This window comes from Butyrivibrio sp. INlla18 (assembly GCF_900103635.1).
Classification (GTDB): Bacteria; Bacillota; Clostridia; order Lachnospirales; family Lachnospiraceae; genus Butyrivibrio.
Map to the genome: position 1 here is coordinate 1 of NZ_FMXK01000007.1, position 57,671 is coordinate 57,671.

Below are 57,671 nucleotides of genomic sequence, written 5' to 3' on the forward strand. Positions count from 1 at the left end.
AAGAATAGAAATGAATCCAGAGGCTACTGGCCTTGAATAAAGTGCGCCAAGCGCACAAATATCCTTGATCTGCTTGACTACAGAATATCTGCCATGGAATGTCTGTCAACCCCGCAGCCGCTTCGCGGTGCGCATAGCGCAGGGTTGACTGGCATTCCATGACAGATAAAGTAGTCATTAAGCAGACCAAGGATTATAGTGACAGTTCAAACTGTCACCATTTCCAAATCTATATGATTTCAGCATCTAAAAAGGTGACCACCTCTAATGAAGTGATCACCTTTTCTCTTGACTTGTTTTGTTTATTTGGCCTATCTACTTGACAGACCCCTGTTCAAAACTTATGCTTCTTTTTATTTTGTTACATTGCTATGAGCCTTAGCTGAATAGCTTGTCATTCAAGAAATGCTTTTATCTTCATTTTCACAAGCCTGACATCTAGCGGTTTTTCTCTTGTTTCCATTGTTATGATCAGGTTGTCTCCTAGTATTAGCCCATGCTTTTCATATTCAATAATCTTGCTAAAATTCTTTGTCGCATAACTGTCATCATCAACTAGCCCTAAGTGTTCCCAATATACTGTTTTTCCATTTTTGACTTTCAAGATTGCAAAATCTGGATAGATCTTTTTGGAATACTTGAGGCCATATTCGCCAGTATATCTAGCATTATCTATATTCAATTCAAAGCATGGTTCATACTGATAAGGAATGTGATAGTCATAGAACATATCTGCAAGTATCTTTTCTGACTTAGACCTTACAAGTTCTCCTCTTTTAGTTGTTACAGTTGCATCCTTCTGAAAAGGATTCTTATCTCCCGGATGTTCTGCGTACCATTTTTCAATTATCATTTCCTTTGTTGGAATTATTGGGTCTATCAGATTTTTGCGACCCACATGAAGTTTCTCATAGATAGCCTCGATGTTATTCACATCATAGCTTGTTAGGAATTTCTGAAGTCTCTTACTTGATTGCTCTAATTCTCTTTTGATCTTTTGAACATACTCTTTTTGCACTAAAGCTTTTATCTTATCTTTTTCACTTGTCGGAATATATCGCTCTTTCTCATCTCCTGCTGCCCGGAAGTGATATTGCGGATGTCCATGGCTAGAGCAAACTCTAAGTTTTCCCTCTTCTAGGTCTTTCGATTTTTTGAGTCTGTTATCCACCTCTTTTAGTAGCTGATTGATTTCAGCCAATTGTTTCGTTAGTTCTTTTCTGTAGTCTACCAAATGTTTTCCTCGATTCTTATAATTTATTATATACCCCAAATTACGCAAGAATATGGATATCTCAATATACAGGCGTAATGTCATGGCTTGCTTTTACTTATTATGTCCAAAACTAGCTTAATAGACGTAATCTTCCGCTTGGCTTGACGTCTTTTATTCAAAAACTTGAACATAGACGTAATTTCTAGTCCTTTCTTACGTCTAATATTTCAAACTAGCATTGTAGACGTAATATCTCATTTTTATTTACGTCTACTATCCACGTTCAAAATGTAGCGACGTAAATGTGCCTACAGCCACTACGTCTACAAGTCAAGACTGCCTCAACAGACGTAATCACACCTGTATTCACTACGTCCATAACGCCAAAACGCCCTCACAGACGTAACGCCTTTCAAAGAACTACTTCAAATACTCAAAACATGGATTTCCGACGTAATTACTGGAATCAGTTTACGTCTGTTTTGAACAAACAAGAAAAAATGAGCCCGCTTATAGCGGGCCAAAATGCAATCGGAGTGACGTGATTCGAACACGCGGCCCCTACCTCCCTAAGATAGTGCTCTACCAACTGAGCCACACCCCGACGACGTTCTCCATTATATAACGCGGCGTCTACAAAATCAACAACAAATCAGTGCAGATCCCAGAACATGTACACGATCATAGAGCAGATAAGTGTCATGGCCATGGCGAAGTTTGTGATGTATTTGATCCAGCGGGTAAACATGCCATCAAAGCCTTCGTTAACTACTACAAATCCAAGTGATGTAAACACCAGTGAAGCAGTCATGTACCTAAAATCACTGCTGCAAGTATATGGGTACTTGAATACATATAGTCCAAAGCTAACAAGCATAAAGATATAAGTAAATAGTAAGAACGTTGTCTTAAGTCTCATGCTCTGATTCTGCCTGAGCTTAATGAAGTAGCTAACAATAAAGACTACAGTTGTAACTGTAGCAAGCAGAATTGATGCCACATAGGCTATCTGAGCAAATGAAAGAAGATAGTCATTTATCTCTGTTGGGAATGCCTCAGCAAAAAGTCCTGTCTGGAAAAGAATTACCCATGTATTGTGGATAGCCTTGGCACTTAATGGGTGGAATGGGAATTCCACGTGGAGATCCCAGATCGATGGAATTCCAATAATTGACCAAACTGAGTAATCACCTGTAAACATCACAGACTCGTTAGGAATAAGAGCTGGTGATGGGATTCCTGGCTTCTCGCCAAAGAGCAGGATATTTCTAACAATATAAGCAAGTCCAATAGGAATTGCTATGACCGCAAAGATCACGTACTGAATGAGGCAATCTCTAAGCTCGATAAGGTTGCCATCCTTGATGCAGTAGATAAGGTAGCACAAGAAAACAAGCGCAATTGAAAAGGCGCAGATAGCTGTATTTAGCTTACTGAGCATTCCAAAGCCAAGAGAAAGTGCAATAAGTATGATGTTTAAGTAGCTCTTTTTCCTGATCCATGCAAGAGTTCTCCAGATAGTTGTAAGGAGAAGCAAAAGAGCTAAGATATCGTTATTAACTGATCCAGCAAGCACCATCATTCTAGGATGGAAAGCAAAGAGCATAAGTCCATATAAAAGATGCTTTTCTTTGACGCCGCTCTCTTCAAGGATATGAAGCATAACTACCATGCAAAGAGCTGAATAGATAAGTGTTGGAACCTGAAGATTCTCAAAAGCAAGCGCTTCAGGAACTCCAATAAATCTCTGAATAGTAAGCCACACAGCTTCTATGATGTGATGAAGAGGTGGATGATAGTATCCAAAGTGATCGTATGGATCCATATCTGGCAAATGGAAAAACTTGTAAATGTACTCGATATAACCAATATGACCATTATTGATGTCAGGAGTTCCAAATCCGGTAAATACTCCTCCATCATTTTGAAGTGTCCAGATATTCATGAAAAGAACATAAAACATCCTTACAAGTGTGCCAAAAGCCACAGTCCATATAATCTTCTTTTCAGTAGAAAGAAGTCCTGCAAGATACTCTCTATAGCAAAGTCCAACAGAACCAAGGGAAATGGCAAAGAACAAAACTATCTGGAGCTGTCTGTCTGCTCCTGCCTCTACTGAAGTATAGGTATTTCCCTGTAATATAGTAGTTATTATAGCCATTATGAAAATGGCAATAACTGACTTGATATATACGCTTTTATTTAAACTATTTTCCATGATCATTCCTTTATTTCTTCTAAGATCTTAGCAGCATTTTCAGCTGTTACTTTTATATAACGGCAGGCTATATAGTGATCATTTTTTTCACCAGACACAAACTTCTCTGCCGCCTCAGCTGCAGATATTGCCTGCTGAGAAAAGTCATTAAAGACTGTTCCTGTAAGCTTGCCATCAATAACGCTCTGTAGTGCTTCTTCAAGGCCATCTACACCAACAACGAAGATATCCTTACCAACTTTTTTATCTGAATTTTTTAATGCATCAATTACTCCAAGAGCCATGGCATCATTATTGCAAAATACAACCTCTACATGGCTACCTTCTGCAATGGCCTTACTCATTATCTGATTGGCTGTATCTCTATGGAAATTGCCAATCTCATCACTGACACATTCTAGCTTGATCCCTGCGTCTGAAAGCATCTTAACTGAATACTCCGTGCGGATCTGTGTATCTACGTTTTCCGGGTCACCTTCTATCATCATGTACTGGATAATGCCGTCGCCATTTGTATCGACTACATCCATTCCAAGGTCAGAGATTATCTCACCCTGATACATTCCGGACTGTCTGGCATCGCATCCGATATAGGTCACATCCCATTCATTCTCTTCCCATCTAGCTTCGTCTGTAGCAGTTGGTTCACGGTTGATATAAATAAGTGGAACTCCTGCCTCAACGGCTATATCTGTAATAGCCTCTGCTGATGCACTGCTGACAGGATTGACTATAAGGACATCTGCTCCTTCATCGATCAACCTGCGAACCTGAGTAATCTGCAAGTCAGGATCATTGAAGCTATCAAAAAAGGTTATGTTATCCTTTGAAAAACCTGAATCCTCAAGAGCCTTTCCAAGTTCCTCACGATAAAGACTCATGAATGTATCCGAAAACTGATATATGCATACGCCAACTTTTTTATCAGCTATATTTACGCTCTCTTCTGTAGCTGATCTTTCAACCCCATTCTGATCGTATCCTTTATCACAACCAGCTAGTACCGTGGCCGACAAAACAAATACGGCCAGTAAACTAACCAATGATCTTTTCATAATTTTCCTCCCACAATTGAACACCGGGAATATTATATCATAAATCGTCAACAGATCATTGAATTTGAAATTCTCAGTAAAAAAGTTCAAAAAAAGTAGGGCTCATTCAAGCCCTACAGATCCATCCGAATATGTGATGACCCAATAACCTTTTCCTGTACCGCAGTCCTCATGATATGTTTTATCTACTACCACCTTTTCTTCTGCCTCAGGTTCTGGTGTTTCAGTTTCAGTCTCTGACTTAGTATCAGGTGCAACTTCCTCAACTGGTTTGGTATCAGGTACTGTCTCAACTACTTCAGTGCTTGGAGCTGGTGCATCTTCACTTGTGCTACTATGAGCAGCCTGTACTTTGGCGTCTTCAACCGCTTCCTGTTGCTCATAGCTCTTTTCCTCTACCATCCCACCAAGGGTCTTCCTATATCCAGGGCTATTGGCGTACAGCACCAGGTTGAAGATGAAGATACCAAGCACCGTACCCACAAAGATCATGGCTATTTTTACAAATTTCCTCATGAATACTTCCTCTTAATAAAACACTGTGATACTTGCCTGCTTATCAATAGGCTTGGCAGGATATGTGTCATAGGTCTGCTTGTAATAGCCGCTCCCCTTGGCATCCTGCATTTCTGTATCAAAGATATACCATTTATCGCCAAGCTTAACTTCTGTCCATGCGTGTGGAGTCTTGCCGCCAAGAGCTGACTGAACTGTTCCCGTGCACACTCTAGCCTCAAATCCCAGCCCCTTTGCCACGTAAGCGAAGGCTGCTGCATAGCCATAGCAATTAGCTTTTCCTGTTAAAAGAGCTTCTTTTGCATAGTTTTCTGTCCACAGGCCTACAGGTACATCGAGCTTTCTCTCGTAGACAATAGCATTTACTACGTAGTTAAAGCTTTTTTCAAGCTGCTGAACCTGAGTCATACTGCTGTCACAGCTTACTTCAAGTATAGAAGCCACCAGCTTCTTGATCTCTGTATCTGGCTCATAAAGGGTTCCGTCTGCTGCGCGCCACTTAACACCATATTCTGTGTGAATAAAATGATCCCCTGGAACTTCCCATTCCATAAGGTTATTGGCTGCCTGTGCTTCTACAACAGCTCTGATCTCTTCCTTTAGATCCTCAGCTACGCCGTTTAGAGCATAGTCTCCTATTGATGAAACTGTCTCAGGAATGTAAGCACTCTTAAGAGCTGCAGGAAAACAGATAAGTTCTGTCATGCTCTTGTTATAAAGGCAGTTGCTATAGGATGAGTAGAAATTATTTTTTTCACTGACTGTTATTGACTGAAGATGACCAAGTCCTCTGAAAGCGCTTGATGAGATATCTGTAACGTCGCTCCCAATGTGGATCTGTGTTATCTTGGTATTTCCTCTAAATGTAGTAGCGTCGATCTTAGTAGCTTTGCTTGCGCATGCATCTACAGGAAATGCGGCTGTAGTCAGTAAAAAGACAATTATTAAGGCTAATAGTTTTTTTCTCATATCGTTAATCTCTTGTTACTGGTCTCTGTGATGCTACTTCAAAGAGCTTTCTAACCTTTGCATAGGATACGGCGTCTTTTTCACTTCCGCCTTCGTTTGGATGCTTGCCATAACCAGCTGTAGCAGTGATAGCATCTGCATAACCTTCCTTGCCATCAACAATTACCTGACACCACTGATCATTCCATGTATTGGCATTCTTGTGAACCCATGTAATTCCAAGATAATCAAGAACAAGTCCCAGGGCTCTTGTTGCGCCTGCGCATGAATACTCACCGCCAACAAATACGCCATAAGCTGTTCTGTAGATCTTGCCTTCTGTTGTATATGTTCCAAGGTCGCAATATGCTCTGATAACGCCTGCAGCGTATGCTACCTTCTCAACATCTTTTATCTTGCTCTTACTTGATTTGGACTCTGATTTAGAATCTGACTTGGAGCTTGATTTAGAGCTTGATTTTGAGTTCTTAGAAGAGTCCTGTGCTTCTATCGCTGCATTTATTCCATCAGCGATCTGCTTGGCATAGCTTCTGGCAATAACTTCCTGCTCATAAGTCATTCCACCATTTCCGTGCTTGGCCTTAGGAATAACTACCACTGATTGATCGCCAGTAGGAACTACATACTCTGTACTATCACCAATAAGTCTGTTGGCAACTCTCTTTTCTTTTTTACCAAAAATAGCATAATGCTCTATCAGCTTGTTACCATCTGCTCCATAGGCATCACGAAGATCCTGATAGTTGAGGTAATAAAAAAGTGGATTATACTCAGCGCTATAATCTACGCCATTATATTTTCTTGTGGCTTTGGAAAGAGCTGTGTAAGGATCATCAGCAGCATGTACTGTCACAGCTTTGAAATCACAGATCGTAAGTAAACTTACGAACAATACTGTTAAAACCACGCATAATACTTTCTTTAACATAGCTTTCATAACATCTATCTCCATCCCGCATTTAAAAATGCGCATAATGTACCTACATACACCTACTAAACATATCGGCATTAATACGCAATATTTAACCTTTTTTGATATTTTTATGCAAAAAAATCCCATATCCATGGGATATGGGATGATTTCTTAGTGTTTTTTTGTTTTCGTTTCTATTCTGACTGTAAAGCACATGATTGCTAAACTTAAGAATATTACGAAGATTGCCTTCATGTTATTGATACTCTTATCAGATGTATCACCTTTTCTAGCTCCAAGAACTACTGGGATCGTAATCTTTTTGCCATCGTTACCATATGTTATCTGCTTGTTGATAACAATTGTCTGCCCATTATCATTTACAACTGAAGATGTATAATTACCAGTACTATTAACTTTGCTCTTAGCTGTTTCCTTAGTATCGGCATCTTCCTTTTCAACAATTCCAGTGCTGACTGTGACATTTGGATCAACCAAGACCAGCTTACCCTTCTTGTAGGAGATCTTGTACTTGGAAGTAACATCATTGCCATCTTCATCTAGAATAGTGCAGGATGTAATCTCATTGGATGACTCACCAGCACCTGTCTGGCTTCCGTTAAATACTATATTAGTGATCTTGTGTCCTGGCTGAAGTGATCCAGAAACAATCTCATAAGTATCATTAGTAAGTGTTGTACCATTGTCATTTTGAACTGTAGATCCAGCCTCAAGAGTAATGCTCCTCTTAGGACTTGCAGTAACAATACTGTTACCTGCGTCTACCTTAGTCACGATCTCAGTACCAAGTGCTACCTTTTGTCCGTTGTCATCTACGCTGAATACACTGATCTGGCTAGCATCGATTGGCTTCCCATCGTAAACAAATGGAATAGAAACATTGAAATCATCAAGGCTTGTGGCCTTAACAACTGCATAAGCAGCATCGATATTTACCCAGTATTTCTTGTTGCCATACTCAAATGTAGTACCTTCGCCGTTACTACCGGCGCTTACTGTCATCTTAAAATTACCAAATTTATCATAGACATTTTTGAATAATGACTTTGGGTTGTTCTTGTCTATTACGTTAATAGTGAATCCGCCACCAATGATATGCTCTTCACCATCACATTCAAATTCATAGTCTGCTGGATCTCCAGGAAGTGTCTGGAATTCAAATAGCAGATCAGGTTCTGGCTCTACAACTGGGTCTTCTGTTATCCCCTGATTGGTTGAGGGATCATATCCATCAGGACCAGTATATGTAGAATTAACTCTGTTTCTGATAACTCCATCAACATGAATTCCATAGCCCATATATTTAAAGACATACCACTGTATATACTGTGTGGTAGGATCAAACTCTGGATATACTTGCTCAATTTCAACTAATGAAGGAACCTGGTTCAGAACATCATAAACAGCATTCTTAATTGTAATATCAGATTCACCCAAAGTTGACTCATCATCATTTCCAAAAATAAAATGATCGTAGTCTGTATTTACTTTAGCTGCGTAAGGTAAATATATTCCTTTTGCAAAGCTACTATAATCTGCTGAATAAAAATCCTGTGGAATAGAAGAATCCTTCTTCAGATAGAAAGAGACTCCAAAACCTTTTGCATCATCATCGCCGGCTTTTACTTCTTTTTCATTTTGTGGAATATTAGCATTTTGATTCTGGCCTGTTTCAGTAGAACCTGGATAAGCTATATCATTATCTGTGACAGTCTCTGTAGAGCCCAAATTAGATGGGTTATCATTTCTAACAGTTTCTGTAGAACCCGAATTTGATGCATCATCATTTCTGACAGCTTCTGTAGAGCCTAAATTTGATGCATCATCAGATGTTGAAGTTGCTGTTGTCGAAGCAAGACCTGCTCCGTCATCTTCAGCAGATACAAACAAGCTCGCACCTTCGTTCCCCAAAACAAAAAGTGCCAGCATAGCCGCAACTATAAGCTTAAGCGCTGTGCCCCTAATCCTTTTCATTACTCTCTCCCAAATCTCATGTATACGTACAATAATTATAATATCAAATCCGGCACTATACTTTCAATCATAAAATAGACTTTTTTCACGAAATATTATATAAGTTGCATAGCATCTGCCACAGATGATACTCCGATTATATCAACGTCCTTTGCTGCGCTCTTTAGCTTGCCTGCAAGTGCCTTAGGCACAATACAAGTTTTGAATCCAAGCTTTTGGGCTTCCTGCACTCTAGCCTCTGCCATATTTACAGATCTGACTTCACCAGAAAGACCTACCTCTCCAAATGCGATCACATCATCACTTATTGGTTTGTTCTTGAAACTTGAGATGATAGCAAGGCAGATTCCAAGATCAAGTGATGGCTCTGCAACCTTCATACCACCAGCAAGATTTACATAGGCATCATAATCCGCCATCTGAAGTCCAAGTCTCTTTTCAAGAACAGCCATAAGAAGATTGACTCTGTTATAGTCTGTTCCATTTGCCTGTCTTCTAGGAAAGCCAAAATTAGTCCTGCATACAAGTGCCTGAATCTCAATAAGTATAGGCCTTGTGCCTTCTACAGAGCATGTAACAATTGAGCCGCTGGCATTTTCTGGTCTTCCATCCAACATGAATTCAGATGGATTAGTAACTTCCACAAGACCTTTTTCCTGCATCTCAAAGACACCGATCTCATTTGTTGATCCAAAACGGTTCTTGACTGCTCTTAAGATTCTGTAGGATGCATGTCTGTCACCTTCAAAGTAAAGAACTGTATCCACCATGTGCTCCAAAACTCTAGGGCCTGCAACCTGACCTTCTTTGGTAACATGACCTACGATAAACACAGTAATGTTCATGCTCTTAGCAATCCTAAGAAGCACAGAAGTTGATTCTCTGACCTGTGATACGCTTCCGGGAGCAGATGATACTGCCTCGTTGTACATGGTCTGTATTGAATCGATAACTATAACTTCAGGCTTGGTTCTCTGTATAGCTTCTTCGATGTTTGCAAGATTTGTCTCGCACATGAATTTGAGATTATCAGAAAAATCACCTATTCTGTTTGCTCTGAGTTTGATCTGACGAAGTGACTCCTCACCAGATATGTATAGAACTTCTTTTTGGTCAGCTGACAGATTGCCTGCCACCTGTAAAAGAATTGTAGACTTTCCTATTCCGGGATCTCCACCAACAAGGATAAGTGAACCTCTTACAAGTCCTCCACCCAAAACTCTGTTAAGCTCTCCAATATGTGTATCAGCCCTTTCTTCGTCATTCATGACGATCTCTGAAAGTGACTGAGGTTTTGTATATTCTCCATTAGCAGAAGCGCTACTGATACCAACTCTTGAAGACTTTGCTACTGGTTTTACTGTCTCTTCCACAAAGGTGTTCCATTCTTTACAGCCTGGACACTGTCCCATCCATTTTGAAGATTCATATCCACAGCTTTGGCAATAGAAAACTGTCTTTATCTTTGTTGCCATTTTCCCTTCCCCCAACGTTACTCTAACATAAAAGGCATGCCATATTCACAGAGCGAGCGCTTTCTGTTAAATAAAGCATGCCTTTGATCATTGATCTAATATTTAATTATTTCTCGACTCTAACTTCGCAAAGGCCTTTACCTGAAAGTTCAACGCTGAGATTGAGCTTGCCTCCGAGGTTTGTGCTCATCTTTCCGATGCTTGTTCCATTTACAAAAACACTATATTCAGTATTCTCTAATAGACCAAGTGTGATCTGCGCGTCGTTTTCACCTTCTACGCCGAAGCTTACACCGTTTTCTGTTTCCTTGAAGTTTGTTACTGCAGTTCCAGGAACTGACTCGTAAACGAAATTCTCGTTGCTCTCAAGCTTTGTGATGTCCTTGAATGTCTTAACCTTGAGTACATCTCCGTTATGTTCAAAGTTTTCAAGTTTCTTTTTTTCTGGAAGCAGGTAGTTACCAAAGCTGATGCTTCCATCCTTTTCAGCACGTAATAACTGCTCTACGACAGCCATATCTTTCCTCCTAAATATTAAAAGAGTTTTTTAGTTAATAACATTATAAGTCATGACACCTTAATGTAAAATTAAAATTTTGTGACTTTTTATTTCTTTTTTGGTGTCTTCTTAGCTGGCTTCTTTGCCGTATTTACAGTCTTTTTAGCCTTTGTTTTTGCTGAAGGCTTTTTGGTAGTGACACTGCTTTTTGTCTTAGCAACTTTTGCTGGCTTGGTAGTCTTTACAGTGACTTTTTTAACGGAAGTCTTCTTGCCATCTGCAGTTGTGAAGACAATCTTGTTGTCCTTGAGCCCTACAGTTACATCTGTACCAGACTTGATGTTGCCCTTTAAGAGTTCTTCTGCCATTGCATCCTCAATAGTCTGTTGGATAGCTCTCTTAAGTGGTCTTGCACCCATCTTGGCATCTGAATGCTTGGTCACAAGGTACTTCTTAACAGCTGGAGATATTGTAAGGTTAATATCCATCTGTGTTTTGCATCTCTTACTAAGATTCTGAGATAAAAGAGTCACAATATCCATCATCTCTTTTTCTGTAAGAGTATGGAATACCATGATCTCATCTATTCTGTTGATGAACTCTGGCTTAAAGAGCTTCTTGACCTCTTCCATAACACCAGACTTCATATCTTCGTAATCCTTCTTGGCATCACTTCCAGCGCCAAAGCCAAGTTTCTTAGGGTCTACGATCTTCTGAGCTCCAACATTAGAAGTCATGATAAGGATCGTATTCTTGAAGCTGACCTTTCTGCCCTTAGAGTCAGTGATATGTCCGTCATCAAGAACCTGTAAGAGCACGTTAAAGATATCTGGATGTGCCTTCTCGATCTCATCAAAAAGGATAACTGAATATGGATGTCTTCTAACCTTCTCGCTGAGCTGACCGCCATCATCAAATCCAACATATCCTGGAGGTGATCCGATCATCTTTGAAACGGAATGACCTTCCATGTACTCAGACATATCAACTCTGATAAGAGCGTTCTCATCACCAAACATTGCTTCTGCAAGGGCCTTGGAAAGCTCTGTCTTACCTACACCGGTAGGTCCAAGGAACAAGAATGAACCGATAGGTCTGTTAGGATCCTGAAGTCCAACTCTTCCTCGTCTGATAGCCTTGGATACTGCCTTAACAGCATCCTCCTGTCCGATAACTCTCTTATGAAGCACAGATTCAAGCTTAAGGAGTTTCTCAGACTCTTTTTCTGCGATCTTCTTAACAGGGATTCTGGTCCATTCAGCCACAACCTCTGCTATATCGTTCTCATTAACAATATATCCAGAAGAGAGCTCTTTTCTCTTTTCTGCACTTTTAACTCTGTTGAGCTTAGAAATGAGGCCTGTCTGCTCTTTATTGAACTTGCCAGCAGCCTCAAAATCTGAATTTCTGAGGGCATCCTCAATCTTGGAATCCAGTTCCTTGATGGCGTCCTCAACTTCTTTTACCTTAGGTGAAACACCCATAGTACGAAGTCTTACTGCTGATGCAGCTTCATCAATAAGGTCGATTGCCTTATCTGGAAGATTTCTGTCATTGATATATCTCTCAGAAAGGTCTACAGCTGCCTTAATGGCCTCTGGAGTAATAGTAACCTTGTGATGTTCCTCGTACTTGCTGACGATACCTTTGAGGATATCCATAGCTTCATCCTTGGTAGGTTCATCAACGTTAACAGGCTGGAAACGTCTCTCAAGAGCCGCATCCTTTTCTACATACTTGCGATATTCAGAGATAGTAGTTGCACCGATCATCTGAATCTCGCCTCTTGCAAGTGATGGTTTCAAGATATTAGAAGCATCAATAGCGCCTTCTGCACCACCAGCACCGATAAGTGTATGCATCTCGTCTACAAAGAGAATGATATTGCCATCTTCTGATACTTCCTTGATGACTTTTTTGATTCTCTCTTCAAATTCACCTCTGTACTTGGATCCAGCGATCATGCCTGAAAGATCCAAAGTTACAAGTCTCTTATTCTGAACTGTAAGAGGTACGTCGCCTGCGGCAATACGCTGTGCTAGTCCCTCTACAACTGCTGTCTTACCAACACCTGGCTCACCAATAAGACATGGGTTATTCTTGGTCCTTCTACTAAGGATCTGGATAACTCTCTTGATCTCTCTTTCTCTGCCTACTACAGGATCTAGCTTATTTTCAAGAGCAAGGGCTGTCATATCACGGCTGTACTGTGCAAGAATAGAAGCCTTCTTGCCAGCCTTTGGTGCCATCTTTTTGCCAAGATCCTCTTTTACAATATTAGGATCCTCTCCCATTGCTGCAAGAGTCTCTGCATATATCTTCTGAGCAGGAACATTAAGTGTGCTGATAAGTCTCACAGCAACATTCTCACCCTCTTTGATAAGAGCAAGTAAGATGTGCTCTGTTCCTGTCTTGTCAGCATGAAATCTCTCAGCCATTCTGTGAGCTTCTTCTAAAACCTTCTCAGCTCTTGGTGAAAAGCCGTCTTTGTCGAGAGTCTTAACATTACTCTCTGGAACGATGAGATCTCTGATCATGTCCATCATGCGGTTCTCATCAATTCCGTTATCAATAAGGATTCTGGATGCTACGCTGCCATCTTCCAGAATGAGTCCCATTAAAATGTGCTCAGTACCTACATAGTTGAGCTTGAGACTTCTAGCTGTCTTCCTGGCAAGTTTAAGAGCATCCGCCGCCATTACAGTAAACTTAGAATCCATGTGTTGTCCTTCCTTTCTTACGAATTTCTTTCGTAATTGTCGTATAACTTATCTACAAGTCCGTGGATATCTTGCCTATCAAGTCCTTTACAGATAGCTCTTGCCAGAACAACTGCAAGTTCAGACTGAGCTTCAGATAAGGCTTTCAGCTTATTAATATCGATAGCTATAATAGCTCCGCGCCTTCTATCGATCTTAACAAAGCCATCCTGCTGCAAAATAGAATATGCCTTATTGACAGTGTGCATATTGATTCCGATTGTCTCAGCAAGCTGTCTTACACTTGGAAGCTGCTCGCCTTCACGAAATTGAGACGTAGCAATGCCCAAGATGATCTGATTGCACAGCTGCATATAGATTGCTTCGTCACTATTAAAATCAATCTCTATGATCATAAACGCCTCCTATTTTTCTGTGATATATTTAGTATAACAAATAATACAGTTTAGTCAAATGAGTGTGATTGTTCATATTTCACTTCCTGTCAAATCAAAAAGCATGTCAAAGCCTCCATATTTTCAAATAAGCATGCCATTTCTTCGTTTTTTCAACTTTCTCGGCATGCCTTTCCAAGTAATTTGCATAAAACACATGCCGCAAATTTACAAATACACCAATATTGGCATGCTTTTTCTACACTTTTCGCCAAAAGACATGCTAGGACCAGCAGTCACACATCCTTTACACTCCACCTTTAGTCTAATTACATATATTTGCAAGACTTCGGCTAATCTTCTCCACTTCCTTCTCTTCCCCACCCACTCTTTCTTTAGCCTAATCTTCAATACTTCCAGGCCTTCGGCTAATCTTCTCCACTCCCTTCTCTTCCCCACCCACTTTTTCTTTAGCCTAATCTTCAATACTTCCAGGCCTTCGGCTAATCTTCTCCACTTCCTTCTCTTCCTCACCCACTTTTTCTTTAGCCTAATCTTCAATACTTCCAGGCCTTCGGCTAATCTTCTCCACTTTCTTCTCTTTCTCACCCACTTTTTCTTTAGCCTAATCTTCAATACTTCCGGGTCTTCGGCTAACTTCCTCTGTTTTCTTCGCCCCATCCCCCGTGGCGGCGTAGACGCTCAATCATCCTTGCTCTGCTTAACTACCCTTTATCAGAAAGAAAAGTCTTGTCAACTCCGAAGCCGCATAGCGGTGCGCATTTGCGCAGGGTTTACAAGACTTTTCGACTGATAAAGTAGTTCCAGCAGAGCAAGGACACCTCAGGCCATTCACTCAATCACTTTAAATATAAGATTGTACTCTTCTCCATATTCCTTACAATAAGCTTCCGCTGTAGAACCCAAATATCCATGCACTCTGATAGAAGCCTTATCCCTTCTATCTGTGATGGCAGGCCATTCGATAAAGGTATTAGCTCCATGGAAATAGATGTCCTTAATATTTGGACAATCCATAAAATTCCAATAGGTTAGTCTCTTGCAGGTTTCAGGAATGTGTACCTCACTGCACATGTTACCACGTATGGCATCAAGATCTATATCCTCTACAGCGCCAAGGGAAAGTTTTTCAAGCTTTGAATGTGTCAGAGCCCAGGCATTTAGGTACTTAACTGACTGTGGCAAGCTAACCTTTCTAAAGTTTCTTTGCCTATTACTGTGATAGCAGGAACTCTCTGCAATTCCCACTGTTCCCTCTCTTACTACAAGTTCAGGCCTGCAATTATCTTTAATATCTATAAGCCAGTCAGAGACATACAAACAATCATCTTCAGAATCAACAAATCTCTTTTCTATCTCTGTTCCAAGGAATGCCCTTAGGCCTACCTTTATTACAGATGCTGGTATAGTAGCCTCCGCCAGCTTTTTACAGTCCTTGAAAAGACATCTTGGAACCATCTTTAATCCCTCAGGTAGCTCCACCTTTTCAAGCTGAGGACAATTTTCAAATGCACTTTCGCCAATTTCATCAACTGTTCCTGCAAAAATAACCTCTTTTAGCAGTAAGCAACCACAAAAAGCTTTGAATCCTATATGCTTGCAATCTTCAGGAATCCTAACTGATTCAATAGTCTTATTATTCTCAAAAGCACGATCACTTATGGAAGTCACATTACTTGGAATAACAAGGTTCTTATTAAGGCTATCTGTAGCCTTAAACAGAGTATTACCGATATAACAGATTCCGCTTTCAAAAGATATAAATGGACAATTACAGAAAGCGTTACTAGCTATATCAAGATGGCTTCCAAACTGAACATCCTTTAGATAATAGCACTCACTAAATGCACCAGATGCTACTGCTGTAACTGACTCTGGAATAACGAGTTTTTCTATAGACAGGCTCTGAAATGAATCCCTATAGATATGATTCATCTTGTATCCGCCAACACTTTCAGGAATTACCAGTTCATCTCTGATCACTGCATCCTGCGCCGCTGGAGCCAGTCCATCAACCCAATATGAACCTCTGACCTCCAGAGCATTTTTGGCATCATTCCAGATAAGACCACGGGCTTCATAAGCAATTTGGGGAGGCATTCCTCCGCGATCTATATCCATGCTGGCATTATATGATCTATATGCAAGCTCAACTTTTTTTGCATCTTCTCTTGTAAGAGGTGAATTCTTCCCATCTTTTTCAATATATGCAAACCAGCCATCAGCATAGATCATATCACCATAAAAACTTATTTTATTCAATGCGTCACCCTCCAACTACTTTAGGACACTCTTTTCCTTTTATTATGCTATAAAGCCCACCAGATCTCTCTGGTGGGCCCTAAATACTATCAAACTATCTAATTATCAAATTACTTGTCATCGTCAAGATCAAGGAACTCGAACTCAAAATCATCATCATCACCAATAAAGTTCTTGGCACGACGACGTGGAGCTTCTTCAACTGGCTCTTCTGATCTTGAAGGTCTTCTTGATGGACGCTCATCTGCGTAAGCATCTTCTGCTGGTCTTCTAGAAGGTCTTGAAGGTCTATCTTCTGGACTTCTCCTTGATGGACGAGCCTCAGCCTCTTCATCCTCCGCAGGTCTTCTGGAAGGTCTTGAAGGTCTTACTGTTCTCTCATCATCAGCAACTGCTCTTCTTGATGGTCTGTCATCCTCTGAAGGTCTTCTTGATGGACGCTCAGGTCTATCTTCAGAAGGTCTTCTTGATGGTCTGCGCTCAGAAGCTTCATCACCCTCTTCAGGACGAACTCTTCTTCTAGGACGCTCTTCCTCTTCTTCGTCGTCTCTTGCTCTTCTTCTATTATTTGAATAGCGATCGAACTCTTCTTCCTCTTCGCCATCATCTTCATAGTAAAGTGAATCTCTAAGCTTAAGTGCAAGGATCACAAGTCCTACAAGTAAAAGAACTATTACAATTGCAAGGACAATGAGAACTGTCTTGTAGTTGTTTGCCTTCTTGTTAAGTGAAGGAACCTGCTCTGCAACCTGTACAAGCTGCTGAACCTGAACTCTCTGCTCTTTTTCGTAATCATAGAGATACCAAGTATCGTTCTCATATGTAAGAGCATACTTGCCATCGCCCTGCTGCTGAACTGTTTGTTGCTGCTGTTCTTCTGCTGGCTCTGTAGCTTCTGGAGCTTCTTCTCCTTCGCCTTCACCTTCTGCAACTTCACCTTCAGGATTCTCGCCCTCTGCTGGAGTCTCTGTCTGAGTCTCAGCTGGAGCTGCCTCTGCAATATTAACAAGGTCACTTCTTACGAAACCTGTCTTACCATTACTCAATCTAACCTGATACCACTTCTTGCTATCTGTTCCAGTAGCTTCACCAGTGATAGTTACTGAATCGCCCTTTGTAAGCTTACCAACTGAATCATAAGCCTTGCCTGCTCCAGAACGAACATTACAATTATCAACTGCTGTTGCATTCTTCTCATCAACTGCAGTTACTGAAGTCTCAGGAAGAGTTGCTGTTGAATCTGTAGTCTGCGCAGATGTTGTGTTACTAGTTACAGTTGTAGTAGAACTTGAACTGCTAGAAGAACCTGACTTGGTGAGAAGGTCACTTCTAACATAACCATATTCACTCTTATTAACACGGATCTTGTACCACACATAGCCAGAAGCATCTGTTGTTTCATCAACAATATCAACCTTGTCTCCGTTCTTTAAACTAGAAACCTGTGTAGCTGTTGTGCTGGCTGATTCTCTAACCTTTACGTTGTCAGTATTGACAGTACCTGTTGTCTCTGTGTAGGCGTATGAAGTAAAGCCTGCCCCTACAAAAACTGACATACTAACCATAAAGGAAAGAAGTATAGCCCCAATTCTAACTCCCAGTGTTTTTCTCATTTTACCTCCTTCGCATCATCGATAGCCTTTCCAATATCATGACGCATGTACTTGTTATCAAAGCTAACCCACTCTGTTGCTTCGTAGGCTTTAGCTCTGGCCTCCTCAAGAGTATCCCCCTTGGCGGTAATTCCTAATACTCTACCACCATTTGTAACTATTCCCTCAGAGGTCTTTTTGGTTCCTGCATGGAAACAATAGTATCCATCTTTGCCGATAAATTTATCTAAACCGGAAATAAGCTTGCCCTTTTCGTAGCTAACAGGATACCCCTCACTGGCAAGAACAACACAAACTGCTGCCTTATCCTCAAATTCTAAGTCTGTCTCTGCAAGCTTTCCGTCGATGCAGGCATTCATCACATCAATTATATCAGTTTTGAGTCTAGGAAGCACCACCTGAGCTTCTGGATCACCAAATCTGGCATTGTACTCAAGTACCTTTGGTCCATCTGGTGTAAGCATAAGTCCAAAGAAGATAACCCCCTTGAACTCTCTGCCTTCGGCTGCCATAGCCTCTACAGTCTTTCCATAAATATGTTCGCGGCAGAACTTGTCTACCTCTTCTGTATAGAATGGACTAGGTGAAAAATTACCCATTCCACCTGTGTTAAGACCTGTGTCGCCATCTCCTGCTCTCTTGTGATCCTGAGCAGATGACATAAGCTTATAAGTCTTACCATCAACAAAGGACAATACTGAAACCTCACGGCCAGTCATGAACTCTTCGATTACCATGTGATTGCCGGCATCTCCGAATTTCTTGTCCTGCATGATCTCTTTTACTCCTGCCCTAGCCTCATCAAGGTTCTGGCAGATCAAAACTCCCTTGCCAAGTGCAAGTCCATCGGCTTTCAAAACGATAGGGAACTTGGCTGTCTCAAGGTATTTAAGTGCATCCTCTGAATTATCAAAAGTCTCATAGGCTGCAGTTGGAATACCATATTTCTTCATAAGGTCTTTTGAAAAGGCCTTGCTACCCTCAAGAATAGCTGCATTTTTGCGTGGTCCAAATACTCTAAGTCCCTCTGCCTCAAATGCATCAACGATTCCTCCAACAAGAGGATCATCCATTCCAATAATCGTAAGATCTATTTCCTTTTCTTTGGCAAATGCCACAAGCTTGTCAAATTCCATTGGTGTAATAGGAACACATTCGCAAAGCTCTGCGATTCCGCCATTTCCTGGTGCGCAGTAGATCTTGTCTACCTGTTTACTTCTAGATACAGCTTCTGCAATGGCGTGCTCACGGCCGCCTCCTCCAACGATCAAAACCTTCATCGAACTTTTCTCCTCTTATGTCAGAATAATCCAAGTGATTCGTAATCTTTTATAACTACCTTGTGGTCCACAACCTCTACTTTGCCATTGGCAATAAGGTCAATAGCTTTGGGCATGATCTTCCACTCAGCTTCCTCCATGATACGGCGCTGCAGTACTTCTGGAGTATCATCCTGTCTCACATAGACAGCCTTCTGAAGTATGATAGGGCCTGTATCTGTTCCTTCATCAACAAAATGAACTGTAGCTCCTGATACCCTTGCTCCCCTTTCAAGAACCTTCTCATGAACCTTAAGGCCATAGAATCCAGTTCCGCAAAATGATGGTATCAGAGATGGGTGGATATTAATTATCCTATTAGGGAATGCCTTAACAACTGCTTCTGGAATCACAACAAGACATCCAGCCAGCACAATGAGATCAGGCTCAGCGTCTATAAGGATCTTCAAAAGAGCTTCGTTAAAATCTTCTCTTTTTGCAAATTCCTTGGGACTCTTAACAGCATAAGGAATACCAGCCTTCTTGGCCCTCTCTATAGCATAAGCATTAGGATTGTTACTGTATACAAGGCAGATCTCAGTGTTAGTGATCTGTCCATTTGCAATCCCATCAATAATTGCCTGGAGGTTTGTTCCGCCTCCAGACACCATAACTGCAATCTTCATCAGATAAGCTCTACTTTCTTTTCACCAGACTTTGTCTCACCTACAACCCATGCCTTGTCTCCAGCAGCCTCGATAGCCTTAAGAGCAGCATCAACCTGTGAAGGATCAACAGCAAGAACCATGCCAAGTCCCATGTTGAAAGTGTTGTACATCATCTGCTCCTCGATCTGTCCTTTCTTTTGCATAAGCTTAAAGATAGGTGGGATGTCGTAGCTGTCTTTTTTGACAACTGCTGTGATTCCTTCAGGAAGCATTCTAGGAATATTCTCATAGAAGCCGCCTCCTGTGATGTGGCTACAACCCTTAACAGTCACGCCTGCGTCTCTAAGGGATTTCATCATATTGCAATATATTCTGGTAGGAGTTAATAAAGTCTCGCCGAGAGTAGCACCAAGTTCATCAACATAAGTGTTGAGATTCTCAGCTGTCATATCAAATACTTTTCTTACAAGTGAAAAACCATTACTGTGAACACCGCTTGAAGCTACACCGATAAGTGTATCACCAGCCTTGATAGTGCTTCCATCGATCATGTTCTTGCGATCAACAACACCAACTGCAAAACCAGCTACGTCATACTCATCCTCTGGCATAAGATCTGGATGCTCAGCTGTCTCGCCGCCGATAAGAGCAGCACCAGACTGTTTGCAACCTTCAGCTACACCCTTAACAATTGCTGCGATCTTCTCAGGAATGTTCTTGCCACATGCAATGTAATCAAGGAAAAAGAGCATATCGCCGCCAGCACATGCTACGTCGTTAACGCACATAGCTACTGCATCAATACCAATAGTGTCATGCTTGTCCATAAGGAATGCAAGTTTGATCTTGGTTCCTACGCCATCTGTTCCAGATAAAAGAACAGGATCTTCCATTTCCTTGATCTTGCTAAGAGAAAAAGCTCCGGAGAATCCTCCAAGACCACCTAAAACTTCAGGTCTCATTGTCTCCTTAACATAAGCCTTCATAAGTTCTACAGACTTGTAACCAGCTTCGATGTCAACGCCAGCCTTCTTGTAATCCAGTGCCATAATAAACTCCTCATTTCTTGTATTTTAACTATCCAGAGTAATACCCTGTAATGTTTACGAATTAGTAGTTCTTGTATCCAACTTCCTGAAGCTTCTCGTCTTTTTTGACAACGCTGTCTTTGAGAGATGCTTTATAGTCTTTGAGCTTTTTAAGAAGCTCTGGGTCACTTGTTGCAAGGATCTTGGCTGCCAATATTCCTGCATTGGCACCACCGTTGATCGCAACTGTAGCTACAGGGATACCTGTAGGCATCTGTACAATACTATATAAAGAATCACGGCCTCCCAGTGAAGTTGTATGCATGGGTATTCCGATAACAGGCATAGGGAAGATTGCTGCGCACATGCCTGGTAAATGTGCTGCCATTCCTGCTCCTGCTATGATAACCTTAAAGCCCTTTTCTTCTGCAGTGTTTGCATACTCAAAGAACTCATCCGGTTCTCTGTGGGCTGAGATGATGCGCATCTCGTAAGATATTCCAAGCTCTTCCAGAATATCTGCTGCCTTTGACATTACGGGCATGTCTGAGTCACTACCCATTACAATTCCAACTTTAGCCATTTCATTCCTCCATTTTGCAATTACAACTTCTAGTCCATTGTATAATAGCACAGCACAACATATTGTGCCACTTTTTTATCCCTTCATGGGCTTATTCAGCTCCTCGGTTCCAGGCAGTACAAATCTGCCATTTTCAATGATCACGATGCTGGAACCATCCTTCCTTACAGCCTTTATCTGTCCAAGCTCATCATAAGGAATAGTTATATCTGTATGGCAGCTAAAATATGCCTTGTCAGGATTTTCTTTACGCTTTGCAGAGATCTCGTTTTCTCTGGCAATAATGCTCTTACCATCTGGATTGTAAGTCACATTATCCTCTTCATATGAATAACATGTATCGCCCACTGCAAAATGTGGTCCGGTCTTTTCTGCAATCAGGATAGGAAGCTTATCTGCAATTCCGTAATCCCTTGCAACTTGATATGCAGTTGTATTAGTACCTATGGCAAATTCGCCGATAGGAAGCGTTTTGTGGTTAAAGAGAATGTTATCGCTTATGTACTTGCGATTTTCCTCTTCTGAATCAAAGTTTGAACACTTGTAATCTGTTATGCAGCCATCCTTAAAAGTAATCTCAAGGTTCTTGAAAAGCAGCCCTTCAAGATAAACACCTGTAACATGGAGAACACCTTCTGTTCCCTTTAAAACAGGTGATGTGAACACTTCACCAACAGGGATGTTGACGTCTGCTACGCAGTTCTCAAAGTTAGTCTCATGAGCAGGATCTTTTAGTTCATGGAGCATAACCTTCATATTGGTATGGTTGTCACCCATACCGGTCACTTCTACATATTCAGCCTCATCAAGTGCATCAATGAGTTTTTGCTGAATAGTCTGATAAAGCTTGTAATCAAGGGTGTTGATCTCGACAACTCTGTCAAATATCTCCTTGAAGTTATCACCAATCTCAGGAACAGGGAAAGCTATAATAGTAAAGCTTCTCTCTTTTCCAATTATGTAGTCATTTACGATAATGCTTGACTGAATCTTATACTCACTAAGGAGCTTTTGCTGATTCTTGTCTAAATGAACCGCATCCTTATTAGGTTCTGGAGAAAAAGGCTTCTCACCAAATACCTCGATAACAGCGGGGCCTCCAAATACAAGGGCTTTTTCCTTGAATTTCTCACCTGCAGCCCTGACAGCCTCAAGCCTTCTATTAACAAGCTGTGCATCAAGGAAAAGTCCGTCGTCATCCTTGTGATCATAGTCAAACTGCTTGTTTGGAACTGCGCCATAATAACCTGCTCTTCTGGCACTTCCGCCCATGTAGAAGTTTGACATGACTGCTCTGTAGATAGTTGACTTAAGTCCAATCTTATCAAGATTAGCTACTGCCTTCTGAACAATTCTCTCAAAGCCAAGCTGGTAGATTATAGAAGCTGTCTTTTTCTTGCTGATATCCTTTCCAGTCATCTCAAAGCCAATGCGATACCCCTCTGTGAAGGTAAATGCAAGCTTTTCGATCTCTTCTTCTGAAAGAGAATTAAGATGTTCAGCGGCTTTAAGTTCATTGTCAGTAACATACTCACCAAATCTATAGAGATATCTAAGGTCATTTAGATCACTATTTACGATAATGTCTCTGGCATAAGAAAAATCAGGATCTACCATAGTTCCAAAGCGGATCATTCGCTCTTCTTCGGCGTAATCACTGTAGAACCAATACATTATCTGCCTGATCTCTTCATAGGTTGGAAGTTTATTTTCTGAAAGAGCGCTACTAAATGCTCCGTATACCTCAAGGAAAAGTTCCATTCGGATCACCATGTTGAACTTATCAAGCTCGAAGGCACATGGTATAAGTGATCTCTCTTCAAAATAGAGAGTTGATAGAATCTGGCCAAATTCCTGACCGAGTTTTTCTTTGGCAAAAGTAGGATTACCATAGCTCTTATGATAATTCTCTGGAAGAATATCGATGTAGAGCTCCTTGTTTCTCTTTTGGAGGTCTGCTAGAGAGTCTTTCTCCTTGCCTCCATTTGCCGCCCAGTTAAGGGTATCATTTATCATTAAAAGAAATCTTGCAACGAAGTTAAAATAGTCTCTAAAAGCTTCATTTGAAAGATCTTCTTTTGCAATCTCCGCAATTCTGTCTATAGCAAGAGTGTATCTCTCATGGAGGATCTCTCCGCCTGTTTCAAATTCAAACATCAATTCATTATTCATAAAACACCTATTCCTAATAAGATAATAAATATCACAAAAATAAAGGCAATCAGATTAAGGATGATCCCAAGATTTGGGAAAAGTTTGAAGATATCCTTCTCTGTTCTTGCCATTATTCCTAAAACTAATCCTATACACGAAAATATCGCCGCAACAAAAGCCGCTGCGGCGTATCTCATATCAGCCTGTCCTCCATTCTGGTAAGAAAGGAAAACTGACAGAGCCAGTGCAGATACAGACAGTATCCCTAGTACAGTAGACATGATGCCCTTTTCAGGGTGCCTGTTATCGGTGAACATGTATCTGTCACGTACTGGCTCAAGCTTTTTAATTTTTAACTTAATAGATCTAAATTTGCTCATTATATAATAATCTTTTTCCTGCTTCCAAGGAGCTTGGCTCCGCTGATAATAAGAAGTACTCCAGCAGCGATCCCTGCTACTATTGAGATAACACCAAATGCGATATTAACTGCTCCTGTGCTACCTAATACTTTGTATGTATGCTCGTCCATTCTATAACCTCCTACTCATCCTGATATCAGTTCTTGGCACCGTACTCAGCGTAGTACTCGTCAATAGCCTTCTTGATGTCCTTGTTCAAAAGAACCTCACCATCAATTGGTCTGTTATATAGATAGCTTACTACATCATCCATTGTAACAATAGCATGGGCACTAAATCCATATCTTTCTTTGATCTCATCAAGGGCGCTCATATCACTGTCCTGACCTTTTTCCTGTCTGTTAAGTGATACCATAAGTCCTACGATATCGCAGTCTGCCTGCTCCTGAATGATAGGCACTGTCTCTTCGATAGACTTACCAGATGTTGTAACATCCTCGATGATAAGAACTCTGTCGCCATCTCTGAGCTTTGATCCAAGAAGGATGCCCTTATCGCCATGATCCTTGATCTCTTTTCTGTTAGAACAATATCTGATCTCGCGGCCATAGAGCTCGCTGATAGCCATTGATGTTGCTACAGCAAGAGGAATACCCTTGTAGGCTGGTCCAAAGAGAACATCAAACTCAAGACCAAATGTATCGTGAATAGCCCTTGCATAATAGTTACCAAGTTTCTTGAGCTGAGAGCCAGTTACATAAGCTCCTGCGTTCATGAAAAATGGTGACTTACGTCCACTCTTAAGAGTGAACTCTCCAAACTTAAGGACATTACTGTCCACCATAAATTCAATAAATTCTTCCTTATATCTTTCCATTTTATCTCCCTCCCTTTACTTAGATGCAAGCGCATCTGCTATATCTTTTTTCATATCAAGAACTGCACATCTAGCGGCTTCGCCAACTCTTCCATCATTAAATTCCTTGTAATTATCGCTCTTCCAAGCTGCAATGATGCCTCTAGAAGAATTAACGATAGCGCCAAGTCCATCCTTATTGAAGAAGTGAACCAGATCTTTGCCCTTACCACCCTGAGCACCATAGCCAGGTACTAAGATATACGCATGTGGCATGATGTCACGAAGGACTTTGCCCATCTCAGGATATGTTGCCCCAACAACTGCTCCTACGTTACTGTATGAGCCGTCCATAGACTCAAGTCCCCACTTCTCAACCTGTTCACCAACATGCTCGTAAAGTGGACGACCATCTATTATTCTATCCTGAAATTCACCGCTTGATGGATTTGATGTCTTAACCAGTACAAAAATACCTCTGTCTTCCTTGTTGCAGACAGAAATAAAAGGCTTTACACCGTCAGAACCAAGGTAAGGATTAACTGTAGCAAAATCTTCGTCAAATCCTCTGTAAACCTTGTCACCAATCTTGGTACTACCAAGATGACCAACAGCATACGCCTCTGAAGTGGAGCCAATATCTCCTCTTTTGATATCACCAATTACTAAAAGACCTTTCTCTTTACAGTAATCAACAGTCTTTTTGAAGGTAATAAGTCCTGGAATGCCAAGTTCTTCGTACATTGCGATCTGTGGCTTCACAGCTGGCACCAGGTCATAAATATTATCGATAATCTCTTTGTTGAACTGCCAAAACGCCTCTGCAGCCCCCTCTAAATTCTCTCCTTTTTCCTGGAAACACTTGGTCTTAACTGCTTCTGGAATGAAATCCAGCTTTGGGTCTAAGCCCACCACAATAGGTGCGCCTGTATTAACTATCTTGTCTACTAACTTAGAGATCATTAAAACGTATCCTTCCTTATGTTACTTTGCCCGCTCTACCTCTGAAGAAATCATCTATTGCCGCGGTCAGTTTTTCCTTTGGCATGGACTTAAGAAGATATTTTTCAGGCTTAAGTCTGACAACCTTCATAACACTTTCTTTATCATCCTTGGCCGTAAGGAATATTACCGGCAGATATTTAAGTTTTTCGCTCTCGCGGATCTCCTTAAGCACTTCAGGTCCGTTCATGACTGGCATCTCATAATCAAGAAGCACCAGATCAACAGGATTTTGTGCCAAAAAAGACATTGCGATCTTGCCGGAACTAGCCATATAAACATGGTATTTAACGGACAACCATGTTCTCATCATTCTGAGCATAGCACCATCGTCATCAACAATCAAAATCTTTTTTCTAAGATTTTCATCGACTTCGCTAAATTCCACAACAGAATCAAGCTGTGCTGCTAGAAGCTGCACATCTAAAGGACGAAGGTAGGTCTCCTGAATCTTTTCTTTGGCAATATACATCTGAGCTAATTCGAGCTCTTCATTATTACCTATAAGATATAGCATAAAACGCTCGGAGTCTATAGCTTCATCAAGATATTTAAAAAGATCTATATCATCTTTTGTCAGATCCCCCAAATAAAGCAGATAGATCTTGGGTTTATTTTCGACCTGCTGAACAAACTGTGGCAGTGGATTAGCACATACTACAGAGTAGTTCTCCTTTTCAAGCCCCTTTATAATTGCACCTACCATAAAGCTTTTTTCTTTACCAATAAGAAGTACGCTTTTTTCCATTAGGTATCCCTCTCAATCCGAACTTAATATTACAATATCCTTAAAAGTCCATCTCTGTCAACTGCCGCCAAAAGACGTTTTACATCGTGGTATTTGTCAGCATATTCCTTAGGTATCTGGTACTCATCAAGCATATTCATTATGTCATCTGCACTGTCAAAGTAAGAAGCTGCAACAAATTCCTTCATAGAAAGGAATGCTCCCTCGAGCTCCTCAGGATCGATCAGTGGTTTATCACTATTGTCCTCTTCAAATAAAGAAGCAAGTTTATTATTATAGCTTCTGTACTGTTCAATAAGAGAAGGTGTAAGCTTCTCGATCATTGCTACGTCTTCTTTATTTCCGCATTCTTCAAGGTACTCTGCTTTTTCTGCAAGGTCCAAAGCTCCTATGGCTCTTGCAGAGCTCTTAAGGCCGTGTACATATATAGTATAGTTCTTATAGTTCTTTTCGTTGAAGTATTTTTCAATAAGACCAGATCTTTCGTCTATAGCAAGTCTAAAGTCCTTCATTACCTCTTTTGCCACCTCAGGAGAGCCGCACCTCGAAATAGCAGTTTCGATGTCGATGCCATTTATCTTGAGGATATCCTGCATTGCTTCTTTTTCTGCTTCCTGCTTTGGCACTGAATCTTCTACATAATCCTTGTCACCAGGCTTTGAAATCTTGTAAGAAGGCAGATAGCTCATGATCATTTCTTCAAGCTTCATTGGTTCTACAGGCTTGGACATATAGTTAGTAAAGCCTTCCTTATAGTACATTTCTCTTGAGCCAGACACTGCATTTGCAGTAAGTGCGATGACTGGAACCTTTTTGTTTAGGTTCTCCTGCATCTCTTCCATTGCGTGGAAGGTCTGGATTCCGTCCATTTCAGGCATTCTGTGATCAAGGAAGATTATGTCGTACTTGTTCTTTTTAACAAGATCAAGAGCTTCCATTCCGCTGGTGGCCGTATCTACAACTATCTGAGTCTGCTTTAAGAGTCCCTCTACAACGGTGAGGTTTGTTCTGGTATCGTCTACTACCAGTATCCTTGCATCTGGTGCATGGAAGGTCTCATGATATTCATGCGCACTCTTTGCTGCATCCTCAAAAGCCTTAACAATATCGCCAACTGGCTCTGCATCCACTACTGTCTGTATTATGGTAAAAGAAAACTCGGAGCCCGCGCCATATTCGCTCTTGACCGAAAGCTTTGAATCCATAAGGTTAAGAAGGCTGTTAACAATGTTTATTCCAAGTCCGGTTCCTTCAATTGTTCTATTTCTCTTTTCATCGATTCTCTCAAAAGCCTGATCGAGCTTTTCCATATCCTCTTCTCTGATTCCTATACCAGTATCTGTAACGCTTACAGCAAGGGCTATCTTCTCTTCATAAGAGTCTTCAGGGTTTTCTTCTAATACTCTTTCGTATTTCATGTCTAAAGTAACGGAGCCGCGCTCTGTGTACTTGATAGCGTTAGTTATGAGGTTTAGGATACACTGCTTGATCCTGACCTCATCGCCAAACAGGATGTGAGGAATATTTTCATCAACAAGAAGCTTAAGTTCAAGGTGCTTTTCACTTGCTTTGATGCTGGCCATATTGATGATATCGTTGATAAGTGACCTTACATCATACTCTACAGGTATGATCTCCATCTTACCTGCTTCAATCTTGGAAAAATCAAGGATATCGTTTATAAGTGCCAAAAGAGTCTTACCAGAACTCTGAATGTCCTTGGCATATTCAAGAACCTTTTCATTTGTGGTCTCTCTAAGGATCATCTCATCAAAGCCAAGAACCGCATTGATAGGCGTTCTAATCTCATGGGAAATGTTAGAGAGAAATCTTGATTTAGCCTCGTTTGCACTCTTTTCTATATTGAGCTGGTCCTCAATACTCTGCCTTGTCTTAACTAGCTCGATATATTCCATAAGTCTGTAAAACGTCAGGTCCACTGCATGATACAAGTCTTCTATCTCATCATTTGTATCAATCTGAAGCTCATGTACTTCACGCACTTTTTGGCTAATATCTATCTCTTTTGAATTATAAATATCCGAAACTGCCTTAGATAGCGTTCTTATAGGCCTTGCTATTCGCCTCTGGGCATATCCGTTAAAGAATACCGCAAGTGGTATAACGATAATGGATATGAGCATAGCAAGCTTGACGCTAAATTCCGAGCTAAGAACCTGGTAATTAACGCTACCTCCTAGTTGTTCTACAAAGCCATCAGAGTCAGCAGTACCGCCTTCTAAGACCTCGATACTAACTAAGCTTTCAAGCTTTTCAGCGTTCGTAGCATGTTCCCATGACCTTTGTTCCAAAGAATTGTTAGTGCTGGAATTAACCACTTTCATTGTAGGAATAAGTGTATTAGAAGCAAGCTCAGCTGAGATTCCAAGAATGATAGCTTCAAAAACAATGATCTGCATCACTACTGCTCCGATCTTGGACCTTCGCTCAACTTCGTATCTTTCATCTTCACTTAAAAATTCCGGTTTAACATAAAACTTTCCATTTCCAAATAGGAGCTTCTTTTCCGGAGTAAGCTTTTTAAATACAAAATAGACAATAAAGCAGCCAATAAGACAACCTGGTGCCTCATTAAGAAAATATGTTACATAGTAGTGGAATGGGACTGACGACACATCTATTCCTGCTAAAAGAAACAGGAGGATGCCCCAGAAATCTCCACTGATGAGCTGCAAGATAACAGACACCAATAGAGTTTTGTATACACTTGAAAAGAATTTTTTCCTGGCCATAAAATCTACAACACAGGCCAGAATAAGATAAACGAACACAAGATATGAAAAGCTACTGTATACAATAGATCTGTACAAAAAGACCAGTAGCACACTAACCATTCCGGGAACAGCTCCGCCTAGAGCTGTCACCGTTATGATCGGTATGTATTTGAAAGCATAGAATATACCAGCAAAGGCCTGATTCATGTCCTCTACATGAAAAATGTGCTTACTATAAAAGATAGTAAGAATAGACGAGATACCTATCATGCATAACTGAACATAAACCGATAATGGTAATTTTTTCATTCTTCTCATTTAATGTCCATCCCTGTGCATTGAAAACTTGTCCATTGGGTAATTTTTCAGGTTATCTAATACTTTTCTTTCATCCGCCTTGGCAAGAAGTGTTTCTCTCGCCTTATTTATTTCTGAAATATGCTTATGTTTTGACGGTCCTCCTACACATCCTCCTGGGCAAACCATACCTTCTATGAAGTCTTCAGGTAATTTGCCAACTTTTAATAATGTGAGTGCTTTCTTACACTCTGCTCCTCCCGCTGCGCGAAGGAGCTTTATTCCGGAAGTATCTTCTCCTCGCTCCTGCATGCATTCGATCACTGCATTTGCAACGCCGCCGCTTGTGGCAAAGCGCTTACCCCATATAGATGATTCCTGATATTCATCAGTGATCGGTTCAAAAGAGATATCTTTTGACCTCATTAGGGCTCTAAGTTCGCCGTAAGTCACAACGTAGTCTGCATTTCCCGGAACTGATTTATCCTGAGCCTCTGACTTTTTGGCTATACATGGTCCAACAAATACTGTGACACATCCTGGCCTTGTAGCCTTTAGATATCTTGAAATAGCACACATTGGCGAAACTGTCGTCGACATGTTATCCCTGTACTGCTCTGGAAAATGCTTTTTTAACATATTGATAAATGCCGGGCAGCAGGATGTTGTCATCTTGCGGCCGCTGTTGTATGCTTCGCTCCACTCTTCAGATTCATAAGCAGCCGTCATATCTCCGCCAAGTCCAACCTCGACCATATCAGCAAAGCCTAGCTTTTGAAGTCCTACTTTTATGGAAGCCATGGAGATATCTTCACCAAATTGACCTTCCGTAGCAGGTGCGCACATTGCGATCACTTCTTTGCCTGCCTTTATCTCTTTTATGATGTCAACCAGGAAGGTCTTACTTCCGATGGCTGCGAATGGACAACTGTGAATGCAGTGACCACACTGAATACATTTTTCTTCGTCTATCTTGCAGTAACCATATTCGTCGTAAGTAATAGCTCCAACTGGACAAGCTTTCTTGCATGGCCTCTCCAAATGAACGATAGCACTGTAAGGACAAGCATTGGCACACATTCCACATTCCTTGCACTTAGCTGGATCAATGTGCATGTGGGTATCCCCCGGAGTGATAGCTCCAAACTTACAGGAGTTAAGACAAGCCTTACCCATACAGAATCTGCAGTTATCAGTAACTGAATATGCTGCGATAGGACATTCATCACAAGCTGGATCTATAACCTGAACTATGTTAGTAGAATCCGGATTATAGGACGGGCTTTTTGCCATTGCCAGCCTGATCCTCTGCCTTACGATCTCTCTTTCTTTGTAGATACAGCATCTGTATGATGGCTTGGGTCCTGGAATTATCTTTAAGATAAGTTCCTCGATGTGCTCTGGATCATTTTTACCTTCCCACTCCAATCTGCACACCTGCTCCATGATATTATGCTTGAACCTGTTCATACTTACGTCATTGGTTACCATAAGAAATCTCCCCTTGTTTTCTTACAAATTAACTACTCTGCCAAAATCAAAACCTTCGCCGCTATGTGACGTAATAACCAAAGGGCCAGAGCCCTGTTTATCTCTTATATATCTGATGGCCTCTTCTTTACTCTTTTCATCAAGTCCAGTAAGCGGCTCATCCATTATCAATATGTCATTTGGAATACAACAAGCTCTTACAATGGCAACTTTCCTTCTTTGTCCCCCAGAAAGCTCTCTTACTGGCTTGTCCAAAACCTCTGCCGGTAGAAGTTTTTCAAGCTCTTCTCTTGCTGTTTCCTTAAATATCTTGTGACTTACCATTGTCACATTCTCAACTGCCGTAAAATCATCGCAAAGCCTGTCTTCCTGGAACACTGTTCCTGACACAATGTAAGGATATTTGTAATCGCCAAGGAGCTTCACGCTTCCTTCATCTGGCTTTTCAAGTCCAAGTATTATCCTGATAAGTGTTGTCTTGCCACAACCTGAAGGACCTGCAATGATGTAGCTGTGCTCTGATTCAATATCTAAACTAAAGTTATCCAAGACCTTTCTGCCATCGAAGGTCTTCGTAACGTCTTTTACCTCAATAGTCATGCCTTACGCCCTCCCACAACATGTAATAGCAGTAACAGTATCTTTTCACAAATAAAAGAAATAACTACTATCGCAATGGTCCAGGCGAAGAGCTCACCTGTTTCAAGGTATATCTTGGCGTTGTATAGCCCATTTCCTATGGTTTCAAGGGGCTGTCCGATGACTTCAGCGGCAATTCCGCTTTTGAACGCCATTCCTATTGCCAGTTTAAAAGAGCCCTTAAAAAACGGTATGAGCTGTGGCAAATAGATGTATCTTATAACATTTCCTTCAGGCATTCTGAAGGTATGTGCCATCTCAAGTAACTTGTAGTCTGTTGCATCAAATCCCTCAAGTGTGCTGACATAGATGATTGGAAAGACCACCATAGCACTTATAAATATCGAAATATTGCTGCTTCCAAGCCATATGAGAAGTAGTATCACAAAGCTTGCTACAGGTACTGTCTTAAGAAGTCCTACAATTGGTCTTACAAAGTCTCTTACAAGCTCTTCTTTGTATGCAAGGAATGCAAAGACTATTCCAAGAACTGTTCCTATTACAAATCCCAGTAATATATGGCCCAGGCTACTGCCTATAGATGCCCAAAAGTTCTCATTACCTGAAAGTTCTAGTAATTTCTGCAACGTCTCGATGGGACCTGCCATAAGGATCTTATTATGTATGATAATTGCCACAAGCTGCCAGATAACGATCCAGAATAATACTGGCAAAGCCTTTTTGATTAGTTTTTTCACCCTGATGTACTCGTTTCTTTTGTTATGTTTTATATTTCTAGCCTTATTGGCTCCAATGCTTACTTATGGTTGATCATGCTAGCAAGATATCCGGCACCGAAGCCGTTATCAATGTTCACCACGCTTACTCCACTTGCACAGGAATTAAGCATTGATAAAAGAGCTGCTAGTCCCCCAAAAGCTGCGCCATAGCCTACACTTGTTGGGACAGCAATAACTGGGCAATCTGCAAGTCCGCCGATCACGCTTGCAAGAGCTCCTTCCATTCCCGCAATGGCTACGATCACATTTGCACTCATGATCTCATCCATAGCTTCTTTATTGATAAGTCTATGAATACCTGCCACACCAACGTCATAGAGCCTGACTACTTTATTTCCCAAAAACTCAGCTGTCTTTGCCGCCTCTTCTGCAACAGGAATATCACTTGTTCCACCTGTAGCTACTACTATCTTACCTATGCCTTCAGCTGCATCTATTTTTCCTGCAATTCCAATCTTACTAAGCTCGTCATATGAGAAGTCTTCTATTTCACTTATCATATTCTCTTTGAAATATTCAGAAGCTTCCTTACTCATGCGTGTGATCAACACTTTTTCCTGACCATGAGCTAAGAGCTTCTTGGTTATCTCTAGTATCTGCTCATTTGTTTTGCCCTGGCCATAGACTACTTCTCCATGTCCCTGACGAAGACTCCTGTGAAAATCAGGTCTTGCAAATCCCATATCCTCAAATGGAGCTTCTTTTAACTTAAGAACTGCTTCCTCTATGCTAGTTTCTCCGTTCTTAACTTCACATAAAAGCTGCTCAATATCTTTTTCTATCATCAAATAATTTCCTTTTTATCGCAAAGTTTCCACTAATAATATTTTATCATAATAGAGTACACAAAAACATCTTGTTTTCTCCCTCGGCATGCCTTTTTTCAGTATTTTTCCGTTTAAACATGCCATTATCTTGTTTTTTTCTTATTGTCGGCATGTCTTATCCTCATAATTCACAAATACACATGCTTTCTTTTCTTCAAACGCCAATTTTTGGCATGCCTTTTCTCTACTTTTAACCCTATAAGCATGCCAGCCCCGCCCCCGAGTTTCTTTTTCCTCCCTGTACCCCTTTTATTACCTGCACCTCTCCAAAAAACTTGTTTGCAGGTAACAACTACCGTTACTCCACCACTCCCCGGTCCTCTTTCTTTACCTGCAACCTCTCATAATACTTGCTTGCAGGTAACATATACCACTACTCATCCCCTCCCCTGCACCTTTTCATTACCTACAATCTCTCATAATACTTGCTTGCAGGTAACATATACCACTACTCATCCTCTCCTCGGTCTCATTTCATTACCTGCAACCTCTCATAATACTTGTTTGCAGGTAACAACTACCGCTACTCCATCACCCCGGCTCTCTTTCTTTACCTGCACTACCTCATAAAACATGTTTGCAGGTAACCCATGCCCTAAAATCTGCCCCTCGGCAGAGTGCCTCCTTGTTCTGCTTAACTACTGCATATCAGCCGGGAGGGGCTTGTCAGCCCCGAAGCCGCGAAGCGGTGCGCCTAGCGCAGGGTTGACTAGCACCGGAGGGCTGATAAAGTAGTTGACGCAGAACAAGGACCACCGCGAAGCCAACACACCTCCGTCCTCACTCCTCTGCCCTCACCCCTAACAAAAAAGCCCCTCGTGATCACTCACAAGAGGCTTAAACAACTTACTTTCCTATTTAATTCAAATGAAATACATGCTTTCCAAGGAACTTACCTACTACTGAAATGATAGGTCCAAGGAACAGTGCCATAAGTATGATTCCAATATTTGGTGTTCCGCCAAATATAATACCAATAACAATCACAAGGAAATCATAAACAATTCTGATGATGAAGTAAGGCACTTTAGTAAGTACACGATCAGAAATGATCTGTGGCATGGCATCGTAAGGAGATACTCCCATGTCAGCATTGATATAAAAGGAAACAGAAATGATGAATAAAAACAGTGCCAGGGCAAAGATCACTGCTCTTGAAGGAAATTCTGTAAAATAGCGCTCTGGTATAGTCTTATCCCAAAGCCATCCAAAAAAATCGGCGATATATCCGATAAATACCATGTTTGCAATGGTTCCAAATCCGATACATTTTTTACCAAAAAGAATAACTATAACAAATAAAACTGCATTTAATGCAAGCTGCCATGTTCCAAACAAGATTCCAAGCTTTCTTGAAATAGTAAGATTCATGAAAGTACAAGGATCTGTTCCAAGGTCAACCTTAATAAGGAATGAAAGAAAGAATCCCATAAGAAAAACGCCTATAAGCATAACAACAAGACGTTTCATGAAATCAGGAGTCTCAAAATACTCACGCAAAAATTTTTTAACTTTGTTCATATAACCTCTACTTAATAATTTATGATCAATTACTCTGCTAAATGCAGTGCCCAGTAATTGTTTTTGTAATTGATGATGACTGGAGCATTTACAAAAGCTTCATCGCCAATATAGCATCTGTCAGCTTCTTTATCGAAGGTGTATCTCCTGCCTTCGCTATCATGCTCATTGATATATTCAAGTGCCTGATCAAGTGTCTCATCACCTTTACATAAATGAATGTTCATAACATTTCCTTTCTTGCTTTCTTTGACAAAGAGTTAGTATACCATAAATATCGCAAAAGAATAGACCATATTTTTATCAAAAAACTGCAAAAAAAAGCTGTTAAAGAATAAAATCCTTAACAGCTTAGTATCCATATTCAGTTGTAGTTTTTATCTCACACTCTTACCTTGACAAAGGCAACAGCTTTCTTTTCTTCTGTTTGCTCTTTTCTGCGTACCAGATCAGTTGTATGAACTGTATACTCTGACTGATACTCGTCATCACGCAGGCCATCAGCTCCGAGCAAATCAAGAGCTTTAAATTTGCCGTATGATAAGTTCTGCTCCTTTGCCTTGATAGCATCAGTCATGATCTCTATGCAGCTCTGACTCATGCCTGTTTTAGTCTTTGCGGAACGTCTCATTATTAAATTCCTCCATCTCATAAGAAATATTTTTTCATTAAATGGACTGACGAATCAGGAACAATTTAAAACGGCCCCTCAACCTATTGTGTCCTGAAACCAAAAATTCATTTAATGGGTACATTATATACCTAACCCCTATGAAATGGTAGATACTTTATCAAGTTAAATTATTAAATTTTTATTAATTGGTTTATTGAAAATTAATTTCTAATTGTCTATTTTTGCACTTTAATTCGCTCATCTCCAGCAAGATAGTTTAAGAGCGCCTGTCTTGCGTGTTCTTTATCTGTCGCCTCAACGCTAACGGTAAATTGATAGGTATGTTTTTTGTGACCGCCAGCTTGTTCAAGCCTTTCAGCCTCTGCAATAGACTTATCCCTAGTATCTTCGCTTGTCATCTCCATAATGTCTTCGATAGCGAATTTAGTGAACATCTCTCTATACTTCTCTTCCTTGAGATATTCATTTATCAGTGCAAGTGTATTTCCAAGATTCAGATATTCTCTGTGAAGGAAGGTCTCAAAATCAAGCATTTCATCATTTGCTTCATCACCATCATCCTTCCATTCCATTTCCCTACTCATTATCTCCTGGCTCTTTTCAGGATTCTTTTGCTGCCAGTCCATAATGTACCATTTCCAGATCTGTAAACGCTTCCTGTTGGTCTCTTCGTCGCTAAGTTCAGCCATCTTCTGAATAGCATGTCTGACGCCTCTTGAAACTAGCGCATCTGTAGTATTCTCGACTTCGTAATTGCGGCTTTCAACTACAATCTTCTTGGCTGTATTTTCGATAGTAAGTCCCAATGTGTCATGAGACAAGCTTCTCAAATACAGAGAGTAATCTCCATGGCGCGCAATAACAACAGGCCTTTCAGAAAGAATAGAATCTCTAAACTCTTTGAAAGACTTAAGCACGTCATCATTCTGAATGTAGCGAAATGTCCTGCTCATTACTTAAGATACTTCTCCATAAATTCTTGTATTCTACAAGGCCTGCCAAAGTAATATCCCATCACATCTGATATTGGATATCCACTGGCCATCTTCTCTGTCTCTTCATCCTCAATTCCAGAAAAGCAGGTTCTGATGTTAAGCCTATGAGTGAAACCTGTAATAGTCTCTACCATGTATTTAGTGGTAGGATTATCCTCCATTCCTCCTGTAAGGGAAGGTGCAATGTTTATCAGGTCAATAGGCAAATGCCTTACAAGATCAAGAGTTCCAAAATCTGAGACATCCAGACCAATCTTAAGTCCACAGGACTTCAAAAATTCTACCTGGCTCTTTAAATGCTCCATTCCAAGCTGCCTGCAGCTCTGAGTCAGCTGCAGATATAGGCCAGTAGCTGGATATCCTATTTTTCTCAATATGTCTATCAGAGTTGTTCTAAACTCTGACTTTTCAAGCTGCATGAAGGCCAAATTGACACTTAGGAAAAATTCTCTTTTTCCTCGTCTTATCTCAAGCGCGTCCTTAAGGGCATTTTCTAGTATCCAGTTTCCAAGTAAAAAGAACACTGGGTCCTGCTCAAGCCATGGCACAAATTCTGAAGGTGCCACCTCTCCAAAAGGCTCTTTTTCCCATCTGACAAAAACTTCCATGCCTACAAGGTTCTTGCCTACAGCTGAAAAGATAGGCTGATATTCAAGAAAGAACCCTTCAAAGCCGTTGATCACACTATTTCTGATAGCATCAACAAGTTCTATATTGCTCCTGTTAGTATCGAGCTGGTCATTGTTGTAAATGATCAGATTGCCATGCTTTTGGGTCTTGGAGCGGTCCAACGCATATTTAGCACTGGTATATATGGCATGTTCATCAATGGCAGAATCTGTGACGCAGATTATTCCGCCTCCAATCTCAGCTCCAACCTTCTTGCCATTTATCTTCAGAGATTCTCTGGTAAAAGATCTCATTTTGCCGTAAAGCTTTTTTAACTCCTCAAGGTCCATTTGCCTTGTGATATAAGCAATTATGGTACCTTCACCTCTGTAAGCCTTACCACGTCCATTTCCTTCCTGCGTAAGCTTAGTGGCCATGGCTCTGAGGATACTGTTACCTATCATGTAACCATATCGTCTGTTAACATCACTAAAGTCTATAAAATTGATGAGAAGAACAAAATAAGGTGTTCCTGCTGCCTTATACTGCCTCATCTCATTTAGCATTTCATATTGATTAGGTAAAAGAGTAATTGGATCATTATTGTCCACGATACCCTTATTGATTATCGAGCATGCATAAAAAACCGGCTTACCCGCATAATCCTTGATAACAACGCCTCTGCAGGAACAGATCACATACTCGCCATTTTTGTTCTTGGCTCTGTACTCGATATTTGGATCTGTCTTAACCCCTGCATAGAATTCTTTTATATACTCAGCATACTTATCTCTGTCATCAGGATGAATCCTATTCTCCCATACAGAAGCAGCATTATATATATATTCTCCAGTAAGTCCGAAGTAGTCCACTGCGTTTTGTGACCATCTGGAAATATTCTTTTCCATATCAAAAACGTAGACATATCTACTTCTTGAAGTAACAGCAAAGGTATCAAAGATTCTGTTGATGGTTTCATAGGTTCCGCCCATTAGATGCCCCATTTCTTGATGCTTTTATAAGACGTTTGTTGTTGTACATAGCATCATCAGCTTTTTTCACTACATCCTCAAACTTTGTTCCATCCTCTGGACAGCGGGCATAACCTGCACTTATGGAACCTCGAAGTGTAATATCCCCTATTACTACATTTCTTGCCACATTCTGTCTCATACGAGAAATAACATTCTCATAAAATCTCTTGTCATGGGTTCCATGAATGACTACTACAAACTCATCGCCGCCAATTCTAAATGCTCTGTCTTTTTCTCTGATACTGTTCTGAAGTCTCTTGGCTACGATGTTTAAAAGTGCATCACCAGTTTCATGTCCGTAGGTATCATTAACTTTTTTGAAATCATTCAGGTCTATAAAGATCAGGCCATATGGAAGCTTCTTTCTGGATAATTCCTCCATGTGCTCCTGATAACTTCTAGGGTTATAAAGATTAGTAAGAGCATCTCTATAAGACATAACCTCAAGCTCCTTGGTATTAGCCTTAAGTGAAGAGAATGCTGCCATATTAAGAGCAAACAAAATGCTGATGATAAAAATGATTCCAAAGGCTGACAGAATCTCATAAGCTTCCATCCAATTTCCCAAAGGAGAAAGCTCAAGTGTCCAATATCCACCGCCTACTGTACTGATCATAGCCTCAACAGGAGTTGCAATAGCCTTTTCAGAGTACTCCATGATAATCCCGCTATCACCTGTGATGACATCGTTGCCGATCAGCTTGTATTCATAGCCTTCATCAGCTATTCCGCTAATATTCACATCAGAAAAAAAGGACGAAAGACTAATGGTAACTGAGGCAAATCCCCAAAAATCCCCATTATTTCTGCCATCCCCAAGATAAATAGGCCTTCTGATGATAATGCCATAGCTACCATCAGGAAGCGTTACAGGCGCCAGTATTATTCCAACACCTGTCTGTTTGCTATTGTCTAAATATACCCCTTCTACTTTATCATCAAAAAGATTCTTTCTCTCTGTAAAAGCACTCTGAAGAGGGTATACATAAGTTACGATTCCACCAGGAGCAATCGAAATATCTACAACATCAAGATAATCGTCAAATAAAGCTTCTCCAACTTTGTAGAATCTCTCCTGTGTCAGGGCTCCGTCTGCATTTTTTACTTCAATCTCAAGGAGTCTTGTTATATAGTCTCTATTCTTGATCTCAGCTTCTATACGATTAGCAATATTTCCTGCCATGAAAGCAGCTCTTTCTCTTCTAGTTGAAGCAACAGAGCTCAGATAGATAACACCAATAACAGTTGTGGCAATAAGAGCTAATACAAAGGTCACAAGACCAATTGTTATACTACGCTTTTTTGACATCATTTCCTCCATGGTAAACGATTCAACGTAATTAATTATACCATAATTATAGGTAATTAAAACTCAGCCCTTATTTACTATTTCTCTTTCAACTACAAATTCGGAATCCTTTATAGCTTCGAGCACTGTTGTGGCATAGTCAGAACTACTTAAAAGCTCAGTGGTTGCATAACTTTTATCCTTAAGTGCCTGATCTTCAAGGTTCTTAAAAAGAGTCTCAGTTGTAGTACTACTCAGACCTTCAGATGTATTCCATGAAATCTTTGCTTTATTGTCCTTACCAAAAAGATCTGCATGAACGCCACCTTTTTGCGCATTCTCTCTAATCTTTTCAATAGATTTTTTGGCTTCTGAACCTGTAAGAACAGAGATATAGTGCTTGATATCTAGCTTGACCCACATGATTATAGCCAGAGCCAACATGATAAGAGACATTGCAGCCATTATAATTGACATGAGATTGTAAAACTGTATATTACTCATATTTTTTCCTTATCCTATCACTTTGAAACCTGCTCCAGTGCCTGTCTGGCAGCCGTAAAGTTCCTCTGTGTCTTGCTTACGAGCTCCTTTGTACTATTTGTCAGGTCATATCTAGTCAGAATATCCTGATCAATATGTGCTAAAAGAGCATCCATCTCTTTTGACATCTCATCATAAGTTACACCTGCATCTATAAACTTAGCTGCATTGTTATATATCTGAGCAGCAACCTCTCTATAGATTACAAGAGCTGTGGTAGGGTTATCCACTTCAGCGATATTTCCATCAGAAATAGCCACAAGATCATCCCAGTATTCTCTGTAACTTATGACCTTATCACCACTTTTGGACTCAGTGCCGATAGATGAATAGTACTGGCAGATCTTGCCAAGTCTAAAAGCCCTCTCCTGCTTGTCTTTAGGAAGTCCGCCATTGTCATTTACGATCTGGAACCATTTTGCAGCAAGCTGCTTGTTGCCAACATCGTCATAGCAATAAAAATATGCAATACCAAGTCTGTAAGCCACCTGAGAATAAGCCTGCTTGTTTGTTGCAAGTGCGCCTTCTACTGTTGTCTTACCTGCAGGTGAAATAAGTATCTGTCTAAGCTCCTCATCCTCTTCCTTGGAAAGAATATCATCAGCCAAAAGAAGGTTATCAATCAGCTCAAAATAGCCATCCACATCCGTTGGTTTCTCAGCTATAGCCTTGGCATAAAGGTCTGCTGCCTCGCTTTCATCGGCTGTACCCTTTGCCTCAGCGATATAGTGCTGATAATATGCATTAGCAAGCTTTCTGCTCTTTATCTGGAAATTAACGCTAAGAGTTGCAGTGAAAAGAGAAAGCACCACAATTGCAGCAAATATGATAACGCTTATCTTAGCTTCCTTTTTGTATCCTTTTTCAAGTTCCCTATAGTTCTGAAGATCGTACATAACTTCAGCGCAGGAATTGTATCTGTCATCAGGATTACTCTGAACGCACTTGCTGATGATATACTCAAGTCCTGGTGAAAGCTGCTGATTCCAATATCTTATAGGATAGAACTCATAAGGTGGTTCACTTGGATTGTGGCCTGTAACAAGATGATATAGAGTCGCACCAAGGCAAAAGATATCTGTTCTGGCGTCAGTTTGTCCCATTCCGCCAAACTGCTCTGGAGCAGCATATCCACGAGTTCCAAGGTATGATGTATCTCCAGCCTTGGCCTCCTTGTACTCTCTTGCGATACCAAAATCAATAAGAGTGATAGTACCGTTTGGCCTAAGCATAATGTTACCAGGCTTAAGATCCCTATAGATAATAGGAGTCTTTCTGGTATGAAGGTACTCTAAAACCTCGCAGAGCTGAATACCCCACTCGATAACATACTCCTGTGGCTGTGCTCCTAAGTGTTTGAGCGCCTTTTCAAGAGTATTACCCTCAATATAATCCATTACGATAAGGAATCCACCATCCTCATCTATAACATCTACAATACTGGGCAAAAAAGGATGTGATAGCTCTTTTAACAGATCTGTCTCAGTAATAAGACTCTGTCTAACAGTCTGATAATTAGCTACTGCATCCTTCCTGACTTCCTTTATGGCCCAGGGCTTATTGGCCCTTTCATTCATAGCCAAGTACACTGTACTCATGCCACCTTGTCCGATGACGCTCAGCACTTTGTACTTGCCGCCTACTATACTTCCAATCTCTAACATAGCATCCCTTTATTCAATACAAATATTAATTACTGAAATGTTATCCTTTTCGCCTCTGCTCTTGAGTGTCTCAACTAAACGATCGAGGTTCTTTTTCATATCATCTTCTGTTGCACTACTTGGATGAGAAAGACAGCTATTAAGCTCATCTTGTGTCAATCCTCTCCAAAAACCATCTGAACAAAGGACAAATTCCTGTCCGCGTTCTATCTTGCCCCTTACCATCTGAGGTTTCACGTCCTCTGATACCCCAAGGCACTGCAGGAGCACACTCTTTTGTGGACTATTCTCCGCTTCCTGTTCAGTCATCATACCTTTGTCTATCATATCCTGAACAACGCTCTGATCATGGGTCAAAAGAACTGCTTGTCCTCTATCAGAACCATAAACTCTAGAGTCTCCGATATTCATGATGACATATTCACCACCTATGACCAAAAGGGCCACCATAGTGGTTCCAAGCATACATCTATGCTGATTGCCATAGTCCAATATCTCGGCATTAATATCAAGTGCCAAAGTTTGCCATCCACGAGTTATCTCCGATATTATATCAAGAGTTTCTGTTCTATCAAGTCTTTCTGTAACATTTTTATGATAAAGAGCCATAGGTAGCCCTTCAACAAACCATTTTCCCATGAGTTCGATGGCTTTGGCACTTGCAACTTCCCCCTGGGTAAGTCCACCCATTCCGTCGCAAAGAACACCCATCACTATCTTGCCATGCTGCGCAGTACTAGCCACCTTCACCATGGTGGAATCCTGGTTAACCTCTTTAATTGTGCCTTTATCCGTTGTGATGCTTATTTTTGTATTCATAAAGCCTTCCGATGTCATCTTTTTCTAAACATCAATATTCCAGCGCCTGTAGCAAGTCCTGCACCTGTTGTGCTAAGAACAACAATTAATGCTACATATGCGCCCTTGGTCACACCAAGTACTTCTGGCAGACTACCATTGTCGTCATCTCCTTGGCCAATAGTTTCCTTTGTTGAAACTAAAATGCCATTGTATACAAGAGTTTCTTTGTTGCCTGCTACGTCTTCAGAAATGATAGTAACAGTGTGTGACTCATCTGATTCATTTATAGTAGCGCTAACTGTTGACCCCGCCTGAGCAAGCTCATCGCCAGAATAATTCTGAACGATCTGTCCATCAATATAAACTGTTAGAGATTTAACCCCCATGTTATCAGTTACATCAATCAAAAATTCATGGGCTGATTCTTTGTACTGTTCACCTTCCTTGAGGCCTACAGTTACGATACTTGGTGCTGTTCTATCTACAGCAAAGGTTATCTCTGCATCTTTTGACTTATTGTCCTGAGTATTGGTAGCTCTGTCCTCTGTGTATACAGTTACTGAATAAACACCATCAACTTCGAAGTTTTCCTTAGGAATTGTATAGGTATAAGTCTTCCAGGTTGTATCTGACCCCTGCTGGCTAACTGTATAATCTCTATCTTTGGCAAGTTCGATGATATCGCCATCACGAGTCAAGTTAACATCTTTGTAGGTAAGTGTATCTACATTGATCTCAGTAATGGTCACGTCTTTTGGATCATTTATATAGTACTGGTCATTGAGGACCTTTGTTCCATCTCCAAGAACAAATACTGAGCCAAAGCGGTTTACAGAAAATACAAGTTCTTCTTTGGTCTCATTTCCTGCCATATCTACAACAGTTGCCTCAAGGACATAGAGATCATCCATTTGTTTTTCGTGAGCAAAGTCGCTAAATGAAGCAATAAAGCCATTCTCTGTCTGCTTTATGGCACTTCCTGTCTGAACTGGTCCGTTGTTGGCACCAGTAAGTGTAACCTTTGTAGCTTCCATATCCATGTACTTGTCTACATAGGACACTGTAGGAGCTACTGTCCCGTTATTTGCTGAGTAATTGTCTACTCCGGCAAAAGAAACTTCGGGAGCAGTCTTATCAATTACAAAAATATCTGACATATAAGTCTCAGATACGTTACCTGCAAGGTCTGTGCACTTGATAGTGTATCCGTAGGTTCCATCCTGATCAAAGGTCATATAACCTGTGCTCAGATCTTCTGCGGTAGTAAATCCTGCAATCTTTGGAAGTGTTCCACCATCTTCAACTGGCTGAATGCCTACTTCTACAAGTTTTCCGTCAAATGAGAGGTCTTTTACCCCAACCATAGCAATTCTGGTATCTTTGAAGTACTTATCGTTTCGCCCTTCTTCCTGGTTATAGGTAACCTTGATCTCTGGAGCTGTTGTATCTACTACAAACTCATCTTCATGGAGAACTTCTGAGTTATTGCCAGCCTTATCAGTACATCCAAAATCTAAGGTATAGATACCATCTTTATTAAATTCAATTGTCTTTTCATAAGTAAAAGTACTAGACTGAGCCCATTCACCCTCACTAGCTGTGCCATACTTCTGCTCTAATGTAGGCTTAGAAGTCTCCTGATCAAATGAAAGATCAGTAACTGTAATCTTGGCTGTTCTTGCCTTATTGTAGTACTTCTCATTCATTGGCTCGTTGTTATCGATCTCCATCTCAACTACTGGAGCTGTTGTATCAACGGTAAAACCTGCGTCTTCTACAGTAGATGGTCCGTTTCCACAAAGGTCTTTGGCTTCTACAGATACCTGATATATGCCATCGCCTTCTGTCACAAAGGAAAGCTTCCAATCTTCCTGACCAAGTTCTCCTTCAAAATCCGTAAGTTCAATTACCTGTTCGCTGCCATCAATGCCAGTCTTCTTAACTTTAACTACTGAAGCTTCAGTATCAAGCCATCTATCCTTGATATTTACAGTGATAGTTGCATTTGAATTAATGAAAGTCTCGTTTTCTCCAGCTGGCTCGCCAAAGCTATACTCTACATTTACTTCAGGAGCTGTTCTATCGATCACCAGGTACTTTGTCCTGCATGATGTTCCGTGTCCCATAAGGTCTTTTGCTGAAACATAGATAACATAGATACCGTCTTCATCAGTGCTGTAGCTGTACTCCAAATGAGTAACTAAGTCCATGCTGCCTATATTTTCAAGATATTCCTCAGACTCAGCAGTCATAACGGGAACCAAGGTCTTTGCGTCATAAGCAAGTTCTTCGCCTTCTGGCTTATCAAAAGAAATTGATTCTTCATCTATGTCAAAGTCAGTTATAGTAACTGTTCCCTGAATTCCATCCTGGAAAAATGCATAATCTTCATCTGAATCTGGATTCTTGATGTTGTCGATGGCAATCACAGGACCTGTTTTATCAATGATAAATTCGCCTTTGCCATCTTCAACCTTACCCTCTGAGCTATATGCCTTATTGCCGGCATTATCAGTAAGAACTGTAACCTCTACTTTATAAACAGCTTCTGAGTTAGTATCTAATTCTTCTGTAAGTACGTAGTACTGACTAGTTCCTTTTGCATTTTTGTTCTGAATCGATCTAATATCTGAATCGTTTACTGTCACCTCTTTTTCTGTGCCATTAACCTTATAGGTAACAGACTTAAGGCCACTAAGATTAGTACAGTTGCCATCAGCATCCTGATCATCACAGCTTGCTGGCACCATGATAAGAACGTTTACTTTTCTGTTGAAAAAGCTGGCTATCTTCTTGCCCCATCTCTTGAATGGTTCTTCTTCCTCTTCAACATCTTCTGCTTCAACTGTGACAATAGCTGTTGGGGCAGTGTTATCAATACTGCAGCTAAGAGTTCCAATCTGCTGCGATGCTTCATCTCCGCAAAACTTGTAGGCCACCACATAATCAGATTTGCCTTCAATGTTTTTAACATTTGCTTTTGCTGTGAGCTTATAGATTCCGTTTTCATAAGACTTCTGAACATCTATCGCATTTGAATCTATGTCTGAGATGCAAACTGAATCCAGTTCTCTTACCGTCTGCGCTGTTACAGTGATCTCCGGAACAGCTCCTCCATTAGCAGACACAGAATACCAGTCTCCGTCCGATGTAACAGAAATAGTTATATTACCCGCATCCTCTTCCGCATTGTAATAACAGATTCTTCTATTTACTGTTATTTCTGAGGTATTACCAGCATTATCTGTTGCACGGATTCCTTTGATTTCGTAGTTACGATATGCATTTTCTTCAGGAACCCATGAATATGTATCTTCTATTTCTTCCTCTGCCTCCATTAGGGCAACAGAGTCATCAGCAAAGACAACATAAACCTGGTTTGCATCAACCCCAGATGCATCATAAGACTCATCTTCTGATTCAAGGTCCTCTACCTTGGCTAAAATCTCAAGTGGGCATTTTGAATCGGCATAATAAACTGTCTGGCTCTGTGAGTCTGTAAATGAGCTGGCATTCCCAAAATTTACATCAGAAATAACTGGAGCAGCTTTATCCTCAACAACAGGTTCTTCTTCAGGCTTTTTTTCTGGTTCTTCCAGTTCTTCTACCTTTTTTTCTTCTTTTCCTGTTTTCTCAACAGGCTTTTCCACTGGTTTTTCTACCGGTTTTTCTTCTGGGTTTTCTATTTTTTTGTCATCAGCAAGTTCTTCAATTGGTGGATTATTATTTGGATCTCCGCCATTTTCTCCTGCCAATACAAAGACAGTAGCAAAATTGCTCCATAATATGATTGGTATAGCGCATACCAAAATAAAACCTTTACAAAAAGGCGACCTATGTCCCCGGTTCACTGTAGTTCTCCTCCTACAAAGCAAGTTCTCTACACTTAATACAGTCCCCTCTTCTGTAAATGTTGCAAAGAAATCTATAAAAATTGAAATTTAATTGCCTAATAAAACATTTGTATTATATCGTATTGTTACAAGTACTGCAATATTTTTAGTCGTAATTACATGATTTATCTTAATTTTAATTTGTTAATATTTCATATATATACACAAAAGCACACCAGATGTAGCTTCATCTGGTGTGCTAATTATTTGGATTACTTTATGTAGCAGCGAGTTTGTTAAAATATCGTTAATAATTAATCTTTTTCATAGTAACTATGCTTATTACTTAACAACAATGTTTACAATTCTACCTGGAACATAAATCTCTTTTACGATAGTCTTGCCATCAAGCTTATCTGAGATTAGCTCCTTACCCTTAGCAATTACTTCATCCTTAGGATCTTCCTTGCCAATGTTAAGAGTTGCCTTAACCTTACCGTTGATCTGAACTGCGATCTCAACTGTATCCTCTACGCACTTGGACTCATCATATGTAGGCCATGGCTCAAAGGCAATAGTATTGTCGTGTCCAAGAATCTGCCAGATCTCCTCACCAACGTGTGGGCAGATACATGAAAGCATCTTGATGAAGTTCTCAGCATATTCTCTTGGGCAGCTGCCTTCCTTATAAACTGCATTTACAAAGATCATCATCTGAGCGATAGCTGTGTTGAAGCCAAGAGATTCGAAATCACTTGTAACCTTCTTGACTGTCTGATGATAGATCTTCTCAAGATTACCATTATTGTCATCTGTGATGTTAGCAGTTTCTGTAAAGAATGTGTATACACGGTTGATGAACTTTCTAGCACCAACTACGTTGTTAGAGTTCCATGGCTTGGATACTTCCAAAGGTCCCATGAACATCTCATAAAGTCTAAGTGTATCAGCACCGTAATCACGAACGATATCGCTAGGGTTAACAACGAACTCTGGGAAACGCTTGCCCATCTTGATTCCGTTCTCACCAAGGATCATGCCCTGATGAACGAGCTTTTTAAATGGCTCTTTTACTGGAGAAAGACCATTGTTGTAGAGGAAACGGTTCCAAATTCGTGAATATAAAAGGTGTCCTACTGCGTGCTCTGGACCACCAACATAAAGGTCAACAGGCATCCAGTGCTTCAAAAGCTCCTGATTTGCAAATTCATTGTCATTATCAGGATCGATATATCTCATATAATACCATGATGATCCTGCTGAACCAGGCATTGTAGATGTTTCTCTTGTGCCCTTAAGTCCGTTCTTGTCATAAGCTTTCCACTCAGTTGCATTCTCAAGTGGTGCCTTACCATTGCGTCCCTTATAATCCTCAAGCTCAGGTAATACTACTGGAAGCTCGCTGTCATCAAGGAATACAATGCTGCCGTCTTCCTTGTATACGCAAGGAACTGGCTCACCCCAATAACGCTGTCTAGCAAAGATCCACTCACGGAAGTGGTAATTAACCTTTTCTCTTGCAACGCCCATATCAACAAGTTTCTTGGTAATTGCCTTCTTGGCTTCTTCAACAGTAAGACCGTTGAACTCTTCAGAATTTACAAGGATATATCCCTTTCCAAGGTAATCCTGCTTCTCAAATGCATGCTCAGAAACATCAACTGTTCCCTCAGCATTATTGATAACCTGAATAAGTGGAAGGTTGTGAACCTGTGCATACTCAAAGTCTCTCTGATCATGAGTAGGAACAGCCATAACCGCACCTGAACCATAGCTTGCAAGTACGAAGTCACCGATAAATACTGGGACTTCCTTACCATTTACAGGATTGATAGCATAGATTCCCTTAAGTGGGCATCCTGACTTAGTCTTGTTAAGATCTGTACGATCAAGATCATTCTTTTTAAGAGTTTCATCGATGTAAGTCTGAACCTCTTCTTTATTTTCAACACGGTCCATAAGCCCCTTAACGATATCTCCGTCTGGAGCAAGTACCATGAATGTAATACCATAGATAGTCTCAATACATGTAGTAAAGATTGAGAATTCTCCTCCGCCTACGATCTTGAAATCAACCTCTACACCAGTTGACTTACCGATCCAATTACGCTGAATTTCCTTTGTTGACTCTGGCCAGTCGATCTCATTAAGGCCATCAAGAAGTTCCTCAGCAAAAGCCTGCTGATCGATAACCCACTGCTTCATCATCTTCTTAACAACAGGGTATCCACCACGCTCTGACTTACCATCAATAACTTCATCATTTGAAAGAACTGTTCCAAGCTCCTCACACCAGTTAACTGGCATATCGATGTGCTTGGCATATCCAGCCTCATATAACTTCTTGAAGATCCACTGTGTCCACTTGTAGAACTTTGGATCACTTGTTGCTATCATCTTGGACCAATCATAATCAAATCCAAGTTCTCTAAGCTGCTTAGAGAATGTCTCTATATTCTTCTGTGTGAATCCAGCAGGATGATTACCTGTTGTAACAGCATACTGCTCTGCAGGAAGACCAAAAGAATCATATCCCATAGGATGCAGAACGTTATAACCCTGCATACGCTTCATACGAGACATTATATCAGTAGCAGTGTATCCTTCTGGATGTCCAGCATGAAGTCCTACTCCTGATGGATATGGGAACATATCTAGGGCATAGTACTTGGGCTTACTAAAATCCCAAACATCTGTCTTAAATGTTTCGTGATCCTTCCAATACTCCTGCCACTTTTTCTCAATCGCATGGTGGTTATAAACTTCTGACATAAACCTATTCCTTCTTTCTTATTAGCATATATACTACAAAATTTTACCACAAGTGAAATTGATGTCAAACAAAATGAGGAGGAATGTGATTTACAATTTTGACTATGTAATGTATACTTTTCACTTGTATTTATTTCATATGGCGCAATGGTTTTCTTTGCGTCGAATAAATATATTTGTTAATGCTTAATTTATTCTATTTTTGTTATCGTGGTTATTCTAGCCGTCGAGCATGTCATTTTCATGGTTTCAACCAAAAGACATGCCATTTTCCACTTATTTTATTTGTAGCGGCATGACTTTAAGCAATTATTTCGCCATTAGGCATGATGCTAAATAAAAAACTGAGCTATTTAGGCATGCCTCGAACCGACCATTTATGTAAAAGGCATGCCCCTATAAAACTAGTACTAAAGAAAACAACAATTATAAAATTATAAAATATTAAAAGGAGTATAAATGAAAAAGAACTATAACAAACACACCCCAAAAGAAAGCGTTATTCCAAATCAGACTGTCATTGTAAAAGAAAGTCTAGAACCAATTCAAAGCCTTATAAAAGAACGCATTCTCTTTCTTGAAAGAATTGTTCAGGATTATGAAAGCTCTTTTCAACATATGCCGGATGGTTCCCTTGGAGTGATCAAACACGGAAACAGATATCAGTACTACTGGAAGCAACCTAATCATGCTTCAAGTGACAATTTACCCAAACGCACTTATATAAAAAATAGTGAAATTTCTTTAGCAAGCTCTTTGGCTCAAAAAAGCTATCTAAAGCAAGCCTACTCTTTGGCAAAAAAAGAACTCAAACTTCTATACCCACTTGTTGATCTAGATAAAGCCCCCTTAGTATCCCTGTATCACTCTCTTCCAGAATTCCGACAAAAGTTGATAACCCCATATGCAATCCCAGATAATGAATTCATAGATTTATGGAATAACATTTCTTACCACAAACATGATATGTATGATGAGACATTATTTATTACCAATCGAAACGAAAGAGTCCGTTCAAAAATTGAAGTAAATATTGCAAACATGCTTGATAAGTACAATGTGCCATATAAATATGAATATCCCATGAGCTTAGTCAAAGGAGAGACCATATATCCTGATTTCCTTTGTCTAAATGTAAGAACTAGGAAAGAGATAATATGGGAGCATTTTGGAATGATGGATGATATCGGATATTTGCGTAAAAACTATGCAAAGTTACAATCCTACCAACTTCATGGATACATGCTGGGAAAGAACCTAATTACTACTTTCGAAACATCCAAGCAACCGCTTGATTCAAGGATAATCAAGGCAACTATTGAAACCTATCTTATGTGAGGATCCATGATCATCGCCTATTCTCACGTGCTAATTTCTGATCATTTTCCACCTTATCTAGTACTTTTGTTCACAAATTTTTTAAAAAAATGCAAGATATTGCGTTTGTCAATTTAGCGTGGATGTATTATCATTAATGAGTAGAGACACTTTTTTCTTTTGTAGAAATGAGGTGAATTATGTATATTGCCATGCAATGCGCTGATAGCAACGGAATGTTAAACACTGAGATATGCACATTTCAGGGAATCAGATATGACACAAGATATAAGTCAGCGGTTATATCAACAGAACACCTTAACCATGATTACGTAATTCCTATGGAAGCTAAGGATTATGAAGCTGCCGCTAAGCAGATCATGGACGCTATGAAAGCTCATGCAGAGATGATCAACATCGAGCAGGGAATCGTATGCCGCGGACGAAAAGGTGAGTCAAGACACGTAGATCCTCAAAAGCTCGTGATCGTACCAATGTAAAAATACATAAATATATATAAGTTCAAAGCTGTTATATTACTTCGCGCGTGGGTTTATGTGCTATATGCTTGTTCTGTACCTATCTTTGACATGCTTATAGTTTTCTTTACTCATGTAAGCTTATTTCATGATGATATACGGATGAATTTCATCCATCACAAATAAACATCGGCATTCCTTTTCGTGTTTTTAGCTCGAATGGGCATGCCATTTTTTATTAATCTGTATTTTTTCTACGTGCCTTTTTCTCAAAAGACTCGCTAAAAGCATGCCTTGTTCAAGCTAAAATTCCAAAATCGGCATGCCAAACAAATTATTGTAAATCAAAAGGCATGCCCAACCTCAAAATTGCACATGTAAATCGCACTTGTAAATTGCAAATGTAACTTGTACACGTAAATTGCACAACATCCTCATGCCCCGACCAGAACAAAACGTCCAAACTACGTCCCCCAAAAACAAAAGCCCCCTTCGCACAAAGCAAAGAGGGCATACAATACAAATATAAACTTACCAAGAAATCTTACTTTCCCATAGAAGCAATAAGGGCATCAATCTCTGCCTGACTGAGCATCTTGCCAGAGTCACCGCCTGAAGGTGCTGCTGGAGCTGCTCCACCTGCGGGAGGAACATTTGCAGGAGAAAAACCGCCACCTCCACCTGCCTGAGATGACTTACCCATAATGCTCGCTAATAAAGCTTGCTGTTCAGCACTAAGTCCGTTTGAATCCATAAGCAATGCACCTTTCTTGTGCCGTCCTGTGAAAAAGGACAATGCACATAGTTCCATACTTACAATTATTGTAAATAGTGAGTCTAAATACGTCAACTAACCTTTTTATAAACAAATTTATAAATTTTTCCCATATTTGCAGATGTCCTTAAGGCAGCACCTTTCACAGTCAGGCCTACGGGCAACGCACACTGCTCTTCCATGAGTCACAAATCTGTGACACAGTGCATTCCCTTCTTCTGGAGGAATTATCTTCCAAAGTTCTTTTTCCACCTTGGCTGGATCCTTGATATTATCAACAAGTCCAATTAGATTGCTAAGCCTGATGCAGTGAGTATCCGTAACGATAGCAGGCTTACCATACACATCTCCCAGAACAAGATTGGCACTCTTTCTGCCAACGCCAGGAAGAGCCAGCAGTTCCTTCATATTATCAGGCACATTTCCGTTATATTTCTCATGAATTATCTTCATGCAAGCTGATATATCCCTTGCCTTCGAATTTCCAAGACCGCAGGGGCGAACAATTCTCTCAATATCAGCCACGTCTGCCTTGGCAAGAGCTTCAACAGTAGGAAATTCCTTATATAAAAGAGGTGTTATCATATCAACTCTTGCATCGGTGCACTGAGCAGCCAGACGAACACTAACAAGAAGCTGCCAAGCCTTGTCATAAGCAAGTGTGCACACCGCGTTTGGGTATTCTTTTTTTAATCTCTCTATTACTTCAAGAGCCAGTTTTTTCTTTGTCATAGGTCTATTCCTTATTTTGCAAAATAAAGCAAACTTTCTTATGTTAAATTAGCATTTCGATTCTTTTATTACTTTCTTCTTTATGCTATCATATTCCGAGCTAACGCTTTAAGGAATTTTATATTAAATATAATGAAATTCCTAGGGGAGGAGTAACATGATCAACTATTATAACGCGTTTATTTCTTACAAGCACGCTGATCTCGACAACAAAGTCGCTGAAGAGATCGTGCGAGGTCTTGAACATTATCACATCCCAAAAAAGATCCAGAAATCTACAGGAGTAAAAAAGATTGACAGGATCTTCAGAGATAAGGACGAGCTTCCTATTACTAATGACCTTAACGACACCATTTCAGAAGCTTTAAAAAACTCTGATTATCTTATAGTCATCTGTTCAACCAACACCTGCAGATCAACCTGGGTAGAAAAAGAGATTGAGACATTCCTCTTAAATCACACAATGAACCAGGTTCTTACTGTACTTGCAGATGGTGAACCTTACGACGTTATTCCTAAGATTCTTTTAACTGGTAAAAGAAATGTCGTAGACGAAAATGGTGAGACTAAGACTATCGAAGTTCCACTTGAGCCACTTTCCTGCGATTTCAGACTTCCACTAAAAAAAGCAAGAGCAGAGGAACTTCCTCGTCTGGCTGCTGCCCTGATCGGCTGCTCATATGATGAACTCATGAACAGACATCGTCAGTACAAGATGCGCAGGATGACAGCCATCTTTGCAGGCGCAATGGCACTTACGATCGGTTTTTCGGGATATATGCTCTATAGCAGAACCCTGATCCACCAGAACTACATCGAGTCACTTAGAAGCCAGTCAAGATTCCTTGCAAGCCAGTCCATGACTGTATTCAGTGACTCCAACAGAATCGACGCTATACATCTTGCACTTGCCGCTCTTCCAACAGAAGAAAACAGTGAAATGCCTGTAACTCCTGAAGCTGTTAAGGCAATAACCAAGGCATCCTATGCCTACGTTTCACTTTCAGGATCAAGCATCAGTGCCAACTGGAACTACACAATGCCTAACATCGTAAGATCCTTTAAGATCTCACGTGATGGAACTAAGTTGGCAGCGATAGATGATGCCTGTTGCATTACAGTCTGGGATACAGCATCTCACAAGCAGATACTTTCACTGAACTTTGACGATTATGATGTTACCTATGAGTTTTTTAACTCTGATAAGATCTCAATATATTCAGACAAGGCATTCTATTTCTATGACCTTAATTCAGGAGAACTTCTGTGGAAAAAAGACCTCCAGGAATCCTACGGTCCTTCCGTATTTAAATATACTGACAACTCACTCCTCATTGCTTTCAAAAGCGGTGAATTAGTGGAGTGTTCTATAGATGACGGCTCAGAAATAAGCACTTCAACATTTCTTGAGAACAGAGATGTATTGGAATATGCTTCATCATTGACTCTTTCTGATGACAAGACCAAACTGGCCTTTTCCATGAGTGCCCCAAAAGAAGAGAAATCAGATGAAGTCTTTAAAAACAATAATTACTATCTCTGTGTATATGATATGGAGACTAAAGAGCTAAAATCTGAACTCATAGGAGATTGTAGTCTGACAAGTATCACCTTCGATGGTAATAACAATATTTTCTTTGCCTGCCATACAGGTAGCTTTGGTGATGGAAGCACAAGATACAATAATTACACCTTTACTACCGATGACTTTTCTGAGATATATTGCTACTCCTCTGAGGACCTTACTCAAAAATGGACTCAGGAATTTGTCTGTGATGATGTAGAATATGACAGCTCTTTCCTCCCACTTGCGAATGGCACAGTTCTCTATCACGCTGGTAACGCCGGAAGCATCTATGACTGTGAAACCGGAGAAGTGATTGAAAATCACCATCTTACAGACTCTATCATTGATGCAAGTGATAACGACGGAGATGGCGTACCTCTTTATGTTGTCCGCTCAGGTGCTACTGTAATGCCAACCACTTTGGGATCAGGTTCAAAGGGTGTAGCCTCAATAGACAGATTTACCGACAAGCTTGATGAAGTCCATGTAAATGGTGCTTACTACACTCATCAGACTTATAGCCACGATATTATCAGCTATGGTGTAAACGTCTGTGACGAGGACTGGACTAAATTTACTAATTGTGAGGCTACTGATTCACCTAGCTCTTCTCATTATTTAGATGATGATGTGCTGGCCCTTCTCTATGACAACGGCGATGGAACAGATCTTGCCATATTGGATCCAAACGATAAGACCTACAAAACCACCATTACACTTAGCGACACCGTAGCCCCATACAGATTCAAGATATTAGGCACTTATAACAAGGTTCTTTATGTTGTATATTATGAGTACATTTCAGGAAACACTGCAGATTATCTTAAGTTAGTAAGTTATAACCTTGCGACCAAGGAAACAGAAGAAAAAGAGCTTACAGATAATTACACTCCAATGGATATCTGCTGTGGTCTTGTAGACAATAAGATAGCGTACTTTTCGACAGAAGATTACCAGTCATGTGGAATTAACTTACTTGACCTTGATACAGGAAAAGAGGAAGTGATTCCGATCGAGGGACTAGAACTAACTTACTGCAAATCGCTTCAGTTCTTTGATAACTCGCACCTTGCTTATTTCATTGGCGATACTAACGACAAGAACTACATAATCGATCTTGAAAATAAAAAAAGCTTTGAAATAACTCTTCCTGAGGACTGGAGCGGAACTACAAGCATAGCTGTAACCAGCAAAGGGGACAAGATAGCATTTTCTAATGATGAAGTAATCATTGTTAAAAGTATCGAAGGCGAACTCCTTGGAGAAATAGACTGTGAACATGTACCACCACTTGGAATGGCATTCTATGATGACCCAAACCAGGGCGAAACACTCCTTGTGGCGTACTCAAACGGATCCCTTTCAAGATATATGTCAAATGACTGTACCTATATAGCAACCAGTGATCTCTCAACCTACGCAAATAACTCATCTGAAGCAACTTTCAAGTTTGATCAGGAAAATGATTGCCTCTATGTAACAATGGATAAGCTCGTAGATATCATAGATCTAAATTCCTGGTATGAGACAACGGTTATAGAGGCTTGTCTTGGACACCACATTCCTACAGATACCTTTATCACTTCGTCTTATTCTGATTCAAAGGAAAGATATATAGGATACTTCAAGCACTATACAACTGAGGACCTTATAAATAAGGCCCAGAATATTATTCAAGATACAGAAATGCCTGCAAACAAGAAAGCTATGTATGGTATAGGGTAAAAGTTAACCCAAAAGGGACGGCAAAAGCCGTCCCTATATTATTTTTTACGAGTATAAAGCTGATCAAAAAGTCTTTCTTTGATGATATATATGTCATGAAGGTCGTCTTCGCGACATGCAATATAATCTCCGGGATTTCCCAGATAATATCTTTCCTCATCCCACATGGTAAAGATCTTCACAGTCTTTTTTATCCGCGAAGCAAATATCACAGAATGATCATCCCTTGGGATTATGGTCCTGGCATAAGCCAAAATCTGTTTCTTTTCACCGGAAGCACAATCCTTAATAGTCGGATTGTACTCAAGATTCACATCATACTCCTCATTGGCCAAAGAATAGCTTCTCTTAAGCTTCCTGGCATCAATAGGGTATATCTCGCCTTCTATTCCTATCATCACATAAAGCTGATCATTAACTGTGATGTCTATGTCACCCTCAAGGGTTCTGATAGAAACCCTGGTGTTCTCCGGGAAAATATCCGTAAGCTTGGCACAGCCTCTTTTACAAGGAATCTTAACATATCTGTCCATAGAGGATGTATCAAGCAAAGTATTCCTTGCGATGATCACATCATAGCTATCAAAGTACTCTTCCATCCTGTGCTTTATGTACCATTCAGCGCCATCTTGAAAAGAGCCTTGGATCTGTGTTTGTTTGCCTGCCACCAGCTCAGGCCTCATGGTACCACCTGCTTTGTAGATATGTCCTCCGCCACCGCCAACACCTTCAGCAAGAAAGAATGCAAGCTCGTTTGCATGCACTTCTTTTGCGCAGCTTCTGACTGAAAACTTAATTTCATCCTTTCCTACATAGTAGGCAAGGCACACGTCAACTCCTTCTGTTTCAAGGGAAAAATCGCTCATAACCCCTAAAATATTCGGGTCACAGGGCTCAGATTCTATGATAAGATACTTCTTTTCAGCAAAAAACTCATATCCGAGTATGGCCTTTCCAGTGATCTTGAGCTCATCCAAAGACATATTGGAATTTCGCATCTTCACAATGAGACTTTTGTTTACCACAAGTTCATCCATCATATCCCTGTCAAAAGGATGGGAAACCTCAGAAAACTTATTGGTATCACAGAATAATCCGTAATAAAGAGCTGTGGAAAGCTTCATATCGATCTCATAGCCCTCATCCATAAGCATGTCCCACACTATGGTCGAAGCACTTCCTACACTGCTTCTGACTTCTGAAAGCTCTGGAAGCTCCACAGTCTTTTGGTGATGATCAATTACAGCTACGTTCTTGGCCTTAGACTTAGCCACATTTCGCTGACCATACTGACAGTCCACAGTTATCAAAAGCTCTGGCTCTTCATCAAAGTCAGGAGCGTATTCTACCGGAATATCCAGCTCTTTTACCATAATAAGGAGATTGCTCTTCTGAATCTTGTTGGAGCCTCTGTAAATAAATCTAACCTGCTTATTAAGGCGCTTAAAATACCAGTAAAGGCCATATCCCGATGCAAGGGCATCTGCATCCGGGTTATCATGGCACTGGATCACAATATCATCAAACTTAAGTAAATCTTTTAACTTCATAAAACATCTCACTAAAACAAATTATCTTAAAACAAGTTCGCCGGTATCTGAGCTTACAACTAGCTCAAGATCTGCTTTCCTTGTCTTTTGAAGGCACAGCCTTACATTGGCCATATCGCTAAAATCAACGAACTTTTCGGCCTTCTGCCTAGTGTTGCCACTAGCCTCTTTCCTATCTATAAGTCTTTTCCTCAGAAGCTCTTCCTTGGCAGAAATTGAAATGGTATAGTCAGCAAGCTCTGATAGATCCCTAAATCCATCAATATCAGCTAAAAGGTAATTTCCTTCCAAAAGTACAATATCGCCATCAACTGTTATGGCATCCTCAACTGGGTTATGAAGGAGCCTGTCATATATAGGCCATTTGCAGCTCTTTTCCCTGCAAACCTCCTGGATCTTGCACCTAAGAGCCTCACTGTCGAAGGTTACAGGCGCTCCCTTGATATCAACCATAGGAAGCTCTCTACCGTCCACCATGGTCTTATGGGTCAAAAGATATTCCTGCCTCCTGTGGAAGCCATCCATACCGATTGCCTGCAACTTTTTGCCTGGAATAACCTCTTTTGACAGCTTTTCTAAAAAGCTCACAAGAGTGCT

At 40.5% G+C, this 57,671-nt stretch carries 47 protein-coding genes and 1 tRNA gene (1 of these 48 running past the window's edge); 3 read left to right on the plus strand and 45 right to left on the minus strand.

Annotated features, from left to right (window positions below; all coding sequences use genetic code 11):
• Nucleotides 1–394: 394 nt before the first annotated feature.
• The 41 genes from BLS24_RS05225 to leuS all read right to left on the minus strand — a co-directional run bounded on the left by BLS24_RS05225 (nt 395) and on the right by leuS (nt 48,929).
• Nucleotides 395–1,234: a hypothetical protein gene (locus tag BLS24_RS05225; RefSeq protein WP_091756823.1), complete on the minus strand. Its 840-nt coding sequence runs from the start codon at nt 1,232–1,234 to the stop codon at nt 395–397.
• A 513-nt stretch (nt 1,235–1,747) separates the two neighbouring features.
• Nucleotides 1,748–1,820 (minus strand) — tRNA-Pro (locus BLS24_RS05230).
• Nucleotides 1,821–1,868: 48 nt separating this feature from the next.
• Nucleotides 1,869–3,434 carry a glycosyltransferase family 39 protein gene (locus BLS24_RS05235; RefSeq protein WP_176764341.1) on the minus strand — a complete coding sequence of 522 codons (1,566 nt, stop codon included), beginning with the start codon at nt 3,432–3,434 and terminating at the stop codon, nt 1,869–1,871.
• A gap of 2 nt (nt 3,435–3,436) precedes the next feature.
• Entirely contained in the window at nt 3,437–4,489 is a 1,053-nt protein-coding gene (locus BLS24_RS05240; protein WP_091756827.1) for a galactose ABC transporter substrate-binding protein, read from the minus strand.
• A 102-nt stretch (nt 4,490–4,591) separates the two neighbouring features.
• Nucleotides 4,592–5,005: a hypothetical protein gene (locus BLS24_RS05245; RefSeq protein WP_091756829.1), complete on the minus strand. Its 414-nt coding sequence runs from the start codon at nt 5,003–5,005 to the stop codon at nt 4,592–4,594.
• Between the two features lie 12 nt (nt 5,006–5,017).
• On the minus strand, nt 5,018–5,974 hold the full coding sequence (locus BLS24_RS05250) for a transglutaminase domain-containing protein (protein WP_091756831.1): 957 nt from the start codon (nt 5,972–5,974) through the stop codon (nt 5,018–5,020).
• Nucleotides 5,975–5,978: 4 nt separating this feature from the next.
• Nucleotides 5,979–6,911, minus strand: coding sequence for a hypothetical protein (locus tag BLS24_RS05255; protein WP_091756833.1), 933 nt, complete (start codon nt 6,909–6,911; stop codon nt 5,979–5,981).
• Between the two features lie 147 nt (nt 6,912–7,058).
• The gene (locus tag BLS24_RS05260; RefSeq protein WP_091756835.1) at nt 7,059–8,882 is read right to left on the minus strand and encodes a hypothetical protein; all 1,824 of its coding nucleotides are present in this window, start codon (nt 8,880–8,882) and stop codon (nt 7,059–7,061) included.
• A gap of 95 nt (nt 8,883–8,977) precedes the next feature.
• Nucleotides 8,978–10,357, minus strand: coding sequence for a DNA repair protein RadA (gene radA / locus BLS24_RS05265; RefSeq protein ID WP_091756837.1), 1,380 nt, complete (start codon nt 10,355–10,357; stop codon nt 8,978–8,980).
• 106 nt (nt 10,358–10,463) lie between these two features.
• Entirely contained in the window at nt 10,464–10,874 is a 411-nt protein-coding gene (locus BLS24_RS05270; protein ID WP_091756839.1) for an endosialidase, read from the minus strand.
• A gap of 89 nt (nt 10,875–10,963) precedes the next feature.
• A complete protein-coding gene (locus tag BLS24_RS05275; protein WP_091756841.1) occupies nt 10,964–13,576 on the minus strand; it encodes an ATP-dependent Clp protease ATP-binding subunit in 2,613 nt (870 codons plus the stop codon).
• Nucleotides 13,577–13,593: 17 nt separating this feature from the next.
• Nucleotides 13,594–13,971, minus strand: coding sequence for a GntR family transcriptional regulator (locus tag BLS24_RS05280; RefSeq protein ID WP_071175519.1), 378 nt, complete (start codon nt 13,969–13,971; stop codon nt 13,594–13,596).
• 207 nt (nt 13,972–14,178) lie between these two features.
• A complete protein-coding gene (locus BLS24_RS05285) occupies nt 14,179–14,631 on the minus strand; it encodes a hypothetical protein (RefSeq protein WP_091756843.1) in 453 nt (150 codons plus the stop codon).
• Nucleotides 14,632–14,802: 171 nt separating this feature from the next.
• On the minus strand, nt 14,803–16,233 hold the full coding sequence (locus BLS24_RS05290; protein ID WP_091756845.1) for a leucine-rich repeat domain-containing protein: 1,431 nt from the start codon (nt 16,231–16,233) through the stop codon (nt 14,803–14,805).
• A gap of 110 nt (nt 16,234–16,343) precedes the next feature.
• Nucleotides 16,344–17,846 carry an SH3 domain-containing protein gene (locus BLS24_RS05295; protein ID WP_091756847.1) on the minus strand — a complete coding sequence of 501 codons (1,503 nt, stop codon included), beginning with the start codon at nt 17,844–17,846 and terminating at the stop codon, nt 16,344–16,346.
• On the minus strand, nt 17,843–19,126 hold the full coding sequence (gene purD, locus BLS24_RS05300) for a phosphoribosylamine--glycine ligase (protein ID WP_091756848.1): 1,284 nt from the start codon (nt 19,124–19,126) through the stop codon (nt 17,843–17,845). The genes BLS24_RS05295 and purD overlap by 4 nt, the downstream gene beginning before the upstream one ends.
• Nucleotides 19,127–19,146: 20 nt before the next feature.
• Nucleotides 19,147–19,794 carry a phosphoribosylglycinamide formyltransferase gene (purN, locus tag BLS24_RS05305; protein WP_091756851.1) on the minus strand — a complete coding sequence of 216 codons (648 nt, stop codon included), beginning with the start codon at nt 19,792–19,794 and terminating at the stop codon, nt 19,147–19,149.
• Nucleotides 19,791–20,816, minus strand: a complete 1,026-nt coding sequence (purM, locus tag BLS24_RS05310) for a phosphoribosylformylglycinamidine cyclo-ligase (RefSeq protein ID WP_091757188.1) — start codon at nt 20,814–20,816, stop codon at nt 19,791–19,793. Before purM ends, purN begins: the two co-directional genes overlap by 4 nt.
• Before the next feature lie 67 nt (nt 20,817–20,883).
• Nucleotides 20,884–21,384 carry a 5-(carboxyamino)imidazole ribonucleotide mutase gene (gene purE / locus BLS24_RS05315; RefSeq protein WP_071175513.1) on the minus strand — a complete coding sequence of 167 codons (501 nt, stop codon included), beginning with the start codon at nt 21,382–21,384 and terminating at the stop codon, nt 20,884–20,886.
• A gap of 75 nt (nt 21,385–21,459) precedes the next feature.
• The gene (locus BLS24_RS05320; protein ID WP_091756853.1) at nt 21,460–23,556 is read right to left on the minus strand and encodes an aminopeptidase; all 2,097 of its coding nucleotides are present in this window, start codon (nt 23,554–23,556) and stop codon (nt 21,460–21,462) included.
• Nucleotides 23,553–23,918 (minus strand): DUF6142 family protein, encoded by a 366-nt coding sequence (locus BLS24_RS05325; RefSeq protein ID WP_091756855.1) that lies wholly within the window; start codon nt 23,916–23,918, stop codon nt 23,553–23,555. Before BLS24_RS05325 ends, BLS24_RS05320 begins: the two co-directional genes overlap by 4 nt.
• Nucleotides 23,918–24,070, minus strand: a complete 153-nt coding sequence (locus BLS24_RS15205; RefSeq protein ID WP_176764343.1) for a hypothetical protein — start codon at nt 24,068–24,070, stop codon at nt 23,918–23,920. Before BLS24_RS15205 ends, BLS24_RS05325 begins: the two co-directional genes overlap by 1 nt.
• A gap of 26 nt (nt 24,071–24,096) precedes the next feature.
• Entirely contained in the window at nt 24,097–24,777 is a 681-nt protein-coding gene (gene pyrE, locus BLS24_RS05330; RefSeq protein ID WP_071175510.1) for an orotate phosphoribosyltransferase, read from the minus strand.
• 15 nt (nt 24,778–24,792) lie between these two features.
• A complete protein-coding gene (gene pyrF / locus BLS24_RS05335) occupies nt 24,793–25,719 on the minus strand; it encodes an orotidine-5'-phosphate decarboxylase (protein ID WP_091756857.1) in 927 nt (308 codons plus the stop codon).
• Nucleotides 25,720–25,735: 16 nt separating this feature from the next.
• Nucleotides 25,736–26,506 (minus strand): response regulator, encoded by a 771-nt coding sequence (locus BLS24_RS05340; RefSeq protein ID WP_091756859.1) that lies wholly within the window; start codon nt 26,504–26,506, stop codon nt 25,736–25,738.
• A 29-nt stretch (nt 26,507–26,535) separates the two neighbouring features.
• Nucleotides 26,536–29,559, minus strand: coding sequence for a response regulator (locus BLS24_RS05345; protein ID WP_091756861.1), 3,024 nt, complete (start codon nt 29,557–29,559; stop codon nt 26,536–26,538).
• Complete coding sequence (locus BLS24_RS05350) at nt 29,560–31,029, minus strand: 4Fe-4S dicluster domain-containing protein (protein ID WP_091756863.1); 1,470 nt, start codon at nt 31,027–31,029, stop codon at nt 29,560–29,562. It lies immediately after the preceding gene.
• 21 nt (nt 31,030–31,050) lie between these two features.
• Nucleotides 31,051–31,629: an ABC transporter ATP-binding protein gene (locus BLS24_RS05355; protein WP_091756865.1), complete on the minus strand. Its 579-nt coding sequence runs from the start codon at nt 31,627–31,629 to the stop codon at nt 31,051–31,053.
• Nucleotides 31,626–32,366 carry an ABC transporter permease gene (locus BLS24_RS05360; RefSeq protein ID WP_242872239.1) on the minus strand — a complete coding sequence of 247 codons (741 nt, stop codon included), beginning with the start codon at nt 32,364–32,366 and terminating at the stop codon, nt 31,626–31,628. Before BLS24_RS05360 ends, BLS24_RS05355 begins: the two co-directional genes overlap by 4 nt.
• Nucleotides 32,367–32,425: 59 nt before the next feature.
• Nucleotides 32,426–33,193: a nickel pincer cofactor biosynthesis protein LarB gene (larB, locus tag BLS24_RS05365; RefSeq protein WP_091756867.1), complete on the minus strand. Its 768-nt coding sequence runs from the start codon at nt 33,191–33,193 to the stop codon at nt 32,426–32,428.
• 900 nt (nt 33,194–34,093) lie between these two features.
• A complete protein-coding gene (locus tag BLS24_RS05370; protein WP_091756870.1) occupies nt 34,094–34,756 on the minus strand; it encodes a YczE/YyaS/YitT family protein in 663 nt (220 codons plus the stop codon).
• A gap of 29 nt (nt 34,757–34,785) precedes the next feature.
• Nucleotides 34,786–34,983, minus strand: a complete 198-nt coding sequence (locus tag BLS24_RS05375; RefSeq protein ID WP_091756872.1) for a hypothetical protein — start codon at nt 34,981–34,983, stop codon at nt 34,786–34,788.
• Nucleotides 34,984–35,138: 155 nt separating this feature from the next.
• Nucleotides 35,139–35,387 (minus strand): hypothetical protein, encoded by a 249-nt coding sequence (locus BLS24_RS05380; RefSeq protein WP_071175500.1) that lies wholly within the window; start codon nt 35,385–35,387, stop codon nt 35,139–35,141.
• Nucleotides 35,388–35,605: 218 nt separating this feature from the next.
• Nucleotides 35,606–36,343 (minus strand): hypothetical protein, encoded by a 738-nt coding sequence (locus BLS24_RS05385; protein ID WP_091756874.1) that lies wholly within the window; start codon nt 36,341–36,343, stop codon nt 35,606–35,608.
• Nucleotides 36,343–37,998, minus strand: coding sequence for a sensor domain-containing phosphodiesterase (locus BLS24_RS05390; protein ID WP_091756876.1), 1,656 nt, complete (start codon nt 37,996–37,998; stop codon nt 36,343–36,345). Before BLS24_RS05390 ends, BLS24_RS05385 begins: the two co-directional genes overlap by 1 nt.
• Complete coding sequence (locus BLS24_RS05395) at nt 37,970–39,337, minus strand: diguanylate cyclase domain-containing protein (RefSeq protein WP_176764344.1); 1,368 nt, start codon at nt 39,335–39,337, stop codon at nt 37,970–37,972. Before BLS24_RS05395 ends, BLS24_RS05390 begins: the two co-directional genes overlap by 29 nt.
• 63 nt (nt 39,338–39,400) lie before the next feature.
• Nucleotides 39,401–39,820, minus strand: a complete 420-nt coding sequence (locus BLS24_RS05400) for a hypothetical protein (RefSeq protein WP_091756880.1) — start codon at nt 39,818–39,820, stop codon at nt 39,401–39,403.
• A 17-nt stretch (nt 39,821–39,837) separates the two neighbouring features.
• Nucleotides 39,838–41,523: a serine/threonine protein kinase gene (locus BLS24_RS05405; RefSeq protein ID WP_091756882.1), complete on the minus strand. Its 1,686-nt coding sequence runs from the start codon at nt 41,521–41,523 to the stop codon at nt 39,838–39,840.
• A gap of 9 nt (nt 41,524–41,532) precedes the next feature.
• Entirely contained in the window at nt 41,533–42,342 is an 810-nt protein-coding gene (locus tag BLS24_RS05410) for a PP2C family protein-serine/threonine phosphatase (protein ID WP_176764345.1), read from the minus strand.
• 14 nt (nt 42,343–42,356) lie between these two features.
• The gene (locus tag BLS24_RS05415) at nt 42,357–46,133 is read right to left on the minus strand and encodes a hypothetical protein (protein WP_091756886.1); all 3,777 of its coding nucleotides are present in this window, start codon (nt 46,131–46,133) and stop codon (nt 42,357–42,359) included.
• A gap of 366 nt (nt 46,134–46,499) precedes the next feature.
• On the minus strand, nt 46,500–48,929 hold the full coding sequence (gene leuS / locus BLS24_RS05420) for a leucine--tRNA ligase (protein ID WP_091756888.1): 2,430 nt from the start codon (nt 48,927–48,929) through the stop codon (nt 46,500–46,502).
• Between the two features lie 459 nt (nt 48,930–49,388).
• Between leuS and BLS24_RS05425 the strand changes: the two genes are divergently transcribed.
• Together BLS24_RS05425 and BLS24_RS05430 are read left to right on the plus strand one after the other, a co-directional pair.
• A complete protein-coding gene (locus BLS24_RS05425; protein WP_091756890.1) occupies nt 49,389–50,267 on the plus strand; it encodes a PDDEXK family nuclease in 879 nt (292 codons plus the stop codon).
• Between the two features lie 179 nt (nt 50,268–50,446).
• Entirely contained in the window at nt 50,447–50,746 is a 300-nt protein-coding gene (locus BLS24_RS05430) for a hypothetical protein (protein WP_091756892.1), read from the plus strand.
• 523 nt (nt 50,747–51,269) lie between these two features.
• Here BLS24_RS05430 and BLS24_RS05435 read toward each other — a convergent pair.
• The gene (locus BLS24_RS05435) at nt 51,270–51,479 is read right to left on the minus strand and encodes a hypothetical protein (RefSeq protein ID WP_091756894.1); all 210 of its coding nucleotides are present in this window, start codon (nt 51,477–51,479) and stop codon (nt 51,270–51,272) included.
• A gap of 117 nt (nt 51,480–51,596) precedes the next feature.
• Nucleotides 51,597–52,232, minus strand: coding sequence for an endonuclease III domain-containing protein (locus BLS24_RS05440; protein ID WP_091756896.1), 636 nt, complete (start codon nt 52,230–52,232; stop codon nt 51,597–51,599).
• A gap of 157 nt (nt 52,233–52,389) precedes the next feature.
• On the opposite strand from BLS24_RS05440, the gene BLS24_RS05445 reads away from it, so the two are divergent.
• Nucleotides 52,390–55,524, plus strand: a complete 3,135-nt coding sequence (locus BLS24_RS05445) for a toll/interleukin-1 receptor domain-containing protein (RefSeq protein WP_091756898.1) — start codon at nt 52,390–52,392, stop codon at nt 55,522–55,524.
• Between the two features lie 38 nt (nt 55,525–55,562).
• On the opposite strand, the gene BLS24_RS05450 is transcribed toward BLS24_RS05445, so the two are convergent.
• Nucleotides 55,563–57,074 carry a DHH family phosphoesterase gene (locus tag BLS24_RS05450; RefSeq protein ID WP_091756901.1) on the minus strand — a complete coding sequence of 504 codons (1,512 nt, stop codon included), beginning with the start codon at nt 57,072–57,074 and terminating at the stop codon, nt 55,563–55,565.
• Between the two features lie 21 nt (nt 57,075–57,095).
• A protein-coding gene (locus tag BLS24_RS05455) for a nucleoside/nucleotide kinase family protein (RefSeq protein WP_091756903.1) crosses the window boundary here: on the minus strand, nt 57,096–57,671 show its 3' portion. It continues 165 nt past the right edge of the window; only the last 576 of its 741 coding nucleotides appear in the window; its start codon lies off the right edge, out of view; the stop codon is at nt 57,096–57,098.

Coding starts and splice junctions, on each gene's coding strand:
- BLS24_RS05235 (WP_176764341.1), bottom strand. CDS start 3,434: ATGGAAAATAGTTTAAATAAAAGCGTATATATCAAGTCAGTTATTGCC.
- BLS24_RS05240 (WP_091756827.1), bottom strand. CDS start 4,489: ATGAAAAGATCATTGGTTAGTTTACTGGCCGTATTTGTTTTGTCGGCC.
- BLS24_RS05245 (WP_091756829.1), bottom strand. CDS start 5,005: ATGAGGAAATTTGTAAAAATAGCCATGATCTTTGTGGGTACGGTGCTT.
- BLS24_RS05250 (WP_091756831.1), bottom strand. CDS start 5,974: ATGAGAAAAAAACTATTAGCCTTAATAATTGTCTTTTTACTGACTACA.
- BLS24_RS05255 (WP_091756833.1), bottom strand. CDS start 6,911: ATGAAAGCTATGTTAAAGAAAGTATTATGCGTGGTTTTAACAGTATTG.
- BLS24_RS05260 (WP_091756835.1), bottom strand. CDS start 8,882: ATGAAAAGGATTAGGGGCACAGCGCTTAAGCTTATAGTTGCGGCTATG.
- radA (WP_091756837.1), bottom strand. CDS start 10,357: ATGGCAACAAAGATAAAGACAGTTTTCTATTGCCAAAGCTGTGGATAT.
- BLS24_RS05270 (WP_091756839.1), bottom strand. CDS start 10,874: ATGGCTGTCGTAGAGCAGTTATTACGTGCTGAAAAGGATGGAAGCATC.
- BLS24_RS05275 (WP_091756841.1), bottom strand. CDS start 13,576: ATGGATTCTAAGTTTACTGTAATGGCGGCGGATGCTCTTAAACTTGCC.
- BLS24_RS05280 (WP_071175519.1), bottom strand. CDS start 13,971: ATGATCATAGAGATTGATTTTAATAGTGACGAAGCAATCTATATGCAG.
- BLS24_RS05285 (WP_091756843.1), bottom strand. CDS start 14,631: ATGGGGCGAAGAAAACAGAGGAAGTTAGCCGAAGACCCGGAAGTATTG.
- BLS24_RS05295 (WP_091756847.1), bottom strand. CDS start 17,846: ATGAGAAAAACACTGGGAGTTAGAATTGGGGCTATACTTCTTTCCTTT.
- purD (WP_091756848.1), bottom strand. CDS start 19,126: ATGAAGGTTTTGATCGTTGGAGGAGGCGGCCGTGAGCACGCCATTGCA.
- purE (WP_071175513.1), bottom strand. CDS start 21,384: ATGGCTAAAGTTGGAATTGTAATGGGTAGTGACTCAGACATGCCCGTA.
- BLS24_RS05320 (WP_091756853.1), bottom strand. CDS start 23,556: ATGAATAATGAATTGATGTTTGAATTTGAAACAGGCGGAGAGATCCTC.
- BLS24_RS05325 (WP_091756855.1), bottom strand. CDS start 23,918: ATGAGCAAATTTAGATCTATTAAGTTAAAAATTAAAAAGCTTGAGCCA.
- BLS24_RS15205 (WP_176764343.1), bottom strand. CDS start 24,070: ATGGACGAGCATACATACAAAGTATTAGGTAGCACAGGAGCAGTTAAT.
- pyrE (WP_071175510.1), bottom strand. CDS start 24,777: ATGGAAAGATATAAGGAAGAATTTATTGAATTTATGGTGGACAGTAAT.
- pyrF (WP_091756857.1), bottom strand. CDS start 25,719: ATGATCTCTAAGTTAGTAGACAAGATAGTTAATACAGGCGCACCTATT.
- BLS24_RS05340 (WP_091756859.1), bottom strand. CDS start 26,506: ATGGAAAAAAGCGTACTTCTTATTGGTAAAGAAAAAAGCTTTATGGTA.
- BLS24_RS05345 (WP_091756861.1), bottom strand. CDS start 29,559: ATGAGAAGAATGAAAAAATTACCATTATCGGTTTATGTTCAGTTATGC.
- BLS24_RS05350 (WP_091756863.1), bottom strand. CDS start 31,029: ATGGTAACCAATGACGTAAGTATGAACAGGTTCAAGCATAATATCATG.
- BLS24_RS05355 (WP_091756865.1), bottom strand. CDS start 31,629: ATGACTATTGAGGTAAAAGACGTTACGAAGACCTTCGATGGCAGAAAG.
- larB (WP_091756867.1), bottom strand. CDS start 33,193: ATGATAGAAAAAGATATTGAGCAGCTTTTATGTGAAGTTAAGAACGGA.
- BLS24_RS05370 (WP_091756870.1), bottom strand. CDS start 34,756: ATGAACAAAGTTAAAAAATTTTTGCGTGAGTATTTTGAGACTCCTGAT.
- BLS24_RS05375 (WP_091756872.1), bottom strand. CDS start 34,983: ATGAACATTCATTTATGTAAAGGTGATGAGACACTTGATCAGGCACTT.
- BLS24_RS05380 (WP_071175500.1), bottom strand. CDS start 35,387: ATGAGACGTTCCGCAAAGACTAAAACAGGCATGAGTCAGAGCTGCATA.
- BLS24_RS05385 (WP_091756874.1), bottom strand. CDS start 36,343: ATGAGCAGGACATTTCGCTACATTCAGAATGATGACGTGCTTAAGTCT.
- BLS24_RS05390 (WP_091756876.1), bottom strand. CDS start 37,998: ATGGGGCATCTAATGGGCGGAACCTATGAAACCATCAACAGAATCTTT.
- BLS24_RS05395 (WP_176764344.1), bottom strand. CDS start 39,337: ATGTCAAAAAAGCGTAGTATAACAATTGGTCTTGTGACCTTTGTATTA.
- BLS24_RS05400 (WP_091756880.1), bottom strand. CDS start 39,820: ATGAGTAATATACAGTTTTACAATCTCATGTCAATTATAATGGCTGCA.
- BLS24_RS05405 (WP_091756882.1), bottom strand. CDS start 41,523: ATGTTAGAGATTGGAAGTATAGTAGGCGGCAAGTACAAAGTGCTGAGC.
- BLS24_RS05410 (WP_176764345.1), bottom strand. CDS start 42,342: ATGAATACAAAAATAAGCATCACAACGGATAAAGGCACAATTAAAGAG.
- leuS (WP_091756888.1), bottom strand. CDS start 48,929: ATGTCAGAAGTTTATAACCACCATGCGATTGAGAAAAAGTGGCAGGAG.
- BLS24_RS05425 (WP_091756890.1), top strand. CDS start 49,389: ATGAAAAAGAACTATAACAAACACACCCCAAAAGAAAGCGTTATTCCA.
- BLS24_RS05430 (WP_091756892.1), top strand. CDS start 50,447: ATGTATATTGCCATGCAATGCGCTGATAGCAACGGAATGTTAAACACT.
- BLS24_RS05435 (WP_091756894.1), bottom strand. CDS start 51,479: ATGGATTCAAACGGACTTAGTGCTGAACAGCAAGCTTTATTAGCGAGC.
- BLS24_RS05440 (WP_091756896.1), bottom strand. CDS start 52,232: ATGACAAAGAAAAAACTGGCTCTTGAAGTAATAGAGAGATTAAAAAAA.
- BLS24_RS05445 (WP_091756898.1), top strand. CDS start 52,390: ATGATCAACTATTATAACGCGTTTATTTCTTACAAGCACGCTGATCTC.
- BLS24_RS05450 (WP_091756901.1), bottom strand. CDS start 57,074: ATGAAGTTAAAAGATTTACTTAAGTTTGATGATATTGTGATCCAGTGC.